Source organism: Streptomyces sp. NPDC054961 (assembly GCF_053609145.1).
The window spans coordinates 43,710-87,977 of record NZ_JBSGWY010000019.1 but is presented as its reverse complement, the minus strand read 5'-3'; the positions used below and the strand labels follow the sequence as shown (position 1 = coordinate 87,977).

Here is a 44,268-nt window from a genome sequence, read left to right as displayed (position 1 = left end):
CCGCGCCGGGCGCCCCCCGCCCGGGGGGGGGGGGCCCCCCACCCCACCCCCCCCGCCCCGCCGGCCCCGCCTTTTAGCGGGCGCGGGCCGCCGGGGGGGGGGGGCCCCCCCCCCCCTCGGTCATGGGCCTACTGGCCGGACTGCTGCTCAGTGCGGCGCAGGAACTGCCGGGCACCGCGCAGTGTGGTGCGCAGGGTCCGTTGGGTTGCACGGCTGTCGAGGCGAACGTCGAGTGCGCCGGGAAGGGTGCTGTCGGCCCGCAGTCCTGTGGGTAGTCGGGAGGCATCAAGACCGTCCCGCTCGGCGATGAGCAGGCCGAGCTCGTGACGGCTCACCGCGTCGGGGCCGGCGAGGTGGTGGATGCCGGTTGTGTCGGTGGCCGCCAGTTCCAGGAGGGCGGCGGCCAGGTCGGTGACGTGCACGGGGCAGCGGATGTCGTCGGTGAACAGTGCACCGTCGCGCGTGCCGTCGGCGAGTTCGTGCACCGTCTGTTCGTGGGCAGATCGTCCGTAACCGATGATCAGCGATGTCCGGGCGACAGCGGCCTTCGGATGCACGGCGAGGACGCCGGTCTCTGCGGCGGCTTTGGCCGCGCCGTAGGGGGTGACGGGGTCGGGGAGGCTGGACTCGTCATAGTGGACTCGCGCGCCGGAGAACACTGCGTCGCTGGACACGTGGACCATGCGGGTTCCGTACGTTGCCGCGAGCATCGCGAGGCGGATGGGGCCCTGTGCCGTGGTCGCCCAGTCGGCCAGGCCGCTCGACGCGTTGAGGACGAGCTGGGGGCGCACCTCGGCCATGATGGCGTCCAGGCTTCCCGTGTCCCGCAGATCGAGGTGGCGCCACGCGGTCGGGGAGACGGGACCGGGCTTGGTTGCGTACGTCGCGACGGTCGTGTGCCCCGCTGCTACCGCTTGCCGGACCAGCTCGGTCCCGAGGAAGCCGCTGCCGCCGACGATCAGAACTGTCATGGCGACAAAGTAGACCGGCTCCGCGACGGTGCAGGCAGTCTCCCTGGAGTTTGGGTGACCGCCCTCATCCATCAGTGTGTTGGTGGGGGAGGCCAGACGTAGCGGACGTCCCCCGTGGTGGTCGATCGCGACCTCCCTGGCCTCGAAGGCCGGCTGGAGGACAGCGCGTCCAGCAGTGGGCGGCACGGCACTGACTTTCCTCGGATGTACGAGATCCCGCCCGACCTTGTGCTCGGGCGGGATCTCGTCGCCACTTTTGGAGGGGTCAGGACGGGTTGGTGTCTTCGATCTCTTCGAGGAGAGCCCTGCGCTCCTCGCCAGAGATGGTGTCCTCGTTGACGCTGTGTATGGCCCAAGGGATCTCGCAGGGCCCCTCGTGGTTGGGGTCCGGGCACAGGACGTCGGTCAGCCGGTCCAGAAGTTCCTCGTGTTCCCTGGGGGTGGCTACGATGGCCAGCTCCACTTGCCACGACATCCTCACCGAGATCGACAGCGGCAGCTTCACCAGGAAGCAATAGCCGACGGAGCCTCCACCAGCGACCTGGGGCGAGCCTCGTGTCTGACCGGTACCCCGAGTCGTAGCTTGTGGTCCATGACACGGACTCAGGGGACCGGACGCCGAGCGGCCGCGGCGCTGGTGGCGACGGTGGCACTCGCGGCGATGGCGAGTGCGCCGGGGGCCCTCGCAGCGCCGGCTTCGAAGCCCTCCGCACGGCCGGGGGCTTTCGTCTACGTCGCGAACCTCCGCTCCGACACGGTTTCGGTGATCGACATCCGTACCGGCGCGGTGGTGGACAGCGTTCGAGTGGGCGACGGGCCCGACAGCGTGGCCGTGACTCCCGACGGCTCGCACGTCTACGTCACGAACTCCGCGGCGGACACCGTGTCGGTGATCGAGGCCCGCACCAGGACGGTCATCGACACCATTGCCGTGGGGGAGGAACCCAGCAGGGTCACGATCTCACCGGACGGACGGCACGCATATGTGGCCAACGTGAGGTCTGACGACGTCTCGGTGATCAGCACCCGCACGCGGAAGGTCACGCACACCATCGAGGTGGGGGACTCGCCCCTGGGCCTTGCCGTACTGCCGGACGGCTCCCGCCTCTACGTCGCCAACGCAGCCTCGGACGACGTCTCGGTGGTCCGGACCGACACGAACACGGTCGTAGGCACCGTCCCCGTGGGCAACGGGCCCACGGCACTGGCCCTCACCCCGAACGGCCGCCAGCTCTACGTCTCCGACCTGACCTCGGACGACCTGTCGGTGATCGAGACCCGCGGTAACACGGTCACGGCCCGCATCCCGGTCGGAGTGCAACCCGCCGGCGTCGGCGCCAGCCCTGACGGATGCCAGGTCTACGTGGCCAATATCGGCTCGAACAGCGTGTCGGTGATCAGCACCCGTACCTATGGCGTCACGGACACCATCGAGGTGGGCGCCGGGCCCAACGGACTTGCCGTCAGCCCCGACGGCTCCCACGTCTACGTCAGCGAATTCGACGCGGACAGGGCGTCGGTCATCGACACGGCGACCGCTCGGGTCACGGGCACCGTGCCCGTAGGCGACGGCCCGACCGGCGTCGCGGTCACCCCGCGCAAGCCCGGTCCGTGACCTACGGGACGCCCCTGCTGAGCCCATGACCAGTGTCGGTCACTGGGGGAACCGCACCGAACGATTCAGTCCCACCTTGACCGAACCTCAGCCGGAAACAGACATCACCGCACGAACCGCCCTCTCGGAACCTCTCCGGGTACACAAGGGCGAGGACGAGACAACCCATCAGGGAGCCGGCCACGACGAGGCCGACGAGGTCGACGACGCCGGCCTGACCCTCATCGCCACCGGCGGCGTCCTCGACGTCCTCTGGCTGCTTGGCCGAGCTCCCTGCGCGAGGCCGTGGACGCCCTGGTCGGCCTGGCCCCCACCCTGGACGAGGTGATGAAGGCAGTACGGACGAAGGCGTTCGTGATCCTGGACGGCACCCTGCTGCCGATCGATCGGGGCGCCGCCGATACCTCGCCTTTCCCGACGACGGCCCCCGCCAAGGGGGTTGGCGTTCCAGGTGCGCTCACGTAGCATGCGGGCAAAACATGAGTCGCACTCACATTAAGGCCGCGTGTGATCACCTACCATTCCGAAGCCCGCCTGTGGCTGTTGAGCACGCCCGGCACCTCCTATGCTCTCCAGCTGGATGCCGACGACGTCCCCCGGCACGTGCACTGGGGCCGGCCGCTGACCCTGGAGCAGGCCGTCGTGATCGCGGCCGACCTGCCCGCCGAGGACCCCGGCGGTGACGATCCCGGCGCCGAGGAATATGTGGTCGAGGGCGGCCTGCGGTTCGGGGCGCCGTCGCTGACCGTCCGGTTCGACGACGGCGTGCGCGGCTTCGAGTGGCGGTTCGTCTCGCACAGCGCTGAGGACGGTCTGCTCACGCTCTCCTTCACCGACCGCGTCCGCTCCCTGGGTCTCGACCTGCACTACCGAATCCGGGACGGCCACGACCAGATGGAACGCTGGGCGGTCCTCACCGCGGACGAGCCGGTGGACGTCCTGCGGTTCGACTCGGCCGCCTGGACGGTGCCCGCCCGCGACGACTACCGGGTCAGCCACGTGGTGGGGGAGTGGGGCAGGGAGTTCCAGCTCCAGCGCGACCGGGTGCCCATCGGGGAGACGGTGTTCACCAGCCGCCTCGGCATCACAGGGCAGCACGCCGGACCCTGGCTGATGCTCGACGCGCACGACGCCACCGAGAAGCACGGGGAGGTCTGGAGCACGGCCCTGGCCTGGAGCGGCAGCCGACGGGTCACCCTGCGCCGCGACCCCTACGGCCGCGCCTCCTGGACGGGGGGCTTCGGTCACGAGGGACTGGTGTGGAAACTGCTCCCGGGCGAGCGTCTGGAGACCCCCGTCTTCACCGGACTGTATGCCCCCGATGGCTTCGGCGGCACCAGCCGTCGCTGGCACGCCTACGTCGAGGGCCAGGTGCTGCCCGCCCGGCGGGCCGAACGCCCGCTGATCTTCAACTCGTGGGAGGCGACCGAGTTCGACGTCAGCGAGAAGCAGCAGACCGAGCTGGCCGACCTGGCCGCGGGTCTCGGCGTCGAGATCTTCGTGGTGGACGACGCCTGGTTCGGCTCCCGCACCAGCGACGCGGCCGGGCTCGGCGACTGGTGGCCCAACCCCGACCGCTTCCCGGACGGCCTGGGCCCGCTCGCCGACCACGTTCGCGCGCTGGGCATGGGCTTCGGGCTGTGGGTCGAGCCCGAGGGGGTCAACCCCGACAGCGACCTGTTCCGTGCGCACCCTGACTGGATCCTCTGCCAGGACGGCCGTCCGCGCACGCAGGGCCGTAATCAGCACGTGCTGAACTTCGCCCGCCGCGACGTCCGTGAATGGGCGGTCGAATGGCTGGTCAGGACCGTCACCGAGCTGGACGTCGCCTTCCTCAAATGGGACATGAACCGCTCCTTCAGCGAGGCGGGGCAGCCGGGGGCCGCCGACCCCGACCGGGTCTGGATCGAGCACACGCGCGGCGTCTACGAGGTGATGGACCGGCTGCGCGCAGCCCGTCCCGACCTGTACTTGGAGTCGTGCGCGGGCGGCGGCGGGCGGGCCGACCTGGGCGTACTGGCCCGCGCCGACCAGGTCTGGACCTCCGACAACACCGACGCCGCCGAACGGGTCGCGATCCAGCACGGCCACTGCCAGCTGCTGCCTGCCCGGACCATGGGCGCCTGGGTCACCGACAGCCCGAACAGCTTCACCGCCCGCCCGACCTCGGTCCGGTACCGCTTCCACGTCTCGATGGCCGGGGCGATGGGCATCGGCGGCGATCTGCGGAAATGGAGCGAGGACGAGCTGGCCTGGGCCCGGGGGCTGGTCGAACAGTACAAGCGGATCCGGCCCGTGGTGCACGGCGGCGCCCTGTACCGCCTCGGACATGACGCCGTGCAGTACCTCACCGAAGACGAGGTCGTCGTCTTCCAGTTCCGGCCGTCCGGGCTGAACCGCACCGTCGCCCGCACTCGGCTGGAGGGCCTCGACGCCCGTGCCCGCTACCGGGACGAGGACACCGGCGCCGTCCACGAGGGCGCTGTCCTGCTCAGCCACGGCCTCCCGCCGCTGCTGACCTTCGACTGCACCAGCCAGCTCGTGCACCTCAAGAGAGTGCCCCGATGAGCCTCGCCCCCGCACGGCCCGAGGCTCTCGCCGAGCCGACCCGCAAGGTAGGCCCCGGCTGGATCGCCCTGTACGTGCTGGCCAACACCGGGCTGTTCATCCCGATGCAGGTCCCGAGCACGTTTCTGATGCCCGAGCAGATCGCCCAGATCGACCCGTCGGGCAAGATAGGCAGTTACGCCTGGGTCAGCATGGTGGGCGCGATCTCGGGCATTGTCATCGCGCCGCTGGCCGGCGCGCTCTGCGACCGCACCACCGGCCGTTTCGGCCGCCGCCGGCCGTGGATGCTCGCGGGCTCGCTGGCTTGCATGGCAGCGCTGATCTATACCGGCATCCAGACGACGGTCGTCGGGGTCGCGCTCGGCTCTCTCTCGCTGTCCGCCGCCTTCATGATCATTGGTGCCGGGATCGCCCCGGTGGTACCCGACCGGGTTCCCGCCGCGCAGCGCGGTGTGGTGCTGGGCTGGGCCACGGTCCCGCAGGCCGGCGGCATGATCGCGGGCGGGCTGCTGCTCGGGCTGGTCGCGGGCTTCTCCGCGCAGTACGCGCTGATGGCCGCGTTCCCGCTGCTGATCGCGCTGTTCGCGGTGGTCATGAGGGACCCGCCGCTTCCCTCCGACCATCGCGAGCCGTTCTCGCTGCGCACCTTCCTGGACGGCTACCGGATCAGCCCGCGCGCGCACCCCGACTTCGTCTGGGCGATGAGCTCCCGGTTCATCATGGGGCTGGGCTACGGCCTGGGCACGCTCTACATGCCGTACTTCCTTGACGACGTCCTGCACTACGAGCAGTTGTACCCCGGCCAATCCACCGATGACGGCCTGCTCATCGTGGTCGGCGTCAACTGCCTGGCCACGATCTCGACGGTCGTCCTCAGCGGCTGGCTCTCCGACAAGCTGGGCAAGCGCCGCATGCTCGTCTTCATCGGCGGCGTCACGATGGCCGTCGCCGCGATCCCGCTCGCCCTGTCGCCCACCTGGACCATGACGCTGGTCGCGGCCGTCATCCTGGGCCTGGGCTTCGGCGTGTACCTGGCCGTCGACACCGCCCTGGTCACCGAGGTGCTCCCTGCCTCGGCCGACCGCGGCAAGGACATGGCCCTGGCCAACCTGATGACGTCCCTGCCCTACGTCCTGGTTCCCCCGCTCGCGTCGGTCGCGATCGGGGATCTGGGGGGCTACCGCTCGTTGTTCCTCTGCTCCGCGGCCATGTCCGCGCTGGGCGCGGCACTGGTCTGGAAGGTCAGGAGCGTCCGCTAGGGCGCTCCCCGACGTGTCGCCAGCGACCGGATCCGATCGTTCAGGTAGCTGTTGAGGACTCGTTTGCACTCGGCGATCAGCTGGGGGTCGCCCTGCGGATCGGTACGGAAGGCAAGTCGCAGCACGCCGTCCGCGCATTCCAGTGCCACCCGGGTGGCGATGTCCAGTTCGGCGTCGTCCTGAACGCCGGACAGCGACGCGGTCAGCGAGCGCAGCCGTCCGGCGACCGCCGTGTTGTTGTCCAGGGCCGGATCGAGGGTATGGTCCCGGCCCACTGCACCGAAGTCGACCACGCCGAAACCGGTGATCGTCCGGCGCATGGCGACGTACTCCTCGACGGCCACCTCGACGACGTCCGAGATGCCTTCCGGTTCCTCGCGCTCCAGCCGGACCGCGACCCGCTCCAGGAAGGCCTCGAGGTTCCGGGCGGCGAGCGCGCCGACCAGCCCCTCCTGGTCGGAGAAGAACTGGTAGAGGGTACCGATGGGCACCTCGGCCCTGCGAGCCACTTCCTTGGTGGTCAGCCCGGCGTAGCCGACCTCGTCCAGGAGCTCGGCGCAGGCGTCCAGCAGCCGTTCGAAACGTTCGACGCTGCGCTTCTGCACGGGCCGGCGGCGCAGCGTCCCCGGGGGGCGATCTTGGTTCACGGTTCCATCATCCCATCAAGCGAGCTAACGTGAGTCGTACTCATATTTTGGAGGTTGTCGTACATGAAGCTGGGACATCTGCCGGCGGAGTTCATCTGGGGTGCCTCGACGGCGTCTTACCAGATCGAGGGCGCCACCAAGGAGGGCGGCCGCGGACCGTCGGTATGGGACACCTTCACCGCCCGCCCCGGTATGGTCCGCGACGGGCACACCGGTGACGTGGCCTGCGACCACTACCACCGGTACGAGGAGGATCTGGCGCTGATGGCCGAGGCGGGCCTCACCGGCTACCGCTTCTCCATCGCCTGGCCCAGGATCCAGCCGACCGGCAAGGGCGCGGTCAACCTCCAGGGTCTGGACTTCTACGACCGGCTGGTCGACGGCCTGCTCGCACGCGGCGTCGAACCCGTTCCGACCCTGTTCCACTGGGACCTCCCGCAGGGCCTCGAGGACGAAGGCGGCTGGCTGAGCCGCGACACCGCGTACCGCTTCGGCGAGTACGCCGCCATCGTGGCCGACAGGCTGGGCGACCGCGTCCAGAAGTGGATCACGCTCAACGAGCCGTTCATCCACGCGGTCTGGGGCTACGGCCTCGGCATCCACGCCCCGGGCCGCACCCTGTACCTGGACTGCCTGCCGGTCGTCCACCACCAGTTGCTCGGCCACGGCCTCGCGCTCGGGGAGCTGCGGGCGCGCGGCCTCCAAGTGATGATCGCGAACAACTGCACCCCGGTCTGGGCCGCCTCGGACGCCCCCGCCGACCAGGCCGCCGCGCAGGCCTATGACAACCTCCACAACCGCCTGTTCAACGACCCGATCCTCACGGGCACCTACCCCGACCTGTCGGCCTACGGCGCGGACGCCACCCTCGGCGGCTCCGTCCAGGACGGCGATCTCGAACTGATCTCGGCCCCGCTGGACGCGCTCGGCGTCAACTACTACAACCCGACCCGCATCCAGGCTCCGACGTCCGAGGGCCTGCCGTTCGAAGAGGCCCCCATCGAGGGCTGCCGCCGCACCGCCTTCGGCTGGCCCGTCGTCCCTGACGGCCTACGGGAACTGCTCGTCGGCCTCAAGGAGCGCTACCCGGCCCTCCCGCCGGTCTACATCACGGAGAACGGCTGTTCGGTCGAGGACGTCGTCACCGCGGACGGCTCCGTCCCCGACCTCGACCGCATCGACTACCTGGACACCCACCTCCAGGCCGTCGACGCCGCCGTGGCCCAGGGCGTGGACGTCCGCGGCTACTTCACCTGGACGCTGATGGACAACTTCGAATGGGCCGAGGGCTTCCATCAGCGCTTCGGTCTCGTCCACGTCGACCACGACACCCAGGTCCGCACCCCGAAGGCGTCCTTCGCCTGGTACCGCGACCTCATCCGCGCTCAGCGCGGCTGAGTCGACCGCCGGGCTCGCGCGACTACCGCACGAGCTCCGGCGGATTCCGGATGCCGGGCTCTCATCCGAGCGGCTGTCCGGCGGCGGCCATGAGATCCGGCCGGAACGATCTTGCCCAGCGTTACCGAGCGCTGACTCATGGCGACGCGACCGTGGACGACGTCCCGCGGTTCGGGCAGGGGCCCGCCGCCGTAGCCGGCTCAACCGAGGCCCGGCCTGTTCGCGCGGGGTTGCGGGGCTTGAGGGGGCTACGGCCGCGTCGTGGAGCTTCAGGCGCCGCCAGCGTAGTGCGCCAGGGCTTGCTCGACTTGTGCGGCTGTCGCTGTGATCGCGGTGGTTCCCCGCCCTAGCTGGCAGCAGGTGACGTGGACGCCCCCGGACCACGGCCGGAGGCACCCACCCCAGCGCCATCGGGCAGGCGTGGCGGCCCCGTCCTTGAGCCACACTACGATGCAGGGTCGTCGATGGGGGGCGCGTTCCGGGGGGACCAGCTCTACCCGGCTGACGTCCGACCAGGCGATCCTGGTCCGGGTTCGTCCCGCAGCCAGCTCGATGGCACCGTGATCGATGCGCAGTTCCAGTCGTTGCTGCAATACCAGGACAAGCAGGAGGAGTCCCAGGATCAGATCTACGGCCATGACGCCGATGGTCACCGGTGGCGCCGTGGTGAACGCCCCGCCGCTTACCACCGCTGCGATGGCGAGTGGCGTGAGGGCGCCGATCGCCCATCCTGAAGGACCTGTCAGACGGCCGCTGAAGACGGCGCGGGTGTCGGATAGTTGCCGAAGGACGCTGAGTTCGTCGGTGAACCCCTGCCAACGGGGCCCGACGAAATGTGTGAATGCGGCCGCCAGTTCTTCGTTGCCGGGCGCCAAATCCTGCCGGTCAAATACGTAGCCGCCAAGGGTCCGGTCGTAGGGCATCAACCAAAGGCTCCCTCTGTCGGGTGGTTGCGTCCTGACCAGCACGTAGTGCCGCCCCCTTTCAGCACCCCAGACAGCCACGACACTGGTCACCGCCCCCCACGGCAGCCGCAGCTGACGGAACGCATGCCGCATGCTGGCACCCTCGGAATCCAGTGTGATGCTGGGTGGCCGGACCATCGGAACCACGGCGCATACAACGACCAAGCCCGGGGGGACGAGCCACAGAGCTGCCGGGACCGGTGGGGTCGGGGGTTCGAAGAGGACGAAGAATGCGGCGACAGAGAACACGCCGAAAAGGAAGGCACCCGAGGCGGCGGCCAGCAGGTTCTCGTGCCACGGCCTGCCGAACCGCACAGTTGACGCTTCGCCCAGACCGTGGTCGACGTCCCACAGTCCGCCGGCAAAGGAGGAGATCGCGGCCTCCACTTCACCGGGGCGCCTCTCCTTGAATCGCCTCAGGTCGCAGAACACGAGAGCTTGTCGACGCCCGTCGATGTACGGCTCCACCCTGAGGCGCCGACGCGGAGGAGCGGCGTATCCGCGGCGCGGGACGATCAACAGCTGTGGCGGGCTGACGTTCCATGCCCGCGTACGGACGGTGGTAATACGCCGTACGTCCTGCCAGTGCATCTCGACGGAGCTTTCGTCGATCGTCAGCCGCAGTCCGTCCTGATCGACGCGCAGTAAGTAGCGGCGCGGTACGCGATGCAACTGGTAAGCGCCGTATACGAGGCTGCTGCACGCGAGGAGGGGCGTCACCGAGCCGGCCAAGGCGATGATGCTGATGGAGTGGGAGAGCCATAGGACGTAGAAGAACGCCGCCGCTCCGGGCGGACAGGTGATGGCGAAGTAGAGCAGGAGCCGCTGCCAGATCACCCGACGCACATTGGTCCGGAACGTGACGGGCTGGCGGGTCGCGGTTTCGGAGACCGGTGTCCGGGGCTCTGCCCTGGCCCCCGGCTCAGGTTGTCTCGGCAGGTAGGCCGGGTTGGGTGCGAGAGCGATCTGGCCGGCACTGTCACTGCCTTGCTGGCGGGGCTGGGGGCTGAGCGTACGACGCAGTTCGTCGTAGAGACAGCTCAAGGTGAGGTAGGGACCGGCGTCTTCCACCCCTTCCGCAATCAGGCGTAGCAAACCGCCAGTGAACAGGGTGTGCCGATCTCCCGCGCGCGCAATGGCGGGCAGATTGGCGGATGTCGCAGTCAGCGTGTACGCACCGAACGTGTCGGTCTGCGCGAATGCCGAAGCCGCCACGTCCGTCCCCATCGCATCCACGATCGCGCGACCGCTGTAGCAGCAGTCCAGAATGATCACCCGGTTGCGGGCCCGGCTCGCAGCCACTGCCTCGCGGATTTCGGCGAAGCGCACCGCGGTGTACAGCGGTTCGTCCGGGTCGCTGCGGGAGAGGGCCAGAAACAGTTCGCCGGACTCCGGATCGATGAGCCCGTGTCCGGCGAAGTACACCAGCAGAAGGTCTTCCGCCTCCCTGGACGCCTTCCTGATCTCCTGACACACGGCCCGGTCATCGGATTGATCGAGCAGCGTCCGGCAGTGACCAGGGGAGAGGCCGGTCACGGTGGGCAGTAGATGGCCGAGCTGCACGATGTTGCCGGTCACCCCGGGCAGGTCCTCAAGCCCGGAGTTCGCGGCGTATGTGCGGGTACCGATCAGAACCGCACGTGAGGTGGCGGGGTCCGGCAGTCTCATTGATCGGTACCGCGTCGCCGCTGATCGTCGAGTGTCCGGTATATGAGGGACTCGGCATCTCGGACATTGTCCGCCTTGAGGCGGACCTTGTCGCCGGCGCTGCTCGTCAACTCGATCTCTACACCGGAGCGCTGCTGTCGGATCCACAGGGGAAGGGACCGCGCCAACGCGCCTGCGGCCCCGGAGCCGAGCGACAGGAGAAGCCCTTCAAGGGCACCACTGCCCATATGTTCGGGATCTTGCGGCCCGAGCACCAGCTTGATTCGGCCGCGCAGCTCGACTTCGTTCCCAAGCCATTCCCGTAGACGTTCCAGCAACGGGACGTCAAGGTTCCGCTCTGCTGAGCGCACTTCGATCCGGACGTCCATTCGATCCCCCCGCAGCAAATGGTCGCGTTCCCAGAAGAGTTTGTCAGATCGGAACGGGAGACGACATGGGCCGGCCGTACCACCGTTCCTACGGGGGTCTGCCCCCGGACCATCTCCGCGTCGGCTGCCCGGACGGCGGTGACCTTCTTGTCCACGCGGATCAGCATGAGCTCCAGTCGGCGCCCATGACACAGCAGCCGCGAGCACGCTGGTCGGGCGTGGCGCGGACCCGGACCGGAGACTGCCGGACGGAACGACCCCTCTTCTGCGGGCGGTGGACGGCGGCTCTCGGGCGATGACGAAGGCCCTGCTGGGGCACGATCCGCTGCGGCTACCCCAAGCCGAACGAGAGCGGCTGCTCGCATTGGCCCGGCATGGGTACGAGCGGGGTGCTGAAGTGGAGCTCCGCAACAGAACAGGGGAGTCCGGCCCCGTCCACGAGGAGCAGGGCGAGGACGGCGAGTACGACCAGTACGAGGACGTTGCCCGACTGACGCTCGGCGGCTTCACGGTCCGTGCCGGGCACGGCATCGTGACACCCGTGGACGAACTGGTGGACAGGGCCCTGGCGCAAGGCGAGTGGCACCATGCCGACTGGCGGTCCGCGGAATCCGTCCTCGCCCTTCGCCGCGACCCGGAAACGTTCCTGGCGGTGACCGCGTACCGGCACCATCCGGACCCGGGCCGCCGCCTGTTCGTCCTCTCCGTCTTCCAGTCCTACCGGATGCAGGTCTACCTGGACATCTGGTCGCGGCAGGGAGTCCCCTTCGGGAAGGAGACGGCGGTCGTCCTCGTGGCCTGGGCCATGGACGGGGAGGAGGAGGACCCGCACATCCTGGCCAGGGTGCTCTCGACCCTGAGGGAGCTGAGACACCCGGAACTGGAGGCCGTGGGACTACGGCACGCCGGCCACCCGAGCCCCGCAGTCCGGGCCGAGTTCCCCGACCTCGGGTTCGACTGGGCCACCTGGCGCGCTCCTCTGGGCGCGGCCAGGGACGCCCTGCTGCTGCTCGCCGCGGACGTGGATCCGCGCGTGCGAGGCAGGGCCGGCGAGGCACTGATCTTGCCCGACGACGGGAGCGGCAAGGTCGCCTCGGCCATCGTCGGTCTGCTTCGCGATCCCGAATTCGAGGTGCGGAAATACACGGCGGACCGCATCGAGGCTTGTGCGGCGAGATCGTCCGCATCCCGGCCGTGGCCGAGGCCCTCATGGCCGTGCGGGACGAGGACGCCTCAGCCGGCACGTGACGGTACGGGCCAGGTCCGCAGGATTATCAGGCGGTGCTCGTGATCGAGATGGGCGACGTGAAGGAGGGCAGCCGCACTGCCGGCGTCCAGCGCCAGTACACCGGCACCGCAGGCCCCATCCGAAAACTCCCACGTCGCGGTCCACCTCGCCTACGCAGGCCGGCACGGACATGCCGCACGGGACCCCGATCCCCACATTCCGCGCTCACGGACCGATCAGCCCGACCGCTGCCAGGCCGCCGGACTCGACCCGAACACCGCGTTCGCCACCAAGGCAGGGCCGGGTAGGTCCCGGGGCGAGGAGTAGCTCCGGGGGGTGAGGCGGGATCGTTTCCTCCACGGCCGTGCGGGTGACGGTCGCCGCACAGGCATGTGCTGGCGGACACACTGACTCCCCGCAAGACGTCCTCGAGGGAGCGATTACATGAAGAACCTCCGAAAGGCTACGTGGACGGGTGGTGGCAGGGGTTCGAGCTGAACGATCCCGAGGACGGTCTCTGCTACAACACGCAGGGTGAAGCAAACCGGCCGACCAACCACACCGACCGCCTTGCCGTTCTGTACCGGGGTACGGGCTGCCAGGACGGCGCGGTGGTGACCTTCTTCGAGCCGGGTCAGGGCGGCCCCGATCACTTCGGCTCGGTGAAGTTCCTGGTCAGGTAGGACGGTACGAGGAGCGCCGCGACCTCACCGCGACCGGTCGGCGAAGGCCATGGCGAGGGTGTGGGCCCGGAGTCCTCGGCCTGCGCCCAGAACTCCGTACTCCGCGCCCACCGGGGTCGACGCAGGCCGTGCATTGAGACGGCGGTACGCCGACCAGGAGGACGACCCCGCACCACACCACACCCGGTGCGCCCGAGGACGACCAGCGGGCGCACCACCCTCAGAACCCGGACCGCAGCATGGCCAGTCGGCCGGCCGCTGAGCGCACCACGGTGCGCACGCATCGTCGGCCCGGTGCCGGCCACCGGGACATCGGCCATCGAGCCCTGCGGTGCGGCTGGTGCATTCTCCAGGAAGCCAGCGTGTTGAACCTGGGGAAGCTCACCGGGGCGAGGGCCGTTCAGCTCTTGCGGCCCATTCGCGTGAACCGCAGGTGAGCCTCATAGACGGGATGTGCGACGGGGCTGCTCTTGGCGATGTAAATGCTCTCTCCCTTCCGGGCCGTCCTGAAGAGAGAGGCGTATTGCGCGTCGCGCGGGTCGCTGTGCGCGGTTGCCTGTGACACCTTGGTGTAGTCATGGGAATTCCACACGCGCAGGAACACTTTGTGCGTGTTTTGGCTGGGCTCCAGTCTTACCCACCCTTCAAAGAATCCGTCGTCCGGAACGACGTAGTGCCGGACGCCGTTGCCCGTGGGATCTGTGGGCAGGTCGACGGAATCCTCGAACCAGCCGCCGGTGACGTTGAGGGTGCCTCCGACGTCGAGGTTGCCGATTTCGAGGTCGGGCCTGAGGACGCTGACCTGGGTAGAGAGGATGCGGATGACGGGGTTGGTGGGGTCGCCGGTGGTGGCACGGAGGTAGAAGGTGGTGTCGGACTTGATGTCGTCGAGTTCCAGCCCGGTGCGGTTGGTGACGTCCCGTTCGACACCGGGGTACAGCAGGTCGTATGTGGCGTTGGCGGAGCGTTCCCAGGTCAGCTTGATGTTGCCGCCGTTGGGGATGATCGAGGGTTCGCACTGGAAGTTGCGCAGGTAGAAGTCGGCCGGGAACTTCCCGATGTTGAAGACGGTGGTCCGGTCCTGGAACGCGGAGGATCCGGTGCGGGATGACTCCGTCAGGGTCAGGGGAGCGGTGCCGACCTTGCGGCTGACGGGGATGTCGGACAGCTGGATGGTGCAGCCGAGGTCCGGGCCGATCGGCGTATGACTGGCCGCGGGCGAGAACACGAACTCCTTCGCTGCGGCATCCAGGTGGCTGCTCCAGCCGGTGAGACTGATCCTCGGGGTGACCTTCGCCAGGTCGGTGGCGAGGTCCGGCGACATGGCGCCGGCCGGCACCTTCACCCGGATCGACCTCACATCCGCCGGGGTGGCGCTCTGCCGGGAGACGGAGATGACGATCTCCCCGATCTCCTCCGGGGCCTGCGGGTTCTCCGGTGAGGCCTTCAGCGGGCTGGGGGTGGTGGTGACGGCGTACGACAGCAGGGGGTCGTTGGCGGCGGTGCCTGCGTCCTGCATCTGGACGATCAGGGTCACGAAGACTCCTCGGGGTTCGGTGGCCGCGCCATCCCGCCCCCGGCGCGGGATGGCGCACAACAACGGAGTGTTCCTTCAGTGGCGGGCGCGGCTGTGTGCGACGACGTCGTCGAGGGTGAAGAGGCCGGAGGGGATCTCGAGTTCGGCGAGGGGGAGGGGGAGGTCGTACTGTTCTGGCTGAGAATGGGCAGCTTGTGGCAGGTGCCCCCGCGGTTCTCGCGCTGTCCGCCACGGGGGCTTGTCTCATGCCGGCGATCGCGGTCTACGGGTAGGGAGTAGCCAGTTCATCCCTTCCGAACCCGAACCACTCGACGCTCGGGTTGGCGTTCGTGGAGGCTTTGAGCTTGATTTCCTCACCCTTGAGCACCGGGATCGACAGGTAGGGGCTGTGCCCCTCCCCGAGGGGCGTCAGGTAGTGGAGGCCCCTGCCTGCGTCGACATAGAGATTTGCGCCAATGGCTCCCTGGAGCCGTGCGGTGAGGATGCCATCGGTCTTCGCGCGGGTTTTCAGCCACCGCTCTTTGAATCCAATGAAGAGTTCCTGCCGCGTGAGGACCTTCCCCGTGATCGCCAGTTCACCGCCTACGGTGAGGTTGCCGACTTCGAGGTCGGGCCGGGTGACGGTGACCTGGGCGGAGATGATGCGGATGACGGGGTTGGTGGGGTCGCCGGTGGTGGCGCGGAGGTAGAAGGTGGTGTCGGACTTGATGCCTTCGATGTCGAGGCTGGTCCGGTTGGTGACGTCGCGGTTGACGTCGCCGTAGAGGAGTTCGTAGGTGGCGTTGGCGGAGCGTTCCCAGGTGAGCTTGACGTCGCCGCCGTTGGCGATGATGGACGGCTCGCACAGGAAGTTGCGCAGGTAGAAGTCGGCGGGGAACTTGCCGAGGTTGAAGATGGTGGTGCGGTCCTGGAAGGCGGAGCTTCCGGTGCGGGAGCGTTCGGTGACGGTGACCGGGGCGGTGCCGACCTTCCGGCTGACGGGGATGTCGGACAGCTGGATGGTGAACCCGGTGTCGGGGCCGATGGGTGCGTGGCTTCCGGCGGGTGCGCAGACGAACTCCTTGGCGGCCGCGTCCAGGCGTACGGTCCAGCCGGTCAGGCTGATGCGGGGGCTGATCTTGTTCAGGTCGGTGGCGAGGTCGGGTGCCATCGTCCCGGCCGGGACCTTCACCCTGATCCACTCCACATCGGCCGGCGTGCCGCTCTGCCGGGCGACGGAAATGATCACCTCCCCGATCTCCTCGGGGACCTGCGGATTCTCCGGCGATGCCTTGAGCGGGCTCGGGGTGGTGCTGACGGTGTAGGACAGCAACGGGTCATTGGCCGCGGAGGTGTCGGCGTCCTGGGTCTGGGTCACGACGGTCACAAGGGGGCTCCTTCAGCGTGGCGGGTTCTCAGTGGTCGGTGCGGCTGTGGGCGACGGCGTCGTCCAGAGTGAGGAAGCCGGAGCGGATCTCGGGTTCGGCGAGGGGGAGGTCGTACTGGTCCTGGCTGAGGATCGGCAGCTTCTCCCACTCACCGCCGCGGTTCTCGGACCAGCTCCAGGTGCCGACGACGCCGGCCGGGACCGGCATGAGGACGGTTTCCTCGCTCTCGCCCTGGCTGCCGCGCAGGGTGGTGGTGGCGGCCAGGAGCGGTCCGGTGCGGAAATTCACGCTCATGCGGGCGATCGCCTGAGCGGTGAACTCCTGCGGGACGAAGACCTTCTTGGTGGCGAGGATGTCGGTGGTGGCGTGCACGGCGGCCCGAGGGTCCAGCAGCACGGTGGCGACCGCGGTGTTGTGGTCACCGAAGTCCAGTTCCAGACTGGGCTTGTCGCCGATCGGCCGAAGGTACTGCCCGCCGCCGGCGGAAGGGTCGATGACCGTCTCGAAGTGCTCGTAGTCGTCGTCGAGGACGTAGCCGACCAGGCCGTCGTCGCTCTGCTGCGCCTCGCCGAGGCGGATCGCCCACGGGTAGCCGGGCAGCTCGGAAGGCGAGGGCTCGAAGAGGTTCTGCCAGCTGACATCGGTGCGCAGGGGGCCGCGCAGGTTCATGGTGAGGCGGGTGCGGACCAGGGCGAGCGGGCGGCCGAGGAGGAAGCCGAGGCCGGGGTCGGCCGGGCCGTCCGGGTCGATGGTCTCCAGGGTCCGGTCGACGGTGGCGCGGAACGCGTCGAAGGTCTGCGGGCCGCGGGTCTTCACGGCGTTGAGCAGCCGGTAGGGGTGAGGAGCCACCGTTTGCAGCTGTTCGAACCGGGTCACCTCGGAGCCGGGCAGGGCGGACCAGGAGACCTCCCGCCCGCCTCCGGCGTTCAGGGTGACGCGCAGTTCACCGAGCGCTGCTCCGTCCGGGGCGTATACGACGAGGGACTGGTCGAGGCGGTTGTGCAGCAGCCACGCACCGACGGGGTTGGCGCCTGGGGTCAGGTCGGTGTCCTCGTCGGTGGTGGCGGCGAGGAAGTCGAAGCGCAGCCGGGCCGGCTGGAGCAGGCGCGGGCCGAGCTCGACCAGCCGGTCGGAGTCCTCGTCGCTGACGGGGTGGGCCGGGCGCATGGTGTCGGGCATCTCGGGGCGGAAGTGCGCCGGGTTGGTGATGAGGTTGACGGAGCGTCCGAACCGGTCGACGACGGCCAGGTCGAGGAAGGCGAGCTGGCCGGCGCGCAGGTCCTGGAAGGTGGAGACGGGGTCGGGGTCCCAGTCGCTGGCCTTCAGGGGGCCGGGGTCCGGCGGGGGGTAGTCACCGTTGCCGATGAGGGTGGCGAGGTCGCCGGCGGGCTGGAGGCCGGCCAGCGGTTGGCGTTGGGCGATGGCGGCGCCGAAACCGTCGAGAGCCTGGGAGAGGTAGTCCGCCTCCCGGGCCTGAGTGCGGACGCTCCGCAGGGCGTCGGCGGGCAGCTGGTCGCGCACACGGGCGTAGCTCTGCAGGGTGCCTTCGACGATGTGGCCGGCACTGGGGGCCAGGATCTGGCGGCCGGAGACGACCAGCGGGGTGCCGGGCTCTCCGGTGCCCTTCCACTGGTAGCGGGAACCGTCGATGAACTCCCAGTGCGCCGTGTCACCGTCGCGCAGCGGCAGGGGGAAGTATTCGGCCTTCCACAGCAGGAACAGCGGCTGCCAGGGCATCGCCCAGGGTGCGGTGCCGTACTCGGGCAGGGTGCCGGTGACGTCCCGGATCGCCCCGGTTTTCAGGGCGCGCTCGAGGATGAGGAACTCGCTGAGCAGAGCGGGGAAGCAGGGGGGCTGCTGGCCGGTGAGGTTGATCTGGGCCGCGGTGGCGGCGACGTCGGTGGTGGTGATGCCGGAGGCGCGGGTGACCAGGCGTTCGGGGGTGCGGCAGGGCAGGGCGGTGTCGCGGGTGAGCGGGGCGTGGAGGTTGGCGCCCTGGAGGGTGAGGACCGGGTCGGCGCTGTACTCGAAGTCCTCGGCGGGCACCCGGATCAGGCGGCGGGAGGCCCTGGCCCCGTAGGCCGGGTACAGGATGTCGATGCGCGCGGCCAGATCCGTCTCGCTCTTGCCCCAGGGCAGTGCGGCGCGCTGCCCGGCCAGCTCGTGGGCGAGGGCGACGACACGTCCGGCTGCGCCGTCCGCGTTGCCGGGGTCGAGTTCGTCCTCGATCCGGCCGGTGAAGTCCGGGGACTTCTTGCGCAGGTGGCTGAGCCACCACAGGTGGTAGAGGTGCTCGCGGGCGGTGTCGAGCTCGGCTTCGGTGGCGTCGTGCACGGCTTGGCGACGGTTGAGGTCGGCGACGGTGTCGGCCTCCGCGGCGAGGGCCGCGCGGGAGGTGGTGCGGCCGGTTTCCTCTCCGCGTTCGCCGATGAACCAGCGGTATCCGCCGGGCACGGGGCCGAAGGCGCTGTCGTGGGCGCGGCGGTCGGTGAGGATGTCGGCCTCGGGCCGGTCGCGCTCTTCCAGGGCGTCGATGCCGCCGAGCAGGAACGCCCGGAACAGGTCGGCCTCGTCCCCGGACAGCGCGCCTTCGCCGCCGGCCTGCGCACCGAGTTCGGCGACGGCCTCGGCGATGCTGTTGGACACGATCGGGGTGACGTCGGCGGGGGCCGGGCAGGGCGAGTCGGGGACGGGGCCGGTGAGGTCCCAGTCCAGCCCCAGGACCGTTCCGGAGTAGACGGAGGAGCGGATGCCGCCGCCGGAGCCGACGGGCGGCTTCCACTGCAGGCGCTCGAGCAGCGCGGCGAGGTCGTCGGTGCCGGCGAGGATGTCGCTGTCCGGCTGGGCGTACCAGCCGGCGACGAGGTAGCTGAGCCGCTCCCGCGCGGGCGGTTCGCCGCCCGTCGCGTCGAGGAGGGTGTCGTGGAAGGAGAAGACGTTGCTGTTGTAGGGCTGGAAGACCGAGAAGGTCAGCAGTCCGGGGCCGATCGCGGTGAGGAACGGGGCGTGCGCGTCGACCGGTTCCCGCCAGGGGCCGGTGAGTTCGTGGCACTTGCCGATCAGGGTCGGGGCGGCTTCCTCGCTGTCGGGGTCCTGGAAGGAGACGGTGCCGTTCATGGGGTCGAGGTAGTCGCTCTCGACGATCCACGCCTTGAGCTTCCGGGCGCTGTCGGTGTGGCGTACGACGAGCCACCGGTTGGGCACCAGGGGGAAGTCACCGACGCCTTCCTCCTCGTCGTGGCGGCCGCGGGTGAGGGCGGCGGGCAGTTCCCACTGGAGGTAGACGCCGAGGCGGTCCTCCCGGCCGGTCCACTCCTCGGGGCTGGAGAACGGGGCGGGCTCCGCGGGGACGCCTTCGCCGATGCTGCTGAAGTTGGTGATCCAGCGGTGGAACACATGCGGGGTTGCGGTGTCGCGAGTGGCCCGGTTGACGGCGAGGGCCGCGACCTCGACCGGCACGATGAGGGTGGTGTCCACGGACATGGCCCGAGGTCCTTTCGGGGTCAGCGCCTGGCAGTACGGCGCGGGAACGGGGCAGGGCTCAGGGCCGGGAGAAGGTCTGCGCCTGCGGGGCGTCGATCATCTGGAGGGCGAACTGGGCGGAGGTGATCCGCCGGCCTCCGGTGAGCCCGTGGGCGGTGGACAGAGCGGGCACCAGGGCATCGCCGGCGCCATCGACGTTGAGGACGTCGCGCTCGCCGGGTCGCAGGAAGCGGCGGAATCGGCTGTCGTCCGCGGGGGGCGGGGGCGGGAACTCTCCCATGGGGTGGCCGATCCGGTCCCCGGTGATCTGGCGCAGCTCGATGGTGCCGATGTCACTGAGGCCGAAGCACAGGCCGCGTGGGGGTTCGGCCATCTCGAAGCGGTCGATCACCTCGGGGTAGAGCAGCAGGCGGATCTCGGTGCCGAACACCGCGTCGCGCACCGGTTCCACCACATTGGAACCCCGGTAGGCGGTGACAATGGTGTGGGGCCAGTTCGGCACCAGGCTGGAGTTGATCAGCACCGCGCACTGCGGGACCGGTCCGCCACCGGTGGCGAGGGCGTTGAGGTCGGCGTCCAGGGTGTGGCCGACGCCGACGCTCAGCGCACCGTCCACGGCCGCCCGCACCCAGTCGGTGTCGATGTAGGCGAAGCGGATGCTCTCGGCCGGCAGCGCGCGAGGATCGGGGGCCAGGTGGGTCAGGCCCAGCAGCTCCAGGCGGCGCAGCGCGTCCAGCCAGGCGGTGACCTTCTTGAACTCGTCGGGGGCGGCCTGGGTGAGCAGGCTCGCGACGCCGGGCTGGGCGAGTACGGCACGCGTGTCGCCGATGGTGCGACGGGTCCGGGCCGCGGTGCGGCGGCGGCCGGCGCGCAGCTGCGGGCCGGCCTGGTCGAGAGCCTGCGCGAGGCGGGCCTCGCCGGATCGGGTGTCGCCGTCCACGAGGAGACGGTCGAAGGCCTCGAAGGCGAGGGGTGCGGTGAGGTGACGGCTGGTCAGTGCGGTCGCGGCGCGGGCGGTGAGCTCCGGGTGGGAGGCGAGGCGGCGGGCTGCGGTGCGGGCGGCGGAGCGGAACTCCAGCAGGGCGCTACGGAACTCGGCGTCAGCGAGGGCGAGCGTGCGCCCGGTGGTGAACGCGGCGGCGTAGGCGGTGTCGAAGACGCCGTACTGCTGCAGGTAGACCAGCGCCTCACCCGGGGACTCCAGGCGGGTGGCAGCTGGTGCGGGAAGCCCCTGCGCCGGCTGCGCGGTGAGCGGGCCGCGGTAGAAGGCCAGGGTGCGCTCACCGCTCTCCAGACGCTGCGGCAGGGCCACGGCCCCGCCCCCCATGCGGTCCAGGGCCTCCTTCTGCGGGCCGGCCGGATTGGCCGGGCCGGCGGCCGGGACACGCAGGCGCAGCTGATCGGTGGGACGCGGAGTGGTGCCGTCGGTGGTGGCCAGGTGCTGGGCGAGGTCGCCGAAGCCGATGCCGGAGTCGGGTTCGGTGGTGAACGACCAGGAGGCGAGGGAGACCAGACGTACGCCTTCGGTGGGCGCGGGGGTGGTCAGGTGCTGGTCGAAGCCCTCGAGGGAGACCAGGTGGACGACGTGCCGCCCGCCGGTGGCGGCGGGGAAGCGGTTGGCGACGAGGACGGCGTTGAGTTCGCCCTCGTCGGGTTCGGGGTCCGTGCCGGCGCGGGTGGCGTCGGGGCGCCCGCCCTCGCGCAGGTGCGCGAGGTAGCCCATCTCGGCGGGCAGCGGCTTCACCGCGTCGAACAGGGTCTTGGGGACGAGGACGGTGGCGCACTGCTCGTCGTACTCGTCGGGGCGCAGGCTCTCCGGCGGGAGTGCGGGGGGCTTGCCGGCGCCGAGGGCGCCGTCCAGGAGACGGCGCACGGTGCCGGCCCTGACCAGGCCCACCGCGTCCGGGTCCTCGGGCAGTTCGTCCTCGCGGAACAGCAGCAGGGCCATCCACGGGACGGCGGCCGGCTGGCCCGGGCCCAGGGGGCGGTTCCAGGGCAGGCCGGGGGCGTCGAGGTTGATGTGGGCGAGGGTCTGGCTGTACGTGCCGACGGCGTCCGGCACGGGGAACTGCGCGTGGATGCCGGTCGGGTCGAAGCTGAAGCGCGGCTGGACGACGTCGAAGGGCTGCGGGGTGGCGTCGATGACGCGGTCCGCTCCGTCGAGATTCTTGAGGGTCTGGCGGTTGTCGATCCGGTAGCGGCCGGCGTAGAGGGAGGGGATCCGGTGGTCGAAGAACCGGGTGCGGTGCTGGGCCGCCGGTGCGCTGGTGCGCGGCTGGGGGGCGGGTTCGGACGTGGTGGTCACGGGCGTGCCTTTCGACAGGACGCAGCGATGGGATCCGGTGGTGACGACGGCCGGCGCGGTCTTGGGCGCGCCTCGGCGGGGGCCGCCGCCGTCAGGCGGGCGGCCCGGTGCGGCTCGTCCGGTCAGCCGGCGATGAGCATCGGCTCGGCGGTGAAGGCGGTGCCCGCAGCACGGGCGTAGCCGCTCAGGTCGGTGTCGAGCACGCCGAGGTCGGCACCGAGACCGGTCAGGGCCTGGGCCAGGGCGGTGCGGTTGGTGCGGGTGGCGGTGGTGTCGATGCCGGCCTGGATCGCGGCGATGACCCCGCCGGGCCGCCTCGGCTCCGGGCCCGTGACCGGTTCGCCGGCGGACAGCGGCTGGTTGCCGTCGGGGTTGATCGGGTCGAAGGAGATGGCCTGCTCGTCGAGGAACCCGGTGGAGGTGCCGTGGTCGACCGGCGGCGAGGTCAGCCGGATCCCGAGGATCCGGTCGGGGATGATCCCGTCGTTCGGCGCGTCCGGCCGCTGGCCCCACAGGCCGTTGGGCACGTTGCCGCGCAGGACGGAACGGCCCCAGGGCGTCAGGAGGGACGGCTGGCCGTTGTAGGTGAGCCGCACGCGCAGTTCGCTGCCCTTGCCCCGCACGTGCATGGGCAGGATGTCCACGGTGGTGCCGGTGGCCACCTCGACGGTGTCGCCGTCCTGGTTCAGGTAGACCTTGCTGACGGGGGCCGGGGTGTCGGCGGTGAAGGTGAAGCCGCCGTTGCTGACCAGCCACGGCTTGATGGCGCCGCGGGTGGCCGGGGTCCCCTCGCCCGTGTATCCGGCGATAGCCGTGGTGCGGACCATGTTCTCGGGTGGCGGCAGCATGCCCTGGAAGCCGCCCCAGTCCAGCGCCGGGGCCTGGTTGCGGCGGCCGGCGCCGAAGCCGATGGTGAAGGAGATGAACCACAGGTGGACGGTGGCCTCGCCACCCACCGCGGGCCCCCAGATCCGAACGCTGACGCCGACCTCGATCGAGATCCTGATCTTGACGAACCAGATCTTGATGGTTGCGGAGACCCCGACCCGGATCCCCATGCCCACGTCGAAGTAGAAGGGGTTCCACTCCAGCAGGGCGTCCACCCGGGCGGTCAGCCAGGCCCGCAGCATGCCGGACTGGAAGACGACGTCAAGGGAGCCGCCGGCCATCAGGGACTTGGGGGTGAACGCGGCGTAGGCGTTGCCGGTGATGTTGACGGTCGAGCCGACGCCCCAGGTCAGACCGGCCGGCTGCTGGCGGGGGTAGCGGGCGGGCAGTTCGCGGCCTGCGGGGATCGCGCCGAGCAGGAACGCGAAGTCGCCGGCCTGCGGGTGGTCGCCGAACCAGAACTTCATGCCGACGCCGCCGCGCAGCTTGCAGTTCGGGTCGATGAGGAACGTCTTCTCGGTGAACGCCGCGCCGATGCTCAGCTCCCCGGCCGTCGGGCGCAGGGTGGCCTCGATGCCGATCTCCACCCGGGCGATCTTCTTGTCGCTCTTGGTGGGCAGTTGCATCCCGGCGACGCCCAGCAGGCTGATCGTCAGGTCGGAGCCGGTCTGCACCAGCGCCATGGCGCGGCCGCTGAAGGTCTCGAAGCAGTCGAAGGCCAGGCCGGCGGCGAACCAGAGGTCGCCCTCCTGCGGCCGTACCCACGGGTTGGAGCCGCCGATCAGCTCTCCGAGGACCTTGAGCGGGTCGACCTCCTCGTCGTCGGCGCCGATCTCGCCCGGGTTGTCGAGTGCGATCAGGAACGGGAAGCTGCCCAGCGCGTCGGCCGCCGGGACCCGCACGCGGCTGTTCCAGCCGAACCCGGCCGAGATGCCGCGCACCTGGAACAGCGGCGGCCCGAAGCCGGTCTGGCTGCCGAGGGAGCCGTAGGCGAAGAGCGACGGATCCGCGCCGGTGCCGTCGGGGACGACGTAAGCGCCCATGGCCGAGCCGTTGAACGCACCGGTGTCCACCAGCAGTACCCCGCCGACCACCGTCTTGTACGGCGGGGAGGCCGGCAGTGCGGTCAGTGCGCCGGCGATCCGCAGCGGCGGATTATAGTAGTCGACGCTCAGGCCGTTGTCGCCGCCGGGCGTGCCGATCGGCGACCAGCCGCGCACCGACGGCGCCTCGAGGACCCGCATGCCCTTGCGGCGCCGCGGTCCGGGGCGGGGGGTGAGGATGCCGTTCTCGGTCACCAGCGCCTGCGGGGTGCGGTCGCGGGCGGCTCCGCCGCGGTGCTTCACCGGCGGCAGGGCGCGGCCCAGGCCGTCCAGACGTTCGCGGTCGCTCGGCGGCGCGGGCGTGCGCCTGGTCATCCGCAGCGCCCGGCCGTCCGCCAGGACCCAGGCACCGGAGGGCAGGTCCGTGTCGGCCGGGGCACCGTCGACCAGGACCAGAACGCGGCCCTCGCCGAGATCTGCGGTTGCCAGGGTCCCGGTCACCCACTCGCCGTCGACGGTGAACGCGATATCCACCGGTGCCGAGGACGCGGTGACCGAGGCCTGCCCGCCGACCGACAGGGCCTGCGGATCGCACACCGCACCGTCGATCCGCACCGTGCCGCCCGGAAAAACAAGCGCCGCAGCTTCGGGGTCGGCGAACACGGACACGGGGATCTCGACCGCCCCGCCCGCCGCCTGGTCGAGAAGCTTCCGAACGTCTTCCACGCGTGTTGTCACAGGGATCCAACCCTCTACTCGCGGCAAAAGGGGAAAACGGAAGTCCGCGCCGGTCCGGCGACAAGCCTGACGTCCGCTGTGAGGATCGTAGCCAGCCGGACACGCAAAGCTCATGCATAACGACTCTGCGTGATGAACTTGGCCGAAAGCTACAAACCGCATGTGTGGGCGGATGCGCCACGGGCTGCGCCGCTCTGCGTGCAGAAGCGTTTCGACCGGGCCCGCAAGGCCGATGAGATGGCAATCGACCAGGCACGGCTGCCGGTGGGCGTCCTTGGCGCCGACGCGCGAGAACGGTAACAAGCCAGCCCGGTGGGCCGAGTGGTTCGTTCGGCGGATGTCTTCGAGACGTCCTCAGGGCGAGGCCCGAGGGCGGCCACCGCCGTCGAAGCCACCATCCGCCTCCGCAGCAACTGCCTCAAAATGGCTGCCACCAGCCCTGATGACCTGACGGGCGGTAGCGCGACAGAACGGATACCGCGAGGAGAACGTCTCCGATCGAAGGTCCGAAGCTCCACGCTGCAACGATACCCATGAGGTATCGGCCCTGTTGAATGGGTCTTGGACACCGACGGGGTCCCGGCGGTGCACTCGTGAACATGACCGAAGAAACGAAGACCAGCGAGGCACAGCCCGACCCCGCCGTGTCGGTGGTGGGTCCCCGCGACGGCGAGACGATCGTTCTGGGCACCACGCGCATGCGCGTTCTGGAGGACGGCAGCCACACCGGGCACCGCCTCGCGATCGCCGAGTCCGTCCTCGCCCCGCACACGCAGGGTCCACCGCAGCACCGCCACGGCCAACACGACGAGGGCTTCTACGTCCTCTCCGGCAACGTGCGGTTCACCGTCGGGGACAACGACTACGACGCCACCGCGGGGACACTCGTCATGGTTCCGCCCGGAACCCCGCACACCTTCGCGAACCTGACCGACCAACCCGCCGTCATGCTCAGCACATTCACACCCGACCTGTACGTGCAGTACTTCCGAGACCTTCAGGAGGTGCTCGCCGGAGGCCGGCCGCTGACGCCACAGGTCAACATCGATGCGATGAGCCGCTACGCGACACAGCCCGCCACCGGCCTCGCCTGAAGTGGACGGGGCCGGAACGGACTGGTCGCCCGACAACTGGCTGAACAGATGGGCGACGCCTTCCAGCACCCCGGGCCCTCCTCCTGAGTGGCGGACACGCTGATACTGGATCTGCTTGATCCGGAGGGTGAGAAGACCGCCGATGGCGCTAAAGGATTATGCGGACGAGTCCAAGGCCGATGCTGTGGCCCTGTACGAGAAGAACTGGGCGAGACCCATGAGGGGCACCGGTCCATCCTGCTGGGGTGCAGCCACGTGGTCCGGTCCCCAAGAGCGGCCCGTTCCCGCCGCCCGGCATGGTGCCGTGCCGTCCCGGTCCTGTGGTCACAGGCGCCGCAGCCGGATCAGCCGGCTCGCGTAGTCGCCGTCCGGCAGGCCCAGGTCGAGGCCCCGCGTGGTCAGGAGAGCGCCGTCGTGGACCGTGCCGACGGGCAGCTCCTCGTAGCGGGCGTCGGACCGCAGTCCGGGCAGCGCCAGCGGGGCGGGCGCGTGCCCGAAGCGTGTCGCGGGACGGCAGGCGATGACCGCGTGTTCCGCGCCGTTCGGGGCCGCGTAGTGCACCGCCCGGACGCCGCCCTCTCCGGTGAGCCGGTACTGGTCCCCGTGTTGGACCAGAGCGCGGATCTCTTTGTACGCGGCCAGGAGTTCGGCGGTCTCCGCCTTCTCCTCGGCGGTGAACGCGATCAGGTCGCCGCCGAGGCCGAGCACCCCGGCCATCGCGACATGGAACCGGAAGCGCAGCGGCGTCGCGCGTCCGGTCGCCGCGTTCGGACTGTCGGTGACCCATGCCGCCATCGCCTGGGCCGGGAACAGCTGGCTGAACCCGTGCTGGATGCCGAGCCGGTCCACGGGGTCGGTGTTGTCCGAGGTCCAGATCTCGTCGGTGCGTGCGAGGACACCGAGGTCGGCGCGGCCGCCGCCGCCCGCGCACGCCTCGATCCGCAGGTCCGGGTGGTCGCCGCGCAGCTGGTCCATGATCGCGTAGACCGCGCGGGTGTGGTCGATCCACAGCCGGTCCGGGTCCCGGTGGCCGCTCCAGCCGGCCTCCGTGACGACGCGGTTGGCGTCCCACTTCAGGTAGTCGACACCGTGCTGGCGGACCAGGCCGTCCAGTGTCCGCAGGACCCACGCCGCCGCGTCCGGCCGCCCGAGGTTCAGCATGAGCTGGTCGCGCATTTCGGTGGCCCGCCGGGTCGGTGCGTGCACGACCCACTCCGGGTGCGTGCGGTACAGGTCGCTGTCGGCGTTGACCATCTCCGGCTCGACCCACAGCCCGAACTTCATCCCCAGTCGGTGCACCTCGTCGGACAGCGGGCGCAGACCGCGCGGGAAGGCGTCGGCGCGCGGAGTCCAGTCGCCCAGCCCGGCGCGGGCGTCGCGGCGCGCGCCGAACCAGCCGTCGTCCAGGACGAACAGTTCGACGCCTAGGTCGGCGGCGGCCGCCGCGAGTTTCCGCTGCCCGGCCTCCGAGACGTCGAACCCGGTGGCCTCCCAGGAGTTGTAGAGGACCGGCCGGTCCTCGTCCGGGTGGGCCAGGACGTGGGCGCGGACGTACCGGTGCCAGGAGCGGCTGGCCGCGCCGAATCCGCAGGAGCTGTAGAGCCCGGCGTAGACCGGTGTGCGCAGGCTCTGTCCCGGCTCCAGCGTCCAGCTGACGCCCTCGTGCCCGAATCCGCCGCTCCAGGTGGTGCGGCCCACCGGATCACGGTCCACGGTGATCCGCCAACTCCCGCTCCAGGCCAGGGCACTGCTCCAGACCTCGCCCCGCTCCTCGTCGGCGGTCCCGTCGTCCAGCGCCAGCCACGGGTTCGCGTGGTGGCTGGTGAGACCGCGGCGGCTGGTCAGGACGGTCTCGGCGACCGGGAGTCGGTCGCGGTTCAGTTGGAACTCGCTGTTCCAGCCGCCGGCCAAGTGGCTGAGCCGGTAGTCCGCGCGGTGCGGCAGCGCCCAGGAAGCGGAGTCGCAGCGCTCGAGGACGAAGGGCCCGCGGCCCGGGCCGTCCGCCGCGTCGGTTCCCAGGCCGGCGCCGGTGTGGGTGACTTCGGTCCAGCGCTCGATGACGTCGGTGTCGTCGCGCACGCGGTAGCAGAGGTCCACCGCGAGCGGATAGACGAAATCCCTGAGGTGGATCCGCAGTGTTCCGCCCTCGGCGCTGTGTCCTTCGAACCGCCACTGTGCCCCTCGCACCCCGTCGGAGAAACGGACTTGGAGCCCGGCGGGACCGAACCGGGCCCCGGTCTGGATGCCCAGCTCGTCGGGTGCTGCCTCCGCCTCGAAGCTGCTGACCGCAGGCGAGTGCGCCTCGGGCAGTGCGGCCACCGCGGAGGCTCCCAAGGGGGCACCCCAGTAGATGTGCCGCGGGCTTCCGTCCTGGCCGACGCGCAGCGCGTACAGACTGTTCGGGGTGCGCAGCAGGCCGAGGCCGGTCGCGGGGTCGAAGGATACGGGCGGGTGGTTCAAGGCTGAATCCCCTGTGAGCACGGGCAGTTGGGGCCCGAGCGTAGGTGGGGAATCCCTTGGGATTCAATACTTGACGAAGTTAATTTAATACCCCTAGGTTTCACCCGTGTTTCCAGAACAGTCAGCCAAGACGCTCTCGGCGACGCCTGCGGCGTCCGCAGTCCTGTCCCTCCTCCTGACCGAAGGCCCGCTCAGCCGGGTGGAGATGGCCCGCCGTCTCGACCTGTCGTCGGCAGCCGTCACCAAGGCCGCGCGGCCGTTCCTCGACGCCGGGTACCTGCACGAGCTCGCCTCCGAACGGATTGCGCCGGGGGCCGGACGTCCGGTCAGCCCGCTGGCCGTCACCGCCGAGCGCGAGTACTTCGTCGGGGTGAAGGTCACGACCGAAGACCTCGTCGACGAGATGGTCGGCGAGATCGTCGGCGTCCTCTGCGACCTCCGGGCCCAGGTGCGGGTCTCCGTTCGGCGTCAGCTCCCGGACCGCAGCCCTGAGGCCGTGGTCGTGGAACTCGCCGCGCTCGTCGACGAACTCCTCGACTCCGGCCCTGACTACCGCGCCCGGACCCGGAATCTCGGCGTCGCCATCTCCGGTGACGTAGACCGGGTCCGGGGGCTGGTCCGGTGGTCGGCCCGGCTCGGCTGGCAGGACGTCCCGATCGGCCAGCTCGCGGCCGAGGCGACCGGGCTCGGCGTCACCGTCGAGAACGACGTCAAGGCGCTCACCGTCGCGGAGCACTGGTTCGGCGAGGGTGTGGGAACCGACTCGTTCGCGCTCGTCACCGTCGGGTCCGGCATCGGCTGCGGCATCGTTGTCGACGGCCGTCTGCTCACCGGGGCGTACGGCGTGGCCGGGGAGATCGGGCACATCTGCGTAGATCCGGACGGCGCGCGCTGCCGCTGCGGCCGTCAGGGCTGCGTCGAGACCGTCGCCACCACCGGGGCGATCCTGGCGGCCGCGCGAACGGCGTCCGGCGAGAGCGACATGGACTTCGGACGCGCCGTGGAGCGGGCGCGAGCGGGCGACGAGCCGGTGAAGGAGGTCTTCGCCAAGGCCGGAACCGCGATCGGGCTCGCGGTCGCGGCGATGGTCAACATCTGCGGCCCTGAGCGGATCGTGGTCTCCGGCGAAGGGCTCGACACGTACGACCTGTTCGAGGAGCGGATCTGGGCGTCGTTCGCCGCGCACGCCTTCGGAGCCGCCGCTCGGGCTCCGGTCCTCGTCCGTCCGCTTCCGTTCGAGGAGTGGGCCCGCGGCGCCGCCGCGGTCAGCATCCAGGCCCTGTTCCCTCAGGTCCGCACCACCGCACGCGCCCGGTGACCACGCGCCCGGTGACCACGCGCACGACGTATGGCTTCGGCGCCGCCGCACAGCCCTGACCGGTGTCCTTTGATCCCTCAACGAAGACAGGATGCGAAATGAGCCTACGCAAGGCCGACCTCAGCCGACGGGGATTTCTCGGCGGGTCCCTTCTGCTCGTCGCGGGCGCCGTCACCGCGTGCAGCACCGACCCGGCCGGCAGCGGTTCCGCCGGCGGCCCCAAGACCACGCTGAACGTCTGGTACCACGCCTACGGCGAGGCCGGGACCCAGCAGGCCGTGACCCGCTACGCCACCGCCTTTACCAAGGCCAACCCGGACATCGCGGTCAAGATCAGCTGGATACCCGGCGACTACCAGGCGAAGCTGAGCTCGACGCTGCTGACCTCCGAGGCGCCCGACGTCTTCGAACTGGGCGACTTCGAGACCGGCCTGGCGAAGAGCGGCCAGATAGCCGCGCTCGATGACATCTACGGCGCGAGCAAGTCGGACTTCACCAGCACCAACCTGGAGTACCTGACGGCCGGCGGCAAGCTCTACGGTGTCAAGCAGGTCGACGACGCCATGATGCTCTATTACCGCAAGAGCACCCTGGACAAGGCCGGCATCAAGGTCCCGACGACGTTCGTCGAACTCGCCGACGCCGCCAAGGAGCTCACGACAAAGAACACCAAGGGCCTGTTCGTCGGCAACGACGGCGTCGGTGACGCTCCGTTCAACGCGATCTTGTCCAACGGTGGCGAGCTGGTGGCCGACGGGAAGGCCGCGTTCGCCTCCGCACGAGCCGTCGAGGCCCTGACCGCCGTCAAGCGATTGCATGCCGACAACTCGCTGCTGCGCGGTTTCACCACCGACTGGTGGGACCCGTCGGCCCTGACCCAGAACGCCGCCGCGATGCAGTGGGGCGGCCTGTGGTCGATGCCCGCCGTCGAGAAGGAGCTCGGCGACGACTTCGGCGTGGCCCCGTGGCCGGCCCTGAAGGCGGGCGGCAAGCCGGTGGTCCGGATCGGCGGCTGGAGCTGCCTGGTCAACGCGAAGGGCGGGAACGTCGAAGCGGCGAAGAAGTACGTGCAGTGGCTGTGGATCGCGCAGACCGATCTGCAGAAGGACTTCTCCCAGAGTTACGGTCTCCACATCCCGCCGCGCAAGGCCGTCGTCGCCGCGGCCGACAAGCTCCGTACCGGTACAGCCAAGGAAGCCGTCGAGCTGGCGGCCGCGTACGGCACGGCGAACCCGAACACCTGGTCAAGCGCGGTCCGTACCGCCTTCAGCGACGCCGTGTCCAAGGCGATGACCGGTCAGGGCGACGTGGCGGACCTGCTGACCGCCGGTGCCGCGAAGGCCCAGCCCGAGATCGACAAGCAGAAGGTCTGATGGGCACCGCCCCCCGGGCGACGCTGTCGCCGACGCGCTCAGGACGTCCCGAGGACCTGTCGGGGGACGCCGCCCCCGCGGCAACCCGGCGTCGACGTACGGACTGGCGGACCATAGGTGCCTTCGCCCTGCTGAGCGCCCCGATCCTGGTCGGCATCGGGATCTTCAAGTACGTCGCCATCGTGTGGAGCTTCCTGCTCAGCTTCTCCAAGGCGGACCGCACGATCGCCCTGGGCAACTGGGTCGGATTCGCCAACTACTCCCAGCTCCTCGCGGACCCCGAGTTCCGCAAGTCGCTCACCCAGATCCTGCTGTTCACGCTGTTCATCGTGCCGGTCACGTTCGCCGGCTCGCTCGGTCTGGCTCTGATGGTCCACCGGATCAGGCGTGGCAGGGCCCTGTTCCGCACCAGCTTCCTGATCCCGGCCGCGGTGTCGTACGTGGCCGCTTCGCTGGTGTGGAAGATGTGCCTGTTCAACGGCGTCCCCGGCGGCGTCGCCAACACCATCGGCGCCTGGTTCGGGATGGATGCGACGCCCTGGCTCCAGACGCAGAGCCCACCGCTGTACTGGGTCGTGATCGTCACCCTGCGGCTCTGGCTCCAGGTCGGTTTCTTCATGGTCCTGTTCCTGGCCGGCCTCCAGGGGATCCCCCGGGAGGTCTACGAGGCGGCGTCCCTCGACGGCGCGACCGGCTGGCGCCTGACGCGCCGGATCACGCTGCCGATGCTCCGCAACACCTCGGTGGCGGTGCTCATGCTGCTGTTCATCGCTGCGTTCCAGGCATTCGACGAGTTCTACAACCTCTTCACCGGAGGCGGCGGGGCGACCAGCGGTGCCGCGACAGCGGTGCGCCCGCCACTGGTCTACCTGTACGGCAAGGCGATGCAGGACCAGAACTACGGCCTCGGATCGGCCGGTGCGTTCACGGTCACCGCCCTCATCGTAGCCGTGACGTTGATCCAGGGCCGGATCACCGGCTTCGGGAAGAACGAGGAGTGAGAACCGTGCGATCACTCAACCGCACCGTGCGGGTGACGGCCCGGAGCGCGCTCATCGGCGTGGTCACCCTGATCTTCCTGGCGCCCTTCTACATCATGCTCCGCAACTCCCTGATGGACTCCCAGGGCATCACGTCACCGCACTGGACCTGGTGGCCGTCCACCCCGCACTGGGAGAACTTCACCTCCCTGTTCTCCGACCCGACCCTGCACATGGCGGACGGCCTGCGGAACTCACTGATCGTCGCGCTGATCAGCGCACCGCTCTCGACCCTGTTCGCCTCGGCCGCCGGGTTCGCCTTCGCACGGATTCCTCTGCCAGGACGCGGATTCCTGCTGGCGCTCGTCATCGCCACCCTGATGATCCCGGGCTCGGCGACCTTCGTCCCGACGTTCATCGTCGTGGGCTCCCTCGGCGGAGTGAACACGCTGTGGGGCATCATCGCGCCTGGCTTGTTCAACCCTTTTGCGGTACTGCTGTTCCGCAACTTCTACCTCCGGTTCCCCAAGGAACTGGAAGAAGCCGGCCGTCTGGACGGCCTCGGCTGGCTCGGGCTCTACTGGCGGGTCGCGCTCCCGAGTTCCGCGGCGATGCTGGCCTCACTGGGGGCGCTGGCGTTCATCGACAGCTGGAACGCCTTCTTGTGGCCGCTGGTCGTCGGACAGGATCCGGGGTCGTGGACGGCGCAGATCGCACTGTCGAACTTCCTCACCGCCCAGACCATCAACCTCCCGGGACTCTTCGCCGGAGCGGTCGTGACCGTCGCTCCGCTCGTCGTCATGTTCCTCGTCGCACAGCGCTACATCGTCGAAGGCATCGCCACCAGCGGACTCAAGGGCTGAGCCCGCTCCTTCCCCCCACCCCGACGAAGGGCACCACCATGAGACTGGCCAGATCCACCGCCCGCGGACTTCCGGTGCTCCTCGCCGTCGGCCTGCTGCTGATCGGCGCCGTCCCCGGCTCCGCCGCCCCCGCGGAACCTGCCTCCACCGCACCGGTCGCGCTCACCGGCCAGCAGCTCGCCGCCTCCTGGACAGCACCGCTCAGCACCCGGGGCCGGTACATCGTCGATGCGAACGGCAACCGCTTCAAGCTCAAGTCCAGCAACTGGGCCGGCGCCCAGGGAACCTGGGAGGGCAGCGGCGACGTCAACGACACGGCGAACCACCAGGCCGACCAGAACGCGCACAACATCCCGCTCGGCCTGGACCGGACGCCGATCGCGAAGATCCTGGCCGACTTCCATACGCTGGGCATCAACAGCATCCGGCTGCCCTTCGCCAACGCGATGATGCGCGACACCGCAGCCGTCCCCGACCCGGCCGTCACCGCCAACCCGCAGCTCAAGGGCAAGACCCCCCTCCAGGTCTTCGACGCCGTGGTGGCCGCGCTCACCGCCGACGGTTTCGCGGTGATCCTCAACAACCACACCACCAGCTACCGCTTCTGCTGCGGCCTGGACGGCAACGAGCGTTGGAACAGCGGGCAGTCCACCAAGCAGTGGGTGGACGACTGGGTCTCCCTGGCCAACCGGTACAAGGACGACAAGCGCGTGGTCGGCGCCGACCTGCGCAACGAGGTCCGCCGCGACACCTGGAACGATGCCAACTGGGGCTGGGGCGACGACCACGACCTGTACGCCGCCTTCCAGGAGGCCGGCAACAAGATCCTCCAGGCAAACCCCGACATGCTCATCGTCATGGAGGGCATCAACTGGCAGGGCATACCGCTCAACGGGATGAGCTACGGCAGGCCGATGCTGACCCCGGTCCGCAACCTCTCCAACACCCTGATCAAGTCCAACAAGCTGGTGTATGCCGCCCACTTCTACGGCTACACGGGCCCGAACTACACGGGCGCCGACAGCGGCCCCGGCCACACCAACGACTGGCCCTACGAGGACTTCCCGCTCGAAAAGCTCAAGCAACTGGTCGACGAGGAAGCCCTGTTCGTCACCCAGGAGGGCCAGCACTTCACCGCCCCGGTCTGGATCAGCGAGTTCGGCGCCGCCGGACGCGGCTCCGACGACACCAAGGAGAAGACCTGGTTCGCCAACTTCACCGACATCCTGGTGAAGAACGACACCGACTTCGCCCAGTGGCCGCTGGTCGGCTGGACCGGCGCCAACGGCAAGCCGAACGACAACTGGGCGCTGATCTCCTACGACGCCACGGGCAAGAAGCAGAGTGTCGTGGACCCGGGTGACTGGCGCGCCACCGCCTGGAACAAACTCGTCAACGCGCCGGGCAAGACCGGTCAGGTTCCCGAGGCGAACCGCTGGAACATGCTCGACCGCAACCAGAACCTGTCCGCCACGATGCTCGCCAAGCCGGACTGGAGCCCTGGCAACCGCAAGGGCAACTGCCCCGACACCGAGCGGCTGACCGCCTTCGCCCGCAGCTCCGACCGCAGCATGTGCACCGACGCGAACCAACCCGTCAAGGCCCCCGGCAACTGGACGGTCGTCACCGACGAGCGCTACGCCACCCACGGCGACTGGGCGCCCGGCCGAGGCAAGCTGCAGTGCCCGGACAACAGCTTCGTCGTCGGCTACAGCGCCGACGGGCCCGTCAAGGCGGTGCTCTGCGCACCTGCCGCCGATCCGCTGCCGCTCACCGGCCGCACCGTGTGGTTCGACAAGGGCGACAACCGGCCCTCCACCGGCGGCTCGGTGACCAGCGACTGGGCGCCCGGCTACTACAAGGGCCAGTGCGCCGACCACGAGTACATCGCCGGTGTCGCCACGGCGTGGTACGCGCACACGGGCGGCGTCCTCGACGCCCTGCTCTGCCGCCCGCTGAAGTAACCCTCGCCCGCACCGAGTGGAACTGCGGGACACACCGAGTCCGGGGCCGGCCGAAGAGCGGTCGGCCCCGGCCCGGCAACTCCCGCGGAGGGAACGACACCATGCACAGCAACACGCTTCTCCGTCCAGTCGGCTGAGGAGACCGCCGAAGTCCTGCTCGCGGGTGAACTGGCCCTGGGCGGCCGCATCGTCCCGCTGGCGCTGGCGCTGGCGCTGGCGCTGGCGCTCGAGCGTGGGGCGGGCCGGACGGTGGTGACGAAGAACCTGCAGGGCCCACAGATCGATGAGACGTTGGCAGTCCCTCTCGACAGGGCGCGCCGCAGTAGCCGTTGCCGTGCATCCGGCGGTGCATCTCGCGGCGGAGCTTCCGCTGGGCGGTGAGGCGGCGGACGGTGCCCGCGTCGATGTACCGACCGTTCCAGAACTCGGAGGTGTCCCTCCCGCTTTCCGTGTGCATGAAACGGTCTGCGGGGGAAGGCGTGCAGGGGACCCGTACACCCGAGAAGGGACGGACAACATGGCGCGACCGAGGATCATGGTCGTCGGCGCGGGCTTCGCCGGCGTCTCCTGCGTACGCCGCCTGGAGCGGACGCTGTCACCCGGGGAGGCGGAGATCCTGCTGGTCACTCCGTTCTCCTACCAGCTCTACCTGCCCCTGCTGCCTCAAGTGGCCTCCGGGGTGCTCACCCCCCAGTCCGTGGCGGTGTCGCTGCGCCGCAGCCGCCGCCACCGGACCCAGATCGTGCCCGGTGGGGCCGTGGGCGTCGACACCCGGGCCAAGGTCTGCGTCATCCGGAAGATCACCGGGGAGCTGGTGGACCAGCCGTACGACCACCTGGTGCTCGCGCCGGGGAGCGTGACCCGCACCTTCGACATCCCAGGCCTGTCGGAGCACGGCCGCGGTATGAAGACCCTGGCCGAGGCGGCCCACCTGCGCGACCACGTGATCGCCCAGCTCGACCTGGCCGACGCCGCCGCGCCGGGCTCGGCGGAACGGGCCTCCCGCCTCGGGTTCGTCGTGGTGGGCGGAGGCTACGCCGGTACCGAGACGGCCGCTTCCCTGGAGCGGCTCACCACGAACGCCGTCGGCCGCTACCCCCGGCTGGACCGGCGCGAGATCAGCTGGCACCTCGTGGACGTGGCCCCCAAGCTCATGCCCGAGCTCGGCGACCGGCTGGGCCGGGCCGCCCTCGACGTGCTGCGCCGCCGCGGCATCGAGGTCTCGCTCGGCGCCTCCGTCGCCAAGGCGGCCCCCGAGGACATCACCCTCACCGACGGACGCGTGCTGCCCTGCCGCACCCTCATCTGGACGGCCGGCGTCGCCGCGAGCCCGCTCATCGCCACGCTGGGAGCCGAGACGGCCAAGAGCGGCCGGCTCGTCGTCGCACCGGACCTGCGGGTCCCAGGAGCGGACGGTGTGTTCGCGCTCGGCGACGCGGCCGCCGTACCCGACCTCGCGGGCGGCGGGGACGGCGCGGTGTGCCCGCCCACCGCGCAGCACGCCGCACGCCAGGGCAAGGCCGCCGCCGACAACCTCGTCGCCACGCTGCGCAGCACGCCGCTGCGTCCGTACGTGCACAAGGACCTCGGACTGGTCGTGGACCTCGGCGGCCGCGACGGCGTCTCCCGGCCGCTCGGCATCGACCTGCGCGGAATGCCCGCCCAGGCCGTGGCCCGCGGCTACCACTGGGCGGCGCTGCGCACCGGAGCCGCGAAGACCCGGGTGATGACGAACTGGCTCCTGAACGCCGTGGCCGGAGACGACTTCGTCCGGACCGGCTTCCAGACCTACAAGCCGGGCACGCTGCGCGACTTCGAGTACACGGACCACTACCTCACCCCGGAGGAGGTGCGGGCCCGTACGGCGGCCGACGGGGGCTGACGGTTCCGGCGAGGGCGGCGCGGCATGCGTCGCCCCGGAACGCCGTCGACCGGCAGCCCCCGTCGCTCCGTCGCCGGTCTCGGTCTTACCGACCTCGTGCGGCGTCCGCCGGGTCGGCGATCCTTGGAGGATGCGCGCCGCCCGCCTGATCCGTATGGCTCTCCTGATCCAGTCGAACCCCGGCCTGACCGGGGCCGCTCTCGCCCGTGAGCTGGAGATCTCCGAGCGGACCGTGATCCGTGACGCCCAGGCGCTGCAGGAGGCCGGAGTCCCCGTCCGGTCGGAGCGGGGCCGGGCGGGCGGGTACTTCCTCGCCGCGGGATACCGGACCCGGCTCACCACGCTCCATCCGAACGAGGCGGAGACGCTCTTCCTGTCCGGTCTGCCCTCCGCGTTGCGGGATCTGGGGCTGTCGGACGCGGCTGAAACAGCCCGGCTGAAGCTGACCGCCACTTTGCTCCCGTCGGTACGCCAGAGCGCCGAGTCCTCGGCGCGCCGCTTCCACCTCGACGCCCCGGCCTGGTTCCGCGAACCCGCCACCCTGGAACTGCTGCCGGAGCTGGCCCGCGCGGTGTGGACGGACCGGGCCGTCGAACTGTCGTACCTGCGGCCCGGCCGGGACGGCGCACCGCCCTCCGCCGTGGCGCGGGTGGTGGAGCCGTACGGGCTCGTGCTGAAGGCCGGCACGTGGTACGTCGTGGCCCGCATCCCCGGCGAGGGGCAGGACCGTGACGGCGGCTGGCGTACCTACCGCGTCGACCGGATCACCGCCCTGGGACCCGTACCCGGAACGGAGGAGCCGTTCGTGCGCGACCCGGCCTTCGAGCTGGCCGCGCATTGGGATACCCGGTCGGCGGCCTTCGCCCGCACCCTGCTGCGCACCACCGTCACGGTCCGGCTGACCGACCGGGGCCTACGGCAGCTGCCCGCCGTCGTGGACGGGGCCGCCGTCGCGGATGCGCTCGGCTCCGCGAGCGCCCCCGACCCCGCCGGCCTGGTCACCCTCGACCTGCCGGCGGAGTCCGAGGACGTGGCCTTCGACCAGCTGTCCCGGCTCGGCGCGGACGCCGAGGTGCTGGCCCCGGCTCGCCTGCGCGCCCGGTTCCGTGAGCGCGCCGCAGCCCTGGCCGCCCTCTACCAGGCCGACCCTCAGGAGGCGGAACGGAGCAAGCGGGACCGGAGTAGCCAGGACCGGAGTGGGCGGGATCAGCGGTAGTCCTCGGGGGAGCCTTTCCTACCGCCGAAAGTGACGTCCTCGAAGTATGCCCAGGCGTCCGGCTGGCTGCCGTCCACATCCGTCACCCCGTACACCCTGGCGAGTTCCCCGCTGGACGTGGACTTGCCGTTCCACCGCTTCGCGCGGTCCGGGTCGGCGGCCAGCGCCGCGATCGTACGGGCGACGTAGCTCGGTGACTCCGCGATCGCGAACGTCGGCTCCTGGGCGATCGCGTCACGCCAGTTGTCCTCACGCACACCGAAGTGGGAGAGCATCTGCTCCGAGCGCAAGAACCCCGGCGAGACCGCGACGGCCGCGCCCCCGTACTCGGCCAGCTCCTGGCCCAGGCCGAACGCGAGGCGGATCGGGGCGTTCTTGGCCAGGTCGTAGTACATGTTCTCCCGGTAGCGGCGGTTGGAGCGCGCGGTGCCGTCAGTGACCTCCACATGCAGCGGCGCGTCGGAGCGGATCAGCAGCGGAAGCAGCAGCGCCGCCGTGATCACGTGCGAGCGCACGCCGAGCTCCAGGATCCGCAGGCCGTCGGCGAGCGGTGTTTCCCAGCTCTTCTTCCCGAACACCGAGGTGGCCAGAAGGTGCTCGCCGCCCCACAGGTCGTTGACGAGGATGTCGAGCCGCCCGTGCTGCCGGTCCACCTGCTCGACGAGGGCGCGTACTTGGGCTTCCTCGAGATGGTCGGTGGGAACCGCGATCCCGGTGCCGCCCGCCGCGGTGACGAGTTCAGCGGTCTCCTCGATGGTCTCGGTGGTCCGGCCGACCTCGCTGGCCCGGCCCCGGGTGGTACGGCCGGTGACGTACACGGTCGCACCGGCCCTGCCGAGCTCCACGGCCTGAGCCCGCCCCGCACCGCGGGTGGCACCCGCCACGAGCGCGATCCGGCCCGCGAGCGGACCGGACCGGCCGGACTGCTCGGTGTTCTGCGTGTCCTGGCTGTTCTGCTGGTCCTGCGTGTTCTGCGGGTTCTGAGGGGTGATGTCTCCGTGGCTCATGACATCCATCGTTCCTGCCAAAACTGACAGATCACGTCACCCTTTACCGGGGGGTGCCGCGCATCACCCGGCCAGGGCGTGGCTCTCGGCGAAAGTCGGGTTCTGCGCAGACGTGGGGGAGGGGTTGCTGCACGTCACCCGCGACGCCTGCGCCCGCGGTCCGGTTGAGCTTCGCTGTGGTCACGTCGGGAGGGGCGGTTCCCCGGCCGACATCACCGCGAGGCGGCGGGGCGGGACGACAGCGTCCGGGCAGCCGTCGCCGAGCGGAGTGCCTCCAGCGCGGAACTCTGCTGTGCGGCGCGTTCCAACAGCGCGTCCAGGTTCGCGGCGGAGAGGCGCTCGTCGGAGTCGGCCAACGCACGCAAGGTGCGCCAGCAGGCTGCCTTGCCCAGGACGCCCAGCAGCATCGACTCCGCTTCCAGGACGTCGCTGAGGGGTGAACGGGAGAGGAAGTGCCCGTTGGGCTTGAGGCGGCCTGCCTTCTCCGCGAGCCAACCCATGGCTGCCTTGGACTGGCTGAGGGAGATGCCCAGATCGCTCATGATCCGGGCCAGCGCGTCGCGGTCCTCGTCGACCTGCTGGGCGAGGCCGGCCAGCGCCGTGGCCTCCTCGGGCTCCGTACGGGCCTGGGCCGCCCGCCGGAAGAGCTCCAGCCCACCGGTGGCGCCGGCATAGTGGTCGTTGAGGTAGATACCCAGCAGATCGGCGTTCCCGACGTCACCGTCCCGGCTCCCGCCGGGGGCGCCCCCGGTGCCGGCTGCGGCGTGCATTGCGCGCTCCACCGACTCGCCCAGTTCCATCCAACTGTTCTCGAACTTGGTCAGCCCTTCACGCTCCAGCGTGTCGGTGACGTCTCCGAAGTCGATGCCTGCGTCGTTCAGCGCCTTCAGGTGTGCGGCGGCGGCCGTGAAGACGTCCACCGTCGGTGCGTGGGCGGGCAGGGTGCCGTGGTCGGCGAACGCGGCCAGTGTGGCGCCGGGCATGGTGTTCACCGTGCCCGCGATGACGAGTTCGCTGACGTACATCGTGTCGGGGTAGGACGGGTCCTTGACCCCGGTGGATGCCCACAGGGGACGCTGCACACGGGCTCCGGCCGCGGCGAGGCGCTGCCAGCGGGGATCGACGAGCGTCTGCTCGTACGCCTGGTAGGCGAGCCGGGCGTTGGCGACCGCGGCCTTGCCCTTGAGCGCCCGGGCCTCGGGAGTGCCGATGGCGTCGAGGCGGCGGTCGACTTCGGTGTCGACGCGGGAGACGAAGAACGACGCCACCGAGTGGATGTCCGCCAAGTCCCGGCCGGCGGCCTGGGCCTGCTCCAGGCCGCTCTGGTAGGCGTCCATCACCTCGCGGTAACGCTCCAGGGAGAAGATCAGCGTGACGTTGACGCTGATGCCCTCGGCGACGACCGCGGTGATCGCCTTCAGGCCCTTGCGGGTGGCCGGGATCTTGATGAACAGGTTGGGGCGGTCGACCGCCTCCCACAGCTTCCGGGCCAGGGTCGCGGTGGCATCGGCGTCCTGCGCCAACCGCGGGTCGACCTCGAGCGAGACCCGTCCGTCGATGCCGCCGGTGCGCTCGTAGACCGCACCGAAGGCATCGCAGCCATCCCGTACGTCGTCCGTGGTCAGAGCGAACACCGCGTCATCGACGTTGCTCCCCTCGTCACCCAAGCGCCGCAACTGCTCGTCGTAGCGGTCCCCCTTCGACAGCGCGGAGGCGAAGATCGTCGGGTTGGTGGTGACCCCGACCACGTGCTTGTCCGCAATCAGCCCCTTGAGCTCTCCACCGGCCAGGAGCTCGCGGGACAGGTCGTCGAGCCAGACCGACACCCCCGCGGCGGACAGAGCGGCAAGCGGGCCAGAGCCAGCGGAAACAGTCATGCGAAGCCTCCAGAAGGGCGCGGCGCCGCCCCCGCTGGATGTGTTCGCCCGGCGGGCGTAACCGCTGGTGGCGGCGCTCGACATGGTGGTTCCCACTCCGCCTGCCCGCGGTGCTCGAACCAAAACGATTCGAGCGGTTGATCCGCTGATGCCGTATGCGTCCGCGGTGACGTCAACGGCTCGGCCGGGTGTGCGTTCGGCGGGCCTCGACGCGCTGGGGGGCAGCGCGAAGTGCGGCGGAACCTCCCCGCGCCCACGCAGCGCCCCGGCGGGCTGACCCGGGTCGACCCCGGTCCCCTGCGTGAGCTCTGTCAACCCAGCCGGGGTGGGGTCGTCGATCAGGCGGCGGCACGAACATCGAACTGCTCGGCAGTGGCGCGGCTGAGCCCGTTGCCGTCGGCGCTTCGGTCCCGGCCGCCCTCGGACATCGCGGGGGAAGCGGCGCCGCGCAGCGCTTGCGCCTCCGCCCGGAAGCTGCGACGGGCGGGTCCGCCGAAGCCCTCAGCCCGGTCGGCCTGTGCGATTCCATGGACCGGCGCGCGGGCGCTGCGCCGACCCCTCAGCACCCACAGGGTGTACACGGCCGCTCGCCGCGAAGCGCCGACGCGGACCGCCCGATCGGATTCCCTGGAGTTGTGCCAAGCCGCCGATTGCGGGTAAGCGCACGACATGATCACTTCAGCGCCTCTCGCAGCCGAGGGCTCCTCGTCCCTGTTCCTGCTGCTGGCCGGTGTCGTACTGGTCGTTCTGCTGATCGGAGCTTTCGCCTACGGCGCTCGGCGCAGGACACGAGGTACAGACCCCGGCACCAACCCGACCGGACAGAACCCGCAGGCCAGAGCCCACCAGGACTCCTGGCAGACCCCCGACGACGACCCCGATCCACACCACCGCTCCTGAGCGACCAGGCGCCGGTGGGTGCATCACGAGCACGCGCCGGGCCGGCTGGCCACAGCCGCGTGACGTCTCAGTAGTACCTCTCGGCCAATCGGGTTACATCGGAGTTGTCGGCGCCGCGCTGGCCACTTTCCGCACCTACGGCCGCTTGCTGTGGTGGCGCGGCGCCGAGACGCGGCGTTCCCCGATCAGCCCCGAGGAGGAGGGCGGCACCCGGCCCGCCACGAACGTCAGACCGAGGCCCAGCACGCCGCCGCTGGTCCCAGTCGAGCCATCCCCAAGCCGGGTGGGGCTGACCAGGCCGTGTCGGGGGTGTTGGCCTCCACACCTCCACGCCTCCGCACGGGCGCGACAGCCTCCACCGCAGCCGGTGGGATCACTCGCAGGCGACACCATCACCGTCACGGTCGAGATGCGGCCCGAAGCCAGGATCGCCACGCCGGATCGGAGCCGCCTGCGCCTGCCTGACCGCGGTGCAGTTCCGGTACGACACCGCACTCCCGCTCCCGGACGCCGAGCTCCTGCTTTTGCCGTTGCCGGATGAGGGTGCGTCGGCGGCAGGAGCATTTCCCGAAGCCCTGGTCTTGGCGTCATCCACCACCGGCTGGCGCTCCGGCTCCGCCGGCGCATCAGGCTGAGGCCGCCGGGCAGCACCGGCCACCCCCTCAGGGGCAGGAGGAAGCGGCGGCGCTGGCGCCCCCGTCGGCGACGACTCCGGCGACGACACCGGCGCGGACGCCGTTGGAGCAGGCGACACGGGGACCGGTGCAGGAGCCGTCGAGGCGGGAGCGGTAACCGTGACCACGACCACCGGCTGAGGCTGCGGCTTGGCGTCAACACCGACGGGCTTCGGACTGGCACCGGCCATCAGCAGCACTCCGAACCAGACCGATGCCAACACGACCGTCACCGCCTTGCCGGCCCTGTCCCAACGCGCCACGAATGCCAGCGCGGCACCGAGCGGGGGAATGACCAGCGTCGCGGCGACCACGGCAGGAACCGCCCACGCGGGATGCCAGCGACGGCCCGCAACGGGTGAAGGTCGACTGGGTTCACAGGGTGGGTACACGCGTCTCCAGACTGAAAGCACCAAAGAGGGGCGAAGTGCGGATAGGGGAGAGGGCCCGGGGCATGATCACCGCCTCGAGGCGTGCCCACGCGGCACGCAGGCGGCCCACCAGGCAACGCCTCAACGGCCGACTGGTCACCGGACAGCCCCAAACAGTTTCTGCAGAGCAGCGCACTCGCCTGTCGGCCCACAGGCCCATCGCGACGTCGGCCTGCGCCGAAAACGATCACGCCGGCCACACCCAAGGGGTGGCACGGGCCTGGCGCACCAGCTCCATCCGGCCGCCGGGGGACGGCCCAGTACGGGTGTGCGGCCAGGGCTCGGGAGAGCCGCCTCGCGGTAAGCCTTGCGCCCCTCGGACGGTCGTGCCACGGCGGTCCGGCACCGGCCCCGCCGTGACTTTTCGTGCGCGGGTCTCTCGGCCCAGCAGCCCGCTCGGGTCGAGCTGGCGAAAGTGTGTCCTGGAAGGCAGACGCTCCGGTGGAAGGGGGACGACGTCACGGGGGGTGATTATCTCCCCACCGCGCTCCCAAAAATCTGTGGTGGCCGGAGTAGACATATGGCGGTGCTGTGGTTATGGTTTCTCTCGTAGCCCAGAGAGACCGAAGGGCCTGGCAGAGACGAACTGCCGGGCAGCAGTACCCGCAGTACGAGTAGTCGCAGTACGCATGACGGTGCGGTGGTGGAGTGTCGAAGCCAGAGTGGTTGCAGGACGGCGACGGGACTGGCGACCGGACCGGGTGGCCCGCAGTGATCAGGGGCCGCCGTGAGCAGGACCGCAGTTGACGCAGTGGCAGTACCCGTAGTTCGCAGTACCCAGCAGTGAAGTAGGTGAGTGGTACCTCGGTGAACCCTTCGAAGTGTGGGCGCGTGCACCGGGAGGTTCGGCAGTGGGGTTCTAAGCCAGAGCAGACGCACGATGGGCGACGGGGCTGGCTGCCGAAGACGTGGCGCTCGGTCAGGTCACGAGTAGTGAAAGCGGTTCGCAGTACAGCGGTAAGAGCAGTACACGTAGTTCGCAGTAGTAGTACCCAGCAGTGAAGTGAGTGGAGCAGTACCTCGGTGAAGGCGTCGGGCTGCGGGCGCGCGCACCGGGAGGTTCGGCAGTGGGGTTCTAAGCCAGAGCAGACGCAGGACGGGCGACGGGGCTGGCTGCCGAAGACGTGGCGCTGGGTCAGGCCACGAGCAGTACCCGCAGTTCGCAGTATCAGCAGTATCAGCAGTTCCCAGTGTAGGTAGTTGATCATCCGAGGGATGAACGGAGGGATTGGGCCCGCCATCAGGATCGCCCGGACGCCACGCGAGTCCGGGTACCGCAGGACATCGTGAGTGAGGTGGTCTCCGGTCAAGCAACCGCGATCCCCGCACCCCCGACAGCGTTGAGTTCAGGTCGGGTAGGCGGATAAGTAGGCCGGCGCAGTACCAGGGCCGGCAGATGGTGTAGCAGTTCCTTCGGGGCCCTGGTGCCATAGGCACCAGGGCCCCCCCCCAAGTTGAACAAATAGGTGTTATTTCACCCGGCGTCAAGCTAGGGCGT

Annotated in this window: 29 protein-coding genes and 3 pseudogenes; 18 read left to right on the top strand and 14 right to left on the bottom strand. The window is 70.1% G+C overall.

Going from position 1 to position 44,268, the window contains the following annotated elements; all coding sequences use genetic code 11:
- Positions 1-128 precede the first annotated feature (128 nt).
- On the bottom strand, positions 129-971 hold the full coding sequence (locus tag ACWF9Z_RS18890; RefSeq protein ID WP_453603467.1) for an SDR family oxidoreductase: 843 nt from the start codon (positions 969-971) through the stop codon (positions 129-131).
- A gap of 265 nt (positions 972-1,236) precedes the next feature.
- Positions 1,237-1,476 (bottom strand): hypothetical protein, encoded by a 240-nt coding sequence (locus ACWF9Z_RS18885; protein WP_453603465.1) that lies wholly within the window; start codon positions 1,474-1,476, stop codon positions 1,237-1,239.
- A gap of 87 nt (positions 1,477-1,563) precedes the next feature.
- On the opposite strand from ACWF9Z_RS18885, the gene ACWF9Z_RS18880 reads away from it, so the two are divergent.
- The 4 genes and pseudogenes from ACWF9Z_RS18880 to ACWF9Z_RS18865 all read left to right on the top strand — a co-directional run bounded on the left by ACWF9Z_RS18880 (position 1,564) and on the right by ACWF9Z_RS18865 (position 6,413).
- Positions 1,564-2,586, top strand: coding sequence for a beta-propeller fold lactonase family protein (locus tag ACWF9Z_RS18880; RefSeq protein ID WP_453603464.1), 1,023 nt, complete (start codon positions 1,564-1,566; stop codon positions 2,584-2,586).
- A 279-nt stretch (positions 2,587-2,865) separates the two neighbouring features.
- Positions 2,866-2,988 (top strand): annotated as a pseudogene (locus ACWF9Z_RS18875) (IS5/IS1182 family transposase); the annotation flags it as partial.
- A gap of 105 nt (positions 2,989-3,093) precedes the next feature.
- Positions 3,094-5,154: an alpha-galactosidase gene (locus ACWF9Z_RS18870; protein ID WP_453603463.1), complete on the top strand. Its 2,061-nt coding sequence runs from the start codon at positions 3,094-3,096 to the stop codon at positions 5,152-5,154.
- The gene (locus tag ACWF9Z_RS18865; protein ID WP_453603461.1) at positions 5,151-6,413 is read left to right on the top strand and encodes an MFS transporter; all 1,263 of its coding nucleotides are present in this window, start codon (positions 5,151-5,153) and stop codon (positions 6,411-6,413) included. The genes ACWF9Z_RS18870 and ACWF9Z_RS18865 overlap by 4 nt, the downstream gene beginning before the upstream one ends.
- Here the strand turns inward: ACWF9Z_RS18865 and ACWF9Z_RS18860 are convergent.
- Positions 6,410-7,060: a TetR family transcriptional regulator gene (locus ACWF9Z_RS18860; RefSeq protein WP_453603459.1), complete on the bottom strand. Its 651-nt coding sequence runs from the start codon at positions 7,058-7,060 to the stop codon at positions 6,410-6,412. The two genes, ACWF9Z_RS18865 and ACWF9Z_RS18860, sit on opposite strands and share 4 nt — an antisense overlap.
- Before the next feature lie 63 nt (positions 7,061-7,123).
- Here ACWF9Z_RS18860 and ACWF9Z_RS18855 point away from each other — a divergent pair, with 63 nt between their 5' ends.
- Positions 7,124-8,458, top strand: coding sequence for a GH1 family beta-glucosidase (locus tag ACWF9Z_RS18855; protein ID WP_453603457.1), 1,335 nt, complete (start codon positions 7,124-7,126; stop codon positions 8,456-8,458).
- Between the two features lie 269 nt (positions 8,459-8,727).
- Here ACWF9Z_RS18855 and ACWF9Z_RS18850 read toward each other — a convergent pair whose 3' ends face one another.
- Together ACWF9Z_RS18850 and ACWF9Z_RS18845 are read right to left on the bottom strand one after the other, a co-directional pair.
- Positions 8,728-11,091, bottom strand: coding sequence for a caspase family protein (locus tag ACWF9Z_RS18850; RefSeq protein WP_453603455.1), 2,364 nt, complete (start codon positions 11,089-11,091; stop codon positions 8,728-8,730).
- Entirely contained in the window at positions 11,088-11,459 is a 372-nt protein-coding gene (locus tag ACWF9Z_RS18845) for an effector-associated constant component EACC1 (protein WP_453603454.1), read from the bottom strand. Before ACWF9Z_RS18845 ends, ACWF9Z_RS18850 begins: the two co-directional genes overlap by 4 nt.
- Positions 11,460-11,754: 295 nt before the next feature.
- On the opposite strand from ACWF9Z_RS18845, the gene ACWF9Z_RS18840 reads away from it, so the two are divergent.
- From ACWF9Z_RS18840 to ACWF9Z_RS18830, 3 genes and pseudogenes are all read left to right on the top strand, one after another.
- Positions 11,755-12,750 (top strand): hypothetical protein, encoded by a 996-nt coding sequence (locus tag ACWF9Z_RS18840; protein WP_453603452.1) that lies wholly within the window; start codon positions 11,755-11,757, stop codon positions 12,748-12,750.
- A pseudogene (locus ACWF9Z_RS18835) lies at positions 12,729-12,981 on the top strand (transposase); the annotation flags it as partial. The gene ACWF9Z_RS18840 and the pseudogene ACWF9Z_RS18835, both read left to right, overlap by 22 nt.
- 173 nt (positions 12,982-13,154) lie before the next feature.
- Entirely contained in the window at positions 13,155-13,370 is a 216-nt protein-coding gene (locus tag ACWF9Z_RS18830) for a hypothetical protein (protein WP_453603450.1), read from the top strand.
- Positions 13,371-13,770: 400 nt separating this feature from the next.
- Here ACWF9Z_RS18830 and ACWF9Z_RS18825 read toward each other — a convergent pair whose 3' ends face one another.
- The 5 genes from ACWF9Z_RS18825 to ACWF9Z_RS18805 form a co-directional block, all read right to left on the bottom strand.
- Positions 13,771-14,907, bottom strand: coding sequence for a hypothetical protein (locus ACWF9Z_RS18825; protein WP_453603448.1), 1,137 nt, complete (start codon positions 14,905-14,907; stop codon positions 13,771-13,773).
- Between the two features lie 262 nt (positions 14,908-15,169).
- On the bottom strand, positions 15,170-16,273 hold the full coding sequence (locus ACWF9Z_RS18820) for a hypothetical protein (protein WP_453603446.1): 1,104 nt from the start codon (positions 16,271-16,273) through the stop codon (positions 15,170-15,172).
- Positions 16,274-16,301: 28 nt separating this feature from the next.
- On the bottom strand, positions 16,302-19,757 hold the full coding sequence (locus ACWF9Z_RS18815) for a hypothetical protein (RefSeq protein ID WP_453603444.1): 3,456 nt from the start codon (positions 19,755-19,757) through the stop codon (positions 16,302-16,304).
- Between the two features lie 58 nt (positions 19,758-19,815).
- A complete protein-coding gene (locus tag ACWF9Z_RS18810; protein WP_453603443.1) occupies positions 19,816-22,062 on the bottom strand; it encodes a hypothetical protein in 2,247 nt (748 codons plus the stop codon).
- 122 nt (positions 22,063-22,184) lie between these two features.
- Positions 22,185-24,719: a DUF6603 domain-containing protein gene (locus tag ACWF9Z_RS18805; RefSeq protein WP_453603442.1), complete on the bottom strand. Its 2,535-nt coding sequence runs from the start codon at positions 24,717-24,719 to the stop codon at positions 22,185-22,187.
- Positions 24,720-24,860: 141 nt separating this feature from the next.
- On the opposite strand from ACWF9Z_RS18805, the gene ACWF9Z_RS18800 reads away from it, so the two are divergent.
- Positions 24,861-25,031, top strand: coding sequence for a hypothetical protein (locus ACWF9Z_RS18800; RefSeq protein WP_453603440.1), 171 nt, complete (start codon positions 24,861-24,863; stop codon positions 25,029-25,031).
- Between the two features lie 299 nt (positions 25,032-25,330).
- Positions 25,331-25,825, top strand: a complete 495-nt coding sequence (locus ACWF9Z_RS18795; RefSeq protein ID WP_453603438.1) for a cupin domain-containing protein — start codon at positions 25,331-25,333, stop codon at positions 25,823-25,825.
- Between the two features lie 324 nt (positions 25,826-26,149).
- On the opposite strand, the gene ACWF9Z_RS18790 is transcribed toward ACWF9Z_RS18795, so the two are convergent.
- Positions 26,150-28,285, bottom strand: coding sequence for an alpha-galactosidase (locus ACWF9Z_RS18790; protein ID WP_453603436.1), 2,136 nt, complete (start codon positions 28,283-28,285; stop codon positions 26,150-26,152).
- 106 nt (positions 28,286-28,391) lie between these two features.
- On the opposite strand from ACWF9Z_RS18790, the gene ACWF9Z_RS18785 reads away from it, so the two are divergent.
- From ACWF9Z_RS18785 to ACWF9Z_RS18755, 7 genes are all read left to right on the top strand, one after another.
- Entirely contained in the window at positions 28,392-29,603 is a 1,212-nt protein-coding gene (locus ACWF9Z_RS18785; protein WP_453603435.1) for an ROK family transcriptional regulator, read from the top strand.
- 98 nt (positions 29,604-29,701) lie between these two features.
- Positions 29,702-30,976: an ABC transporter substrate-binding protein gene (locus tag ACWF9Z_RS18780; RefSeq protein ID WP_453603434.1), complete on the top strand. Its 1,275-nt coding sequence runs from the start codon at positions 29,702-29,704 to the stop codon at positions 30,974-30,976.
- A complete protein-coding gene (locus ACWF9Z_RS18775; RefSeq protein ID WP_453603432.1) occupies positions 30,976-31,977 on the top strand; it encodes a carbohydrate ABC transporter permease in 1,002 nt (333 codons plus the stop codon). Before ACWF9Z_RS18780 ends, ACWF9Z_RS18775 begins: the two co-directional genes overlap by 1 nt.
- 5 nt (positions 31,978-31,982) lie before the next feature.
- On the top strand, positions 31,983-32,819 hold the full coding sequence (locus ACWF9Z_RS18770) for a carbohydrate ABC transporter permease (protein ID WP_453603430.1): 837 nt from the start codon (positions 31,983-31,985) through the stop codon (positions 32,817-32,819).
- A 38-nt stretch (positions 32,820-32,857) separates the two neighbouring features.
- On the top strand, positions 32,858-34,783 hold the full coding sequence (locus tag ACWF9Z_RS18765; RefSeq protein WP_453603428.1) for a glycoside hydrolase family 5 protein: 1,926 nt from the start codon (positions 32,858-32,860) through the stop codon (positions 34,781-34,783).
- Between the two features lie 517 nt (positions 34,784-35,300).
- Entirely contained in the window at positions 35,301-36,665 is a 1,365-nt protein-coding gene (locus ACWF9Z_RS18760) for an NAD(P)/FAD-dependent oxidoreductase (RefSeq protein ID WP_453603426.1), read from the top strand.
- 130 nt (positions 36,666-36,795) lie between these two features.
- Positions 36,796-37,881: a helix-turn-helix transcriptional regulator gene (locus ACWF9Z_RS18755; protein ID WP_453603424.1), complete on the top strand. Its 1,086-nt coding sequence runs from the start codon at positions 36,796-36,798 to the stop codon at positions 37,879-37,881.
- On the opposite strand, the gene ACWF9Z_RS18750 is transcribed toward ACWF9Z_RS18755, so the two are convergent.
- Together ACWF9Z_RS18750 and tal are read right to left on the bottom strand one after the other, a co-directional pair.
- Entirely contained in the window at positions 37,872-38,888 is a 1,017-nt protein-coding gene (locus tag ACWF9Z_RS18750; protein WP_453603423.1) for an SDR family oxidoreductase, read from the bottom strand. The genes ACWF9Z_RS18755 and ACWF9Z_RS18750 overlap by 10 nt on opposite strands.
- A 755-nt stretch (positions 38,889-39,643) precedes the next feature.
- Positions 39,644-40,765: pseudogene (gene tal / locus ACWF9Z_RS18745) on the bottom strand (transaldolase); the annotation flags it as partial.
- Positions 40,766-41,434: 669 nt separating this feature from the next.
- On the opposite strand from tal, the gene ACWF9Z_RS18740 reads away from it, so the two are divergent.
- Positions 41,435-41,665 carry a DUF6479 family protein gene (locus ACWF9Z_RS18740; RefSeq protein WP_356652480.1) on the top strand — a complete coding sequence of 77 codons (231 nt, stop codon included), beginning with the start codon at positions 41,435-41,437 and terminating at the stop codon, positions 41,663-41,665.
- A gap of 373 nt (positions 41,666-42,038) precedes the next feature.
- On the opposite strand, the gene ACWF9Z_RS18735 is transcribed toward ACWF9Z_RS18740, so the two are convergent.
- Positions 42,039-42,530, bottom strand: a complete 492-nt coding sequence (locus ACWF9Z_RS18735; RefSeq protein ID WP_453603536.1) for an excalibur calcium-binding domain-containing protein — start codon at positions 42,528-42,530, stop codon at positions 42,039-42,041.
- Positions 42,531-44,268: the final 1,738 nt, after the last annotated feature.

What these genes read in the sequence shown, in the direction of transcription:
- ACWF9Z_RS18890 (WP_453603467.1), bottom strand. Translation starts at nt 971, where the DNA reads ATGACAGTTCTGATCGTCGGCGGCAGCGGCTTCCTCGGGACCGAGCTG.
- ACWF9Z_RS18880 (WP_453603464.1), top strand. Translation starts at nt 1,564, where the DNA reads ATGACACGGACTCAGGGGACCGGACGCCGAGCGGCCGCGGCGCTGGTG.
- ACWF9Z_RS18865 (WP_453603461.1), top strand. Translation starts at nt 5,151, where the DNA reads ATGAGCCTCGCCCCCGCACGGCCCGAGGCTCTCGCCGAGCCGACCCGC.
- ACWF9Z_RS18855 (WP_453603457.1), top strand. Translation starts at nt 7,124, where the DNA reads ATGAAGCTGGGACATCTGCCGGCGGAGTTCATCTGGGGTGCCTCGACG.
- ACWF9Z_RS18850 (WP_453603455.1), bottom strand. Translation starts at nt 11,091, where the DNA reads ATGAGACTGCCGGACCCCGCCACCTCACGTGCGGTTCTGATCGGTACC.
- ACWF9Z_RS18845 (WP_453603454.1), bottom strand. Translation starts at nt 11,459, where the DNA reads ATGGACGTCCGGATCGAAGTGCGCTCAGCAGAGCGGAACCTTGACGTC.
- ACWF9Z_RS18840 (WP_453603452.1), top strand. Translation starts at nt 11,755, where the DNA reads ATGACGAAGGCCCTGCTGGGGCACGATCCGCTGCGGCTACCCCAAGCC.
- ACWF9Z_RS18815 (WP_453603444.1), bottom strand. Translation starts at nt 19,757, where the DNA reads ATGTCCGTGGACACCACCCTCATCGTGCCGGTCGAGGTCGCGGCCCTC.
- ACWF9Z_RS18795 (WP_453603438.1), top strand. Translation starts at nt 25,331, where the DNA reads ATGACCGAAGAAACGAAGACCAGCGAGGCACAGCCCGACCCCGCCGTG.
- ACWF9Z_RS18780 (WP_453603434.1), top strand. Translation starts at nt 29,702, where the DNA reads ATGAGCCTACGCAAGGCCGACCTCAGCCGACGGGGATTTCTCGGCGGG.
- ACWF9Z_RS18775 (WP_453603432.1), top strand. Translation starts at nt 30,976, where the DNA reads ATGGGCACCGCCCCCCGGGCGACGCTGTCGCCGACGCGCTCAGGACGT.
- ACWF9Z_RS18765 (WP_453603428.1), top strand. Translation starts at nt 32,858, where the DNA reads ATGAGACTGGCCAGATCCACCGCCCGCGGACTTCCGGTGCTCCTCGCC.
- ACWF9Z_RS18760 (WP_453603426.1), top strand. Translation starts at nt 35,301, where the DNA reads ATGGCGCGACCGAGGATCATGGTCGTCGGCGCGGGCTTCGCCGGCGTC.
- ACWF9Z_RS18755 (WP_453603424.1), top strand. Translation starts at nt 36,796, where the DNA reads ATGCGCGCCGCCCGCCTGATCCGTATGGCTCTCCTGATCCAGTCGAAC.
- ACWF9Z_RS18750 (WP_453603423.1), bottom strand. Translation starts at nt 38,888, where the DNA reads ATGAGCCACGGAGACATCACCCCTCAGAACCCGCAGAACACGCAGGAC.
- ACWF9Z_RS18740 (WP_356652480.1), top strand. Translation starts at nt 41,435, where the DNA reads ATGATCACTTCAGCGCCTCTCGCAGCCGAGGGCTCCTCGTCCCTGTTC.
- ACWF9Z_RS18735 (WP_453603536.1), bottom strand. Translation starts at nt 42,530, where the DNA reads ATGGCCGGTGCCAGTCCGAAGCCCGTCGGTGTTGACGCCAAGCCGCAG.